General features: G+C 35.6%; 39 protein-coding genes (2 of these 39 running past the window's edge). 15 read left to right on the top strand and 24 right to left on the bottom strand.

What is annotated here, in order from left to right:
• Positions 1 to 220: the 3' end of an IPExxxVDY family protein gene (locus RM51_RS03515; protein ID WP_039365201.1), read on the top strand. 254 nt of this gene lie to the left of the window's left edge; the window shows 220 of its 474 coding nt (coding positions 255-474); its start codon lies off the left edge, out of view; its stop codon occupies positions 218 to 220.
• On the top strand, positions 213 to 1,658 hold the full coding sequence (pyk, locus tag RM51_RS03510; protein ID WP_039365199.1) for a pyruvate kinase: 1,446 nt from the start codon (positions 213 to 215) through the stop codon (positions 1,656 to 1,658). The genes RM51_RS03515 and pyk overlap by 8 nt, the downstream gene beginning before the upstream one ends.
• Positions 1,659 to 1,731: 73 nt before the next feature.
• Here the strand turns inward: pyk and RM51_RS03505 are convergent, their stop codons facing one another.
• The 4 genes from RM51_RS03505 to hutI all read right to left on the bottom strand — a co-directional run bounded on the left by RM51_RS03505 (position 1,732) and on the right by hutI (position 5,726).
• Positions 1,732 to 3,024 carry an aldehyde dehydrogenase family protein gene (locus tag RM51_RS03505; RefSeq protein ID WP_052248380.1) on the bottom strand — a complete coding sequence of 431 codons (1,293 nt, stop codon included), beginning with the start codon at positions 3,022 to 3,024 and terminating at the stop codon, positions 1,732 to 1,734.
• Between the two features lie 140 nt (positions 3,025 to 3,164).
• The gene (hutG, locus tag RM51_RS03500) at positions 3,165 to 4,079 is read right to left on the bottom strand and encodes a formimidoylglutamase (protein ID WP_052248379.1); all 915 of its coding nucleotides are present in this window, start codon (positions 4,077 to 4,079) and stop codon (positions 3,165 to 3,167) included.
• Positions 4,080 to 4,094: 15 nt separating this feature from the next.
• Positions 4,095 to 4,499, bottom strand: coding sequence for a hypothetical protein (locus RM51_RS03495; RefSeq protein ID WP_039365195.1), 405 nt, complete (start codon positions 4,497 to 4,499; stop codon positions 4,095 to 4,097).
• A gap of 3 nt (positions 4,500 to 4,502) precedes the next feature.
• Positions 4,503 to 5,726: an imidazolonepropionase gene (hutI, locus tag RM51_RS03490; RefSeq protein WP_039365193.1), complete on the bottom strand. Its 1,224-nt coding sequence runs from the start codon at positions 5,724 to 5,726 to the stop codon at positions 4,503 to 4,505.
• A gap of 307 nt (positions 5,727 to 6,033) precedes the next feature.
• Here hutI and ruvB point away from each other — a divergent pair, with 307 nt between their 5' ends.
• Genes ruvB through coaE form a run of 4 tightly spaced genes read left to right on the top strand, consistent with a single transcriptional unit; the run spans position 6,034 to position 9,206 of the window.
• Positions 6,034 to 7,056 (top strand): Holliday junction branch migration DNA helicase RuvB, encoded by a 1,023-nt coding sequence (gene ruvB, locus RM51_RS03485; protein ID WP_039365191.1) that lies wholly within the window; start codon positions 6,034 to 6,036, stop codon positions 7,054 to 7,056.
• 3 nt (positions 7,057 to 7,059) lie between these two features.
• Positions 7,060 to 7,671, top strand: a complete 612-nt coding sequence (locus RM51_RS03480; protein WP_039365189.1) for an FMN-binding negative transcriptional regulator — start codon at positions 7,060 to 7,062, stop codon at positions 7,669 to 7,671.
• Positions 7,672 to 7,694: 23 nt separating this feature from the next.
• Positions 7,695 to 8,561, top strand: a complete 867-nt coding sequence (locus RM51_RS03475) for an MBL fold metallo-hydrolase (RefSeq protein ID WP_039365186.1) — start codon at positions 7,695 to 7,697, stop codon at positions 8,559 to 8,561.
• A 9-nt stretch (positions 8,562 to 8,570) separates the two neighbouring features.
• Positions 8,571 to 9,206 carry a dephospho-CoA kinase gene (coaE, locus tag RM51_RS03470; protein WP_052248378.1) on the top strand — a complete coding sequence of 212 codons (636 nt, stop codon included), beginning with the start codon at positions 8,571 to 8,573 and terminating at the stop codon, positions 9,204 to 9,206.
• Between the two features lie 149 nt (positions 9,207 to 9,355).
• Here the strand turns inward: coaE and RM51_RS19025 are convergent, their stop codons facing one another.
• The 6 genes from RM51_RS19025 to RM51_RS03435 form a co-directional block, all read right to left on the bottom strand.
• The gene (locus RM51_RS19025; RefSeq protein ID WP_052248377.1) at positions 9,356 to 13,363 is read right to left on the bottom strand and encodes a fibronectin type III domain-containing protein; all 4,008 of its coding nucleotides are present in this window, start codon (positions 13,361 to 13,363) and stop codon (positions 9,356 to 9,358) included.
• A gap of 507 nt (positions 13,364 to 13,870) precedes the next feature.
• Positions 13,871 to 18,364 carry a GEVED domain-containing protein gene (locus RM51_RS19020; RefSeq protein ID WP_084110919.1) on the bottom strand — a complete coding sequence of 1,498 codons (4,494 nt, stop codon included), beginning with the start codon at positions 18,362 to 18,364 and terminating at the stop codon, positions 13,871 to 13,873.
• A 512-nt stretch (positions 18,365 to 18,876) separates the two neighbouring features.
• The gene (locus tag RM51_RS19015; RefSeq protein ID WP_052248375.1) at positions 18,877 to 23,532 is read right to left on the bottom strand and encodes a fibronectin type III domain-containing protein; all 4,656 of its coding nucleotides are present in this window, start codon (positions 23,530 to 23,532) and stop codon (positions 18,877 to 18,879) included.
• Between the two features lie 212 nt (positions 23,533 to 23,744).
• Complete coding sequence (locus RM51_RS19010) at positions 23,745 to 28,322, bottom strand: fibronectin type III domain-containing protein (protein ID WP_165584980.1); 4,578 nt, start codon at positions 28,320 to 28,322, stop codon at positions 23,745 to 23,747.
• Between the two features lie 440 nt (positions 28,323 to 28,762).
• The gene (locus RM51_RS03440; RefSeq protein WP_039365184.1) at positions 28,763 to 31,738 is read right to left on the bottom strand and encodes a reprolysin-like metallopeptidase; all 2,976 of its coding nucleotides are present in this window, start codon (positions 31,736 to 31,738) and stop codon (positions 28,763 to 28,765) included.
• 238 nt (positions 31,739 to 31,976) lie between these two features.
• A complete protein-coding gene (locus tag RM51_RS03435; protein ID WP_052248373.1) occupies positions 31,977 to 34,004 on the bottom strand; it encodes a M43 family zinc metalloprotease in 2,028 nt (675 codons plus the stop codon).
• 90 nt (positions 34,005 to 34,094) lie between these two features.
• Here RM51_RS03435 and RM51_RS03430 point away from each other — a divergent pair, with 90 nt between their 5' ends.
• A complete protein-coding gene (locus tag RM51_RS03430; RefSeq protein ID WP_039365183.1) occupies positions 34,095 to 34,547 on the top strand; it encodes a hypothetical protein in 453 nt (150 codons plus the stop codon).
• Between the two features lie 37 nt (positions 34,548 to 34,584).
• Here the strand turns inward: RM51_RS03430 and RM51_RS03425 are convergent, their stop codons facing one another.
• From RM51_RS03425 to lpxB, 10 genes are all read right to left on the bottom strand, one after another.
• Positions 34,585 to 35,250: a DUF6048 family protein gene (locus RM51_RS03425; protein WP_039365181.1), complete on the bottom strand. Its 666-nt coding sequence runs from the start codon at positions 35,248 to 35,250 to the stop codon at positions 34,585 to 34,587.
• Positions 35,216 to 35,686: a DUF6452 family protein gene (locus RM51_RS03420; RefSeq protein WP_039365179.1), complete on the bottom strand. Its 471-nt coding sequence runs from the start codon at positions 35,684 to 35,686 to the stop codon at positions 35,216 to 35,218. Before RM51_RS03420 ends, RM51_RS03425 begins: the two co-directional genes overlap by 35 nt.
• Before the next feature lie 4 nt (positions 35,687 to 35,690).
• Positions 35,691 to 38,162 (bottom strand): zinc-dependent metalloprotease, encoded by a 2,472-nt coding sequence (locus RM51_RS03415; RefSeq protein WP_039365177.1) that lies wholly within the window; start codon positions 38,160 to 38,162, stop codon positions 35,691 to 35,693.
• A gap of 120 nt (positions 38,163 to 38,282) precedes the next feature.
• Positions 38,283 to 39,695 (bottom strand): 23S rRNA (uracil(1939)-C(5))-methyltransferase RlmD, encoded by a 1,413-nt coding sequence (rlmD, locus tag RM51_RS03410; RefSeq protein WP_039365175.1) that lies wholly within the window; start codon positions 39,693 to 39,695, stop codon positions 38,283 to 38,285.
• Positions 39,696 to 39,804: 109 nt separating this feature from the next.
• Positions 39,805 to 41,358 carry a TlpA family protein disulfide reductase gene (locus RM51_RS03405; protein WP_039365173.1) on the bottom strand — a complete coding sequence of 518 codons (1,554 nt, stop codon included), beginning with the start codon at positions 41,356 to 41,358 and terminating at the stop codon, positions 39,805 to 39,807.
• 321 nt (positions 41,359 to 41,679) lie between these two features.
• Entirely contained in the window at positions 41,680 to 42,447 is a 768-nt protein-coding gene (locus RM51_RS03400; RefSeq protein WP_039365171.1) for a succinate dehydrogenase/fumarate reductase iron-sulfur subunit, read from the bottom strand.
• 24 nt (positions 42,448 to 42,471) lie between these two features.
• Complete coding sequence (locus RM51_RS03395; RefSeq protein ID WP_039365169.1) at positions 42,472 to 44,484, bottom strand: fumarate reductase/succinate dehydrogenase flavoprotein subunit; 2,013 nt, start codon at positions 44,482 to 44,484, stop codon at positions 42,472 to 42,474.
• A 15-nt stretch (positions 44,485 to 44,499) separates the two neighbouring features.
• Positions 44,500 to 45,165, bottom strand: coding sequence for a succinate dehydrogenase cytochrome b subunit (locus tag RM51_RS03390; RefSeq protein WP_039365167.1), 666 nt, complete (start codon positions 45,163 to 45,165; stop codon positions 44,500 to 44,502).
• Positions 45,166 to 45,309: 144 nt separating this feature from the next.
• Entirely contained in the window at positions 45,310 to 47,079 is a 1,770-nt protein-coding gene (locus RM51_RS03385) for a ComEC/Rec2 family competence protein (RefSeq protein ID WP_039365165.1), read from the bottom strand.
• A 95-nt stretch (positions 47,080 to 47,174) separates the two neighbouring features.
• Positions 47,175 to 48,278, bottom strand: coding sequence for a lipid-A-disaccharide synthase (lpxB, locus tag RM51_RS03380; protein WP_039365163.1), 1,104 nt, complete (start codon positions 48,276 to 48,278; stop codon positions 47,175 to 47,177).
• 166 nt (positions 48,279 to 48,444) lie between these two features.
• On the opposite strand from lpxB, the gene RM51_RS03375 reads away from it, so the two are divergent.
• From RM51_RS03375 to RM51_RS03345, 7 genes are all read left to right on the top strand, one after another.
• Positions 48,445 to 48,954: a DUF2480 family protein gene (locus RM51_RS03375; RefSeq protein WP_039365161.1), complete on the top strand. Its 510-nt coding sequence runs from the start codon at positions 48,445 to 48,447 to the stop codon at positions 48,952 to 48,954.
• A gap of 110 nt (positions 48,955 to 49,064) precedes the next feature.
• Complete coding sequence (locus RM51_RS03370; RefSeq protein ID WP_039365159.1) at positions 49,065 to 49,730, top strand: DUF937 domain-containing protein; 666 nt, start codon at positions 49,065 to 49,067, stop codon at positions 49,728 to 49,730.
• A 548-nt stretch (positions 49,731 to 50,278) separates the two neighbouring features.
• Entirely contained in the window at positions 50,279 to 50,677 is a 399-nt protein-coding gene (locus RM51_RS03365; protein WP_165584979.1) for a DUF2975 domain-containing protein, read from the top strand.
• Between the two features lie 12 nt (positions 50,678 to 50,689).
• A complete protein-coding gene (locus RM51_RS03360) occupies positions 50,690 to 51,286 on the top strand; it encodes a DUF2975 domain-containing protein (RefSeq protein ID WP_039365155.1) in 597 nt (198 codons plus the stop codon).
• A gap of 3 nt (positions 51,287 to 51,289) precedes the next feature.
• Positions 51,290 to 51,496: a helix-turn-helix domain-containing protein gene (locus RM51_RS03355; protein WP_039365153.1), complete on the top strand. Its 207-nt coding sequence runs from the start codon at positions 51,290 to 51,292 to the stop codon at positions 51,494 to 51,496.
• A 216-nt stretch (positions 51,497 to 51,712) separates the two neighbouring features.
• A complete protein-coding gene (gene aspS / locus RM51_RS03350; protein WP_039365151.1) occupies positions 51,713 to 53,467 on the top strand; it encodes an aspartate--tRNA ligase in 1,755 nt (584 codons plus the stop codon).
• A gap of 47 nt (positions 53,468 to 53,514) precedes the next feature.
• Positions 53,515 to 54,060 carry a hypothetical protein gene (locus RM51_RS03345; protein ID WP_039365149.1) on the top strand — a complete coding sequence of 182 codons (546 nt, stop codon included), beginning with the start codon at positions 53,515 to 53,517 and terminating at the stop codon, positions 54,058 to 54,060.
• A gap of 2 nt (positions 54,061 to 54,062) precedes the next feature.
• Here RM51_RS03345 and RM51_RS03340 read toward each other — a convergent pair whose 3' ends face one another.
• The 4 genes from RM51_RS03340 to nusB form a co-directional block, all read right to left on the bottom strand.
• On the bottom strand, positions 54,063 to 54,794 hold the full coding sequence (locus RM51_RS03340) for an SDR family NAD(P)-dependent oxidoreductase (RefSeq protein ID WP_039365147.1): 732 nt from the start codon (positions 54,792 to 54,794) through the stop codon (positions 54,063 to 54,065).
• A gap of 101 nt (positions 54,795 to 54,895) precedes the next feature.
• On the bottom strand, positions 54,896 to 55,261 hold the full coding sequence (gene yajC, locus RM51_RS03335) for a preprotein translocase subunit YajC (RefSeq protein ID WP_039365267.1): 366 nt from the start codon (positions 55,259 to 55,261) through the stop codon (positions 54,896 to 54,898).
• Between the two features lie 4 nt (positions 55,262 to 55,265).
• Positions 55,266 to 55,772, bottom strand: a complete 507-nt coding sequence (locus RM51_RS03330; RefSeq protein WP_039365145.1) for a DUF1573 domain-containing protein — start codon at positions 55,770 to 55,772, stop codon at positions 55,266 to 55,268.
• A 1-nt stretch (position 55,773) separates the two neighbouring features.
• Positions 55,774 to 56,679, bottom strand: coding sequence for a transcription antitermination factor NusB (gene nusB, locus RM51_RS03325; RefSeq protein WP_039365144.1), 906 nt, complete (start codon positions 56,677 to 56,679; stop codon positions 55,774 to 55,776).
• A gap of 90 nt (positions 56,680 to 56,769) precedes the next feature.
• Here nusB and RM51_RS03320 point away from each other — a divergent pair, with 90 nt between their 5' ends.
• Positions 56,770 to 57,671 carry the 5' portion of an ABC transporter ATP-binding protein gene (locus RM51_RS03320; protein ID WP_039365142.1) on the top strand. The gene runs 769 nt beyond the window's last position, so only the first 902 of its 1,671 coding nucleotides appear in the window; the start codon lies at positions 56,770 to 56,772; its stop codon lies beyond the right edge, outside the window.

The following is a 57,671-nucleotide window of genomic DNA, read 5'->3' as shown; positions in this document are numbered from 1 at the left end:
AAGTAAACAAAAAAAATTACAGACAGAACTCTTTTCAGAGGAAGAAAATATTAAGTTTTTATTAAATAATCAGGTAGATGTAGAATATATTCTGCATAGTTCGGAACAGTTTCCTGATTTTTCCGTAATTTTGCTCCCTGAAAATCTTGTGTTTCCAATTCAAGATTATACATTGAGTTCTGAGGAAGAACTATATCAAATTATCCAGTATTATGAATAAGTATTTAAAGAAGACAAAAATTATCGCAACACTTGGACCGGCTTCATCGTCGAAGGAAGTAATGTTAGGATTAATGAAAGCGGGAGTTGATATTTTTAGAATAAATTTTTCGCACGCGGACTACGATCTAGTTAAATCAAATATCCAAATCATCAGAGACCTTAATAAAGAATATGGGTATTCTGTAGGTATTTTGGGAGATTTACAAGGTCCAAAATTGAGAGTCGGTGTCGTAAAAGAAGGTTCTTATCTAAATCCTGGAGACATTCTTACCTTCACTAATGAAAAAATTGAAGGTGATTCTACAAAAGTATACATGACTTACCAACAATTTCCACAAGATGTAAAAGTTGGTGAGAGAATCTTGATCGATGACGGTAAATTGGTTTTAGAAGTAACTGAAACAAACGAAATCGATACTGTAAAAGCAAAAACTATTCAAGGGGGACCTCTTAGTTCAAAGAAAGGAGTGAACCTTCCTAATACAAACGTTTCTCTTCCTGCTTTGACGGAAAAAGATATTCAGGATGCCAACTTCATGCTTGATCAGGAAGTAGACTGGATCGCTCTTTCATTTGTGCGTCATGCTCAGGATATTATTGATCTTAAAGACTTAATCAACAAACACCCTAAAGGTAAATTCAAAACTCCGATTATCGCGAAAATTGAAAAACCTGAAGGAGTTCAGAATATTGATGAGATCCTATTGGAATGTGATGGATTAATGGTTGCTCGTGGAGATTTAGGAGTGGAAGTTCCAATGGAAGAAGTTCCTGCTATCCAAAAAACATTGGTAGAGAAGGCTAGATTCTATTCTAAGCCGGTAATCATTGCGACTCAGATGATGGAAACAATGATCAACAGTTTGACACCAACGAGAGCGGAGGTAAATGACGTTGCTAACTCTGTATTGGACGGAGCTGATGCGGTAATGCTTTCTGGAGAAACTTCTGTAGGTAGATATCCAGTTCAGGTAGTTGAAAATATGGCTAAAATTGTGAAGAACATTGAGACGACACACTTTTACCAACACAAAAATGAACCTATCGAAAAAGACTACAACTGTATCGATGAAAGATTCATTACCAATAGAGTATGTCTTGCAGCGGTAAGAATTGCTAAAACAACTAACGTTTCTGCAATCGTTACTTTGACACATTCAGGATATACAGCTTTCCAACTTGCAGCGCACAGACCCAACTCACATATTATCGTTTATAGCGGAAATAAAAGGGTGATCACTATGTTGAACCTACTTTGGGGAGTTCATGCTTACTATTATGACATGAAGAAACCAACAGATGAAACTATTATCCAAGTGAATATGTTGACACACAACCACGGTTATATTGAAACCGGGGATTTTGTAATCAACATCAACGCTACTCCATCATACGAAGGCGGAAAAACAAATACGTTAAGATTAACAACCGTTTAATCAAAACATTATAAAATAAAAACTCCCAAAATATTTTGGGAGTTTTTTTATGTTTACATCAATTCAAATAAAATTAATTACCAACAATCGTCTTAGCTGTCACAAACTCTTTTAAAGCCAGTAAAGAAAGCTCTGTTCCATAACCGGAAGCCTTTGTTCCGCCAAAAGGAAAACGTGGATCAGAACTTGTCATTCTGTTGATATTTACAGTTCCAGATTCAAGGTTTTCAATAAAGAATAACTGACGATCTTTATCAGCCGTCCAGACAGAATTTGAAAGTCCAAAAGGAATATCATTAGCCATTTGTAAAGCTTCATTATCATTTTTGGCAATCATTACCATTCCAAGAGGACCAAAAAGTTCTTCCTGTAAAATTGGATTACCTTCCTTCACACGAATCAATCCCGGATTGAATTCAATATCTGAAATTCTTTCCAAAGGAATAATAATTTCCGCCCCATTCTCTAAAGCCTTTTGAAACTGCTTTTCCAAATCATCTGCCAAGTCAGGTCTTGCCATTCCGGCAATCTTCGTGTCTTTACTCATAGGATCTGCAGGAACGAATTTTTTATATTCTTCAATGAATTTCGGAAGAAATACATCTTCAATTTTTTCATCAATAATAAATCTTTTCGCTGCCACACAAGTTTGCCCACAGTTTTGAAGTCTCGCCTGAGCTCCTACTTTTGCTGCTTTATCCAAATCAGCATCATCCAAAACAATAAAAGCATCACTTCCTCCCAGCTCAAGTAAAGATTTTTTGATATTTAATCCCGCGATGGAAGCTACTTCTCCACCTGCTCTTCCACTTCCCGTTAAGCTCACTCCTTTTACCGCATCATGCTCAAGAATTTCTTTTACTTCTTTATGGCCTACTTCCAGATTTTGAAAAATTCCTTTGGGAAAACCTACTTCCAAAAATACATCTTCAATAGCATTTCCGCTTCCGAAACAAATAGATGCATGTTTCAGAACAACCGCATTTCCAGCTAAGATGGCAGGAACAGCAAATCTTAACACCTGCCAGAAAGGAAAGTTCCATGGCATTACTCCTAAAATTACACCTTTTGGGACATAATGAATTTCAGAGTACGTATATTCAGAATCTACCTTTTCCGGTTTTAAAATATTTTCAGCATCTGCATAATAATTCATCATCAAAGCACTTTTCTCTACTTCTGCAATTGACTGTGAAATTGGTTTATTCATTTCAGTTGTAATGATTTTACCAAACTTCTCAGAATTGTTCTTTAGGATTTCTGCAGCTTTTGCAATAAGTTTTTGTCTGTCTTCGAATGGTACTTTTTTCCATTCAGAAAATGCCTTATCTGCTGTAATAAGTTTATTTTCAATTAATTGTTCCATACTGTAATCTATGTTTTTAAATTCAACTCAATGAATTTATTTGTGCCGTTTTCAAAAAGCACGATGAAAGCAACAAATTTTGTTCCTTAAGGGTAAATAGAATAGTGATTTTCTCTATCGAAAGAATATGATTTTATCATTTACATCATAAACCATTCATTCATAAGACATGCCGCCAGTCTTGCCGTTCTCTCCTGAATATCAAATAACGGATTAACTTCTGCTACGTCTAAAGCCAAGAGCTTTTCATTTTTTAAAATATGTCGGTAGAAATGCATAAATGTTGTATCTGCAAAGATTCCATTATAAGCGGAAGCGGAAACTCCGGGAGCAATGGAGGCATTAAAGACATCCATACAAATCGTTAGATAAACAAAATCTACACTTTCCATGAGCTCGTCTATTCTCTGATAAATTGATGGCAGATTTTCAAAGAAAAGTTCATCTGCTAAAATGTACTTCATTCCATATTGATGAGCCGTATCAAATAATTTCAATGTATTAGAATTTCTTTGAATTCCAATATGTAAAGAATTGATTTCTCCCTCCTGTGCAATTTGCCAGAATCCGGTTCCGGAACTTGCTCCTACTCCTTTTTCAGGCTGTCTGTTATCAAAATGAGCATCAATATTAATAATTCCTATTTTCTGTTCAGGAAAAGCCGTTTTTACTCCTAAATAATGAGCATAGGTCACTTCATGCCCACCTCCTAAAACGATTGACTTTCCTCCCTTCAACAGAACTTTGGAAACATTTTTAGCAAGATTATTCTGAGTATTTTCCAAATTTCCATCTTCACAAGTAATATTACCAAAATCCAGCAATGAAAAGTCCGGGAGGATCACAGGAAAATTTGACATATTTTTCCTGATAATACATGGAGCATCTTTTGCCCCTTGTCTTCCTTTATTCCTTCGAACGCCTTCATCCACAGCAAATCCGTGTAAAACGAAATCATTCGTTGAAATTGCATCGTAATTGGTTTCTTCTTTCACTCTTTGAAAGAGCCTGTGATAAAGAAGCTCTTCACCATCTAATCTTCCTTGCCAGATCATAATATAAAATATTTATTATTCTCTAAATTTCCCTTTTATTGTTGGAATCAAAGTCTTTATAAATAAAAATAAAAAAAGAATAAAAGCTATTCCAATTTTAAATTTTAAATTTCTTCCATTACTATCATTTACAGTAAAAAAAAGTAACCCTAAAACAACTATTGCAACCAAATAAATTGTAGAGTACAAATAGCCTCCTCTGTTTTCATATTTAAATTCGCCACCATTAATTTTGAACATCTCAATTAACATCTCTTCAGACACTTCAAAATTTTCTTTTCTTACATCAGAAGTAAGATTTTTCAAAATAATTTCTCTTTTTTTTCCTCCTTTTACAGCCTTACATGCGTAAATAAAGTTCTTTTCCTGAACTCCTAATGACAAATATTTTTCTTTAATTGCATCAATTTTTTTACTCATCTTTTATTTAATTTTTCCATCAATATAAATACTCTCCGCCTTCAAACTTCCCTGATTATAAAGAACATTTTGGAAATTATTGGTTTTAAAAGTCACGAAATCTGCCTTTAAATCTTTTGCCAATCTCCCTCTGTCTTCCAAACCAAGTGCAAACGCTGAACGGAATGTCATTCCAGCTAATACTTCTGCAGTCGTCAGTTTTTCAAATGTAGCCAATATGGAAGCCTGCGTAATCAGGTTTCCCATTGGTGCCGAACCCGGGTTCCAATCACTTGCAATTGCTACGATAGCTCCTGCATCCAATAGTTTTCTTGCCGGAGTAAATTTTTCTCCCAACCCTAAACTTGCACCCGGTAAAGCCGTTGCCACAGTTTCTGATTGAGCTAAAAATTCAATATCTTCATCAATCGTCGCTTCCAAATGGTCTGCCGATTTTGCTCCCACTTCCACCGCAATTCTTGAACTTCCAGGGGTAAACTGATCTGCATGAACAGTAATTTCAAAACCTAAGTCTTTCGTTTTAAGCAAGAATTCTTTACTTTCTTCAGGCTGAAATGCAGATTTCTCAATGAAAATATCAACACGTTTTGCCAGATTTTCTTCTTTTACTTTTGGTAAAATTTCGGTTAAAATATAATCTAAGTATTCTTCATTACTTCCTTCAAAATCTCTTGGTTTCAGATGGGCAGGAAGACAGGTCGGAACTAAAGTTGCTTTCGTTTGTTCCTGAGCTTTTTTAATGATTCGAAGCATTTTCAACTCATTTTCTACATCTAATCCGTAGCCACTTTTCACTTCGATTGTTGTGATTCCAAGAGAAATCAGAAAATCAATTCTTTCCAGTAACGTTTTTAATAACTCTTCTTCCGAAGCATTTCTTGTATGTTGAACTGAGCTCCAGATTCCTCCTCCGCTTTCAGCAATTTCAAGATATGTTTTTCCTGCATTACGCATGGCAAAATCATTCGCCCGATTTCCGCCAAAGCAGATATGCGTATGAGAATCTACAAAAGCAGGAAGAACGATTTGTTCTCCTTCAATGCTTTCAATTTCTATATCAAGATGTTCAGATTGTAAAGTTTCAAAATTTCCGACTTGCTGGATTGTATCATTATTAATTAAAATTCCACCATCAATAATAATTTCAAGTTGCTCATCAGAAAGTTTTCCTCTTAGCGGAAGATTGGCAAGTGTCACGACTTGCTTGAAAGGACCTATAAGTTTCATTTATTTAGTTTAAAACAAAGTGCAGATATATAATTCTAAAGCTTACTAATGCTTAGATGCTTTCAGCATGACAAAAGATGCACATACAATTTGTCATTCTGTAGGAATCTCTGCACAGAAATAAGCAGAAGAGTTTTATCTTATTTTCTCTCTCAAAAATACTTAAAATATATCAATCTGGTAAATGATAAACAGTTTGGCTTACAATCTTATCCTAAACCTCAACCTCAGCCTGAAATTAATATCTATTTCAACCTTTACATCTTAACCTAATTTTCCTATCTTTACGGTAAATGAAATTGAATTAATGCCTGATTTTTTACATCCAGACAAAGACAATTACTCCCGCGAAGAGCTAATGCAGGAAGAACAAATTCGTCCTCAGAGTTTTAAAGATTTTGCGGGACAAAGGAAAACTTTGGAAAATCTTGAAGTCTTCGTGACCGCCGCCAAGAAACGTGGTGGTGCGCTTGATCATGTTTTATTACATGGTCCTCCAGGTTTAGGTAAAACAACGTTAGCAAATATTATAGCCAATGAGCTTGGTGTAAATTGTAAAATTACATCGGGTCCTGTTTTGGATAAACCCGGAAGTTTAGCCGGTCTGTTGACTAATCTTGAAGAGAATGACGTCCTTTTCATTGATGAAATTCACCGATTATCTCCTGTCGTGGAAGAATATCTGTATTCTGCAATGGAAGATTATAAAATCGACATCATGCTTGAAACGGGACCGAATGCAAGAAGTGTTCAGATTGGTCTGAATCCTTTTACTTTGGTGGGAGCAACTACCAGAAGTGGGATGCTAACAAAACCTATGTTGGCAAGATTTGGTATTCAAAGCAGACTTGAATATTATACGATTGAATTGCTTTCAATGATTATTATCAGAAGTTCAAGAGTTTTAGGGGTGAAAATTTATGAGGACGCCGCTATTGAAATTGCAAGAAGAAGCCGTGGAACACCGAGAATTGCTAATGCACTGCTAAGAAGAGTCCGTGATTTTGCCGAAATTAAAGGAAACGGTGAAATTGAAATCGAGATTACAAAATATGCTTTAAATTCATTGAATGTAGATGAATTCGGATTGGATGAAATGGATAATAAAATCATGCGTGTGATGATTGAAAATTTCAAAGGCAAGCCTGTAGGAATTTCGGCATTAGCAACATCTATTGCTGAAAATCCTGAAACGCTGGAAGAAGTATATGAACCTTTTTTAATTCAGGAAGGATTCATCATCCGAACTCCAAGAGGAAGAGAAGTAACAGAGAAAGCATATAAGCATTTGAATATTGCAAGACCTAAAAATCCGGGAGAATTATTTTAAATAATGTTTATTCCTAAATTATACAAAAGCGAAGATTACAATCTGATGAAAGAAATCATCAAAGAGAATTCTTTTGCTTTGTTAATTTCTTCCGTAGATAAAATTCGTGCAACCCATTCAATGATGATGCTGAACGAAGATGACACAGAAAATATTTATATTGAAACTCATATTTCGAAAGCAAATCCTCAAGCGAAAACGTTGAAAAACGGGGATGAAGTTCTTTGTGATTTTTTAGGAGCACATACCTATATTTCGAGCAGTTGGTACGATCATGTAAACGTTTCTACTTGGAATTATGAAGCGGTGCAAATCTATGGAAAGGTTGAATTCATGAATTCATACGAATTGTATAGTCACTTAGATAAATTAACTTCCAAATACGAAAATTCTCAACAATGCCCAATGATGGTAAAAGATATGGGACGAGAGTTTGTGGAAAAGGAAATGAAAGGAGCTTTCGGATTAAAAATTAGACCAACTGAGATTTTCATTAAACAAAAGCTTTCTCAAAACAGAAAAGAAAACGATTTTAAAAATATCATTTCAAATCTTGAAAACTGCGATGAAAACGGAAGAAAGATTGCTCAGAAAATGAAACTGTTAAAAAAATAAATACATTATAAACTTAATATTATATGAAACTATATCCAATACAATGTGGAAAATTTAAATTAGATGGTGGTGCCATGTTTGGAGTCGTCCCAAAGAGTTTGTGGGAAAAAACTAATCCTGCAGACGAAAAAAATCTAATTGAACTAGGAACCCGTTCTCTTCTTGTAGAAGATGGAAAAAAATTAATCTTAATTGACTGTGGTCTTGGAAACAAACAGGACGATAAATTCTTTGGACATTATTCGCTTTGGGGAGATGATAATTTAGATAAAAACTTAAAGAAATACGGTTTCGTAAGAGAAGATATCACAGATGTTTTCCTGACTCACCTTCACTTCGACCATTGTGGCGGAGCTATTGAATGGAACGATGACAGAACGGGTTACAGACCTGCCTTTAAAAATGCTCAATTCTGGACCAACGAGAATCACTGGCAATGGGCTACAGAACCTAATGCGAGAGAAAAAGCCAGTTTTTTAAAGGAAAATATTATCCCGATGCAGGAAAGCGGGCAGTTGAATTTTTTACCGCTTCCAACAACCGGAAATTACGGATTTGCTCCGGATTTGAAAATGGATGTCATATTTGTTGATGGTCATACAGAGAAACAAATGCTTCCTGTTATTCAGTATCAGGATAAAACGGTAGTTTTTGCTGCTGATTTAATTCCTACCGCAGGACATATCAATCAGGTATATGTGATGGGATATGATACAAGACCTCTTTTAACCTTAGAAGAAAAAGGAAAATTCCTGAAACAATGTATTGATAATGAATACCTACTATTCTTTGAACATGATGCCCACCATGAACTAGCGAGTCTTAAAATGACCGAAAAAGGGGTAAGATTAGATGAGACTTTTAGTTTTAATGATGTTTTTGGATATTAATTTTTAAGTATGGAAGAATTACAGTCAGAAACTCAGAAAGCAGAACCAGAACCGTTATCGACCCCAAAAATCATTGGTTTAACAGGGGGAATAGGATCCGGAAAAACTACAGTTGCAAAATTTATTGAGGAGTTTGGATTTCCTGTTTATTATTCGGATGACCGAGCAAAGGATATTGTGAATGACAATGATGATTTGAAGGCCAAAATCAAGGAACTTTTAGGAGAAGAAGCCTATGATGAAAATGGACTTTACAATAGAAAATTTGTAGCTGATAAAGTTTTTAATAATAAAGATTTATTACAAAGCTTAAATGAAATCATTCATCCAGCTGTCCGAATTGATTTTGAAGACTGGGTAAAAAAACAGACTAAATATTTAGTATTTAAAGAAACCGCTCTGCTGTTTGAACTAAAATTAAATAGACAATGCTACAAATCTGTTTTAGTAACCGCCGAAGATAATATCCGAGCTAAAAGAGTAATGGATCGAGATGGAAAAACCTATCGTGAAGTAGAAGCCGTTATGGAAAAGCAAATGCCTGAAAAAGATAAGATAAAACTGGCAAGCTGCATTATCTACAACAATACAAATCTAGAAGATCTAAAGGAACAAACTGAAAGAATCATTTTCAGTATTGAATAACATACAGCTCGTTGGGTATTACCTAACGAGTTTTTTGATGCAAAAATCTAATAATTAGAATAAACATTAAATATCATTAACAAAAAATCAGCTCTCAAAAATGAGAGCTGATTCTATTTTAAAGGTAATTAAATCAATTACTGTGATTATTATTCCTTGATGAATTTCTTCTGTACTGAAGTTGAACCATCCTGAATATCGATCATATATACTCCGTTGATTAGCGAATGGACATTAATCTTGTTGTTTAAGATAATTCCACTAGATATTAACTGACCGGCTGCACTATAAATCTTATAATTAGCACGTTTGCTGATATTCTTAACATTTAATACCGTTGTTACCGGATTAGGATAAATCAAAATATCATCCTGATTCAACAGATTTGTAGCTGCTTTCTTGGTAATTCTTACCGTGTAATCTTCTACTTCTCCATTGTCAAAGTTGGTACAATTCACAGGAAGACCTCCTTTCATCAATGCTACTCTCATTACTACATACATATAGTCTGCGTTGCTTACAAAAGCATCAGTAGGAACATTGAATATGGTAGTTGCTGTTGCTGCCGTGTTTGGTCCGGATACTAAGATTCTTTCATTGATATCAAATTCTCCGTTTCTGTTAAAGTCAATCCATGCGACAACTCCCGCATCTCCTGTTGCTACTTTATCAATAGTCAACTGATTATTTGATGATCCTTGAATCAATTCGATCTGAGCTTTGGTAACAGCTGTATAATCAGTATACGTTGAACCTGCCGAAGGGTTTTCCATCTGTGGCTTACCATTAGGAACAACCGTTACTTTAGAGATATAGTCTCCTGCTGAATTCACTGCTGCCTGCTGACAATAGATTACAGTAGGTGTTGTAAAGTAATACGGCAGCGTAAAGTTACCCGGTGTACCAGTACAAACATTCGCTACTTCCATTTCATATTTAGTCAATTCTGCTAAACCGGTAAGCGTATAAATATTGTTAGATACTGAAACATTAGTCCATCCCGGAATTCCTACTTTTCTATATCTCAAGATATACTGACCTGTTGCACCTTGCCCTACATAAGGATCCCATTGAATCTTAGCACTTGTTGGCTTTAATTCTAAAATAGTTAATCCTGGTGGCGGAATCTCGCAAGTTCTCTCTGTAGTAAATCTTGATAAACTTGACCATGGGTTAGGCTCTGTAGAATTTACACAGATATTTCTTACCTGAACTTCATACTGAGTATACGGTGTTAAAGCATTACCCAGAGAAGGAAGAGTATAAGTATTTGATGGTGGATTTGGCAAATCAATTGGCCCAATCCATCCAATATCTCCTACTTTTCTCCATTGTAATTGATACGTTGCACTTACCGCTAATGGTGACCAGTTCACCACTGCTGATGTTGCGGTGATATTAGTAAATGTTACGTTTGGTGGAGTCGGATCACATTTTGTCGTAAATTCATTATGTGAATATCCTCCCACATTTACTGTATTACAAACCGCAGCTACTTCTACTTCATATAATGTAGCCGGAGCCAACGAATACGTCGGTGGATTTAGGGTAAATGTCTGAGTCGTTCCTGTTACTGCAGGAATATCTATTACCCCTGTTGTAGGCAACCATTGTGTTGAACCTACCGGACGGTATCTTAATTTATAAGAAGCCCCACCGATATCTTGAGGCCAAGTAATAGTAGCCGCATTATGAAGAATAGTAGCAGGAGCTACTGTAACCACAGGAGTAACCGTACTACAAACTCTTAAAATGATATTATCTACTGCTGCTGGTGGCTGAGTTCCTGTACTGGCATTATTCACCCATTCAAATACCAAACGCATAATCCCCCCTGCATAATTCGTAAGATTTAAGTTGGTATTGGAGTAAGACTGCCAAGTTCCATTTTGATTGAATTGTCCTACCTGAACTCTTCCCGGTGCTGTCGGTGTTCCGGTTACTGCAGTAATCTGAGTTCCTGCTGTTGGTAAGAAAGTAGCAGGTACCAACCAAACTCTTAAATAATCCACTGTAGTCTGACCTTGTGCTTTCCAATCGAAAGAAAAGCTAGCCAAAGTAGTTCCTGCAGGAATCTCAATATCTCTGTATGCCTGTACTATACTTGTTGATGTAATGGTATAAGCATTTGTAGTTCCATTATCATTAGAAACATAAATAGATTTTCCTGTATTCCCTGTGGCTGAACCATAAGCCCATTTATTGGTTTGTGTTCCGTTTACTAACCCCAAATCATTCGTTGCCTCAAAATTCTGAATATAAGGAAGCGTAGCCGGAATTTGTGTCGTCATAAAGCTTGGTCCAGGAATCCAGATACTACTGTCAGAAGAAGAACAAACTGCTCTTACCCACCAGTAATACGTTGTATTCGGAACCAAAGTTGGAACCAAGTTTACAGTTGTTCCTGCAGCTGGTATTCCAGGAGTACCTGCACTAGGAGGTACATTTGAAGTAGAAATATAATATACATAGCCGTTTGCAGGTGCAGGTGTTGGAGCTGTCCAACTTATTGTTGCTCCATTAGAAACAACTCCTGTTACTGCTAATGCTGTTGGAACTTTACACGTTGGAATCAATAAATTAATATTATCGACTGCTGCCGGCGGTTGGTATTCCACACTCGTATCATTTCTCCATTCAAACACCAAACGCATCGTAGAACCTGCATAAGCAGTTAAATTTACGTTGGTATTAATATAGTTTTGCCAAGTAGACTCTTGATTAAACTGTCCTAGTTGAACTCTATTTGTTCCCGCAGCAATTTGAGTTCCCGCAGTAGGCATAAAAGAAGCAGGTACCAACCAAACTCTCAAGTAGTCAAATGAACTCTCTCCTTCGGCTTTCCAATCAAATGATAAAATAGCTGGTGAAGCTGCTGTAGTTCCTGCAGGGATTGCAAAATCTCTGTATGCCTGTACCACGAAAGGGCCTGATCCATTAGATGAATATGTATTAGTAGCCCCATTATCATTTGATATATAAATAGCATTTGAAGGATTTCCTACTACTGACCCATGATACCATTTATTTTCCTGATCAGCATTAACGAATCCAAAATCATTATTTGTAAAAGGCTGATAATATGGTAACGTTGCCGGAATCTGTGTCGTTGTAAAAGTAGCACCTAATCCCCAAGAGCTGCTATCAGAAGAAGAACAAACCGACTTCACCCACCAATAATACGTTGTATTTGGAGCTAGAGTTGGAGATAAATCTACAGATGTTACCGTTGATGTTCCTGTTGGAGTCGTTCCCGCAGCCGGAGGTGTATTAGTTGTTGTTAAATAATATGCATATCCATTGGCTGGTGCAATTGCCGGAGCCGTCCAGCTTATAGTCGCTCCCGTACTAGTTATCGTCGAAGAAGTTAAACCTGACGGAATAAAACAAGTTGGCGGAGTCCAAGTATAAGTCAACCCATTAGTTGGCATACCTGGAGTAGCCGCAGTGGTACTAAATGCCTGAGTACTACTATTTGCTGTACCTGCTGTAGCATTTGAAAACAGAACTGTGGTCGCATTAGTTCGATTATTAAAATCAGTATTTGACGCTCCTCTCAGACCAATTTGTCTAGTGCCGCTAACCGATGTACTTCCTATAAGGTAAGATCCTCCTTTGTAAACAACGGCAATCGTATTTGTAGTTTCTCTTAATCGTATCTGGAAAGAAAAAGAATAAGCACTTGTAGTAGAAGTCGTATAGGCTGGTCTAAAATCAGTCCATTGAACTACTACTTCTCTGTTCGGAGCTGTTCCAACAACTCCCCAACTGATATTCCCTGTAACACTACCAAGGTTAAATACCGAGTTAAGATCTGCAGCAAATGCAGAAACTGCACCAGAATAAGCCCCTGTACCAGAAATAGGTGAATATTCAGATGCTGATGGAGCTGTTGCTCCAAAAGTCAAGAAACCATTCGTGGAAACATTTAATGCTGAGTAATTAACCCCATTAAATGCAAAATTAAATGGAATGGTTACCGGATAGATAGCATTATCTAATGAACCTGCAATTGTATTTGCAGTTGCTGTCCCCAAAATTGTGGGACTTGTTAAAGCAGTGTAAGCTCCATTAGATTTTACAAAACTGTAAGAACTCACCTGTGCATTCGCTATAAATGCAGTTATAAATGAAAAAAGCAGTAAAATCTTTTTCATATCATTAAAAATATTAAATCCCTTAGGATGTGAAAATTATACATAAAATTAAAAGCTATAGTTATTTAAATATCATAAAACTGTAATTGTAAAAAATTATAAAATGTAAAAAATTTTGTCATAGGCTCCATTATTTTAAATTGGTTGCAAAACTAATACTTTTATCTCACAAATGTCTTACCCATATTTATTTTAGATAAATAACACAAAAACTCATTTTTTATTGGAAATAAACAAAAACAAAAAAAAATATTTAAATCTCAAGAACTATAATATTTAAATAGCAAATACACATCAAACCAAGCATATTGAAATAAAAAAAATAATTTCATAAATAACTCCAATTTTATTACATCAAATTTTAACAATATTGAATTAAAAAATGTCCTTCATTTTCTATTAAGCCAATTACTATAAATCTCAAAACATGTAAAAACATCAAAAAAAAATCAGCCCTCATTTCTGAGAGCTGATTCTATTTTAAAAAGTAATCAATTGTTATTCTTCTTATTCCTTGATGAATTTCTTCTGTGCTGAAGTTGAACCATCCTGAATATCGATCATATATACCCCATTGATTAATGCGTGAACATCTACTTTGTTGTTTAAGATAATTCCACTGGATATCAACTGACCTGCTGAACTATAAATCTTATAGGTTGCACGTTTGCTGATATTCTTAACATTCAATACCGTTGTTACAGGGTTAGGATAAATTAAGACATCGTCCTGATTCAATAGATTTGTAGCAGGTTTCTTAGAGATTCTTATAGAATAATCTTCTACTTCACCGCTATCAAAGTTGGTACAGTTAACAGGAATGCCTCCTTTCATTAATGCCACTCTCATCACGACATACATATAATCTACATTGCTGACAAAAGCATCTGCCGGAACACTGAATGTGGTAGTCGCTGTTGCTGCAGTGTTTGGTCCGGATACTAAGATTCTTTCATTGATATCAAATTCTCCGTTTCTGTTAAAGTCAATCCATGCGACAACTCCTGCGTCTGCTGTTGCTACTTTATCAATAGTCAGCTGATTATTTGATGATCCTTGGATCAATTCAATCTGAGCAAGTGGATCAGCCGTATAATCTGTATATGTTGACCCTGCCGAAGCTTTTATAATCTGTGGTTTTCCATTAGGTGTAACAGTTACTTTAGAGATATAGTCTCCTGCTGAATTCACTGCTGCCTGCTGGCAATAGATTACAGTCGGAGTAGTAAAGTAATACGGCAAAGTAAAGCTACCTGGTGTACCACTACAAACATTCGCTACTTCCATTTCATATTTTGTCAATTCTGCTAAACCTGTAAGAGTATAAATATTAGTTGATACTGAAACATTAGTCCAACCCGGAATTCCTACTTTTCTGTATCTCAAAATATATTGACCTGTTGCGTCAGGTCCTACATAAGGATCCCATTGAATTTTTGCACTTGTTGGCTTCAATTCTAGAATGGTTAATCCTGGTGGAGGAATCGGACAGGTTCTCTCTGTAGTAAATCTTGACAAGCTTGACCATGGGTTAGGCGTTGTAGAATTTACACAGATATTTCTTACCTGAACTTCATACTGAGTATACGGTGTTAAAGTATAGCCAGGAGAAGGTAATGTATACGTATTTGAAGGTGGATTTGGTAAATTAATTGGCCCAATCCATCCTGGATCTCCTACTTTTCTCCATTGCAATTGATACGTTGCACTTGCCGCTAATGGTGACCAATTCACCACTGCTGATGTAGCTGTGATATTAGTAAATGTTACGTTAGGAGGAGTTGGGTCACATTTTGTTGTAAACTCATTATGTGAATACACTCCAACATTCACTGTATTACAAACCGCTGCTACTTCCACTTCATATAACGTAGCCGGAGTCAACGGATACGTTGGTGGATTTAGAGTAAATGTCTGAGTCGTTCCTGTTACTGCAGGAATATCAATTGGACCTGCCGTAGGCAACCACTGTGTTGAACCTACCGGACGGTATCTTAATTTATAAGAAGCACCTCCGATATCTTGAGGCCAAGTAATGGTAGCGGCATTATGAAGGATAGTAGTCGGAGCAACTGTAACTACAGGAGTAGCTGTACTACACACTCTTAAGATGATATTATCTACCGCTGCCGGTGGCTGAGTTCCTGTAGCTGTATTATTTACCCATTCAAATACCAAACGCATTACAGTACCTGCAAAGCTGGTAAGATTTAAGTTAGTATTAGAATAAGAAGTCCAAGTTGTCCCATTCAAATTGTATTGTCCTATCTGAACTCTTCCTGTACCAGCCGCAATTTGAGTTCCAGGAGTAGGCATAAAGTTCGCTGGTACCAACCAAACTCTTAAATAATCTACCGTAGTCTGTCCATCTGCCTTCCAATCAAAAGAGAACGTAGCCAAAGAAGTTCCTGCAGGAATTGCAATATCTCTGTATGCCTGTACTATACTTGCTGATGTAATGGTATAAGCATTGGTAACTCCATTATCATTAGAAATATAAATAGATTTTCCTGTATTTCCGGTTGCTGAGCCATGGAACCATTTATTAGTTTGCGTTCCATTTAGCATTCCTAAATCATTTGTTCCTTCAAAGTTTTGAAGATAAGGAAGTGTAGCCGGAATCTGCGTCGTCATAAAGTTTGGTCCTTGCGCTATATAACTATTATCTGTAGGAGAGCAGATTGCTTTTACCCACCAGTAATATGTTGTATTCGGAAGTAAAGTCGGAGCTAAATTTACAGAAGTAGCTGTCGTAGTTCCTGTTGGTGTTGCTGGTTGCACAGGAGTTGTAGAAACATAATATGCATATCCGTTTGCTGGCGGAGTTGCAGGGGTTGCCCAGCTAATAACAGCTCCATTCCCCGTTAAACCTGTTACTGCAAGACCTGTAGGTGGCAAACATGTTGGTGGTGTAACCACAGCCAATGTAAAATCTACATACGCACCATAAGGAGCTGGTCCACAAGCCGTAATTTGTCCAATATATGAAGACGCACATCTCATTCTATAGTTCCCTAATGCTTGTCCAGCCGGAATATTAATGGTTGCTGTACCTGTAGACGCATAAGAAGTTGTTGCAAGAACAGTTTCTCCCGGGTCATTAAAATCCATATCATTATTCCAGTCAATCCATACATAATAATAGTATGTAGAAGTTCCAGAATTAGCAAGATTTACAACTACACTATTTCCCGGAGAACTTAAAACAGTCATATTTGAATTAACATATGCTGTATAAGATGATGCTGTATAATTTAAGTTTGTCCATCCTCCCGTAGTTGTAACATTGTTCAAATAATAAGTCGTTGAACTAGTACCTCCTGTCGGAGCACAATAATTAGTAAATACAGAAATAGGCCCAGACCAAGGACTTGCATCAGTAGCACTACATCTTGCTCGTACCCATATATAATAAGTAGTATTAATTGCTAAACCTGGAATTGTAGCATTTGTAGCTGTTACCCCTGTAATTTGAGGTGTAGTTCCTGTTCCAGGAGCAATACCTGTTGTATTATAATAAATTTCATAGCTTAAAGGATTCGTTGTAGATGCTGTCCAGCTTATAGACGCAGAAGACGTTGTCGCTGAAGTCAAAGTTAACGCTGCTGGTGGCATACATGTAGGAGGAGCACCAACCGCTATAGTGTAATCAACATAATTACCATATGGAGCAGTTCCACATGAAGTAAGTGCACCACTGTATGACACAGCGAATCTCACTCTATAATTTCCATAAGCCTGTGCTGCCGGAACATTAATCGTTGTAGATCCTGTAGCAGCGTAAGTAGTAGTTGCAAGAACAGTTTCACCCGCATCATTAAAATCCATATCATTATTCCAGTCTACCCATGTATAATAATAATAACTACCAGATCCTGCAGCTCCTAAGCTAGCACTGATAGCACTTCCAGGTGAAGTACTGATTGTGTTTGTTGAATTATTAACATATCCTGTATATGATGATGCCGTATAATTCAAATTAGTCCATCCTCCTGTTGTTAAAATTTTATTCAAATAATAAGATGTTGAACTTGTTCCTCCCGTTGGTACACAATATCCCGTATAAAAAGAAACTGGACCAACCCAAATACTTTGCAATGTAGAGCTACACTTAGCTCTTGCCCATACATAATAAGTCGTATTGGCTGCTAATCCTGATATCGTAGCTGATGTAGTAGTACTTTGTACTGAGTTAGTAGCATCTAGTACTGTAGAAGAAGTTGGGGCAACTCCCGTAGTATTATAATAAACATCATAACCATTTGCTGGTACAGGAGTAGGAGCTGTCCATGTAATCTGCCCACTGTTTGTAGTAACAGTTCCTGTAGCTAATTGATTTGGGAACATACACCCTGATGGTGCCTCACTCACAAGCTGCAATCTAGGAATAGACGCTGTTCTGCTACTTGCTGTAGGTGGCGAAGCTGGATCTGCATTTACAGTATCACTATACTGATAGATCCCCGTATTTGCTCCTGATGTATAAGCTCCCCAAGTACCTGTACAAGAGTACCCAGGAGCGTTCTCATCAACCGCTATTACCAAGTTGCTGGTTCCATCCCATACAAATGGTGTTGTAAGAGAAAGTTCTATCCAACTCCCTGCTGTCATAGTTCCTAGTGTCCCGGAATAAACCTGAGATATCTGTGATATAGGAATCCAATCTGTTGTAGAAGAAAAAGTTGTTTTAGTAGTATTACCCATATAGACCCTCCATTGATTATAGTTGGCCTGGGTTGCTGCTGTTGTCGCTACATAAAATCGAACCTTGGTAATAACCGTATTGGTTGTTCCAATAGCTGCAGTAAGCTCAGCAGCTGTATACAATTGTTGTGAATAATTGTATCCATAACAAGAGTAAACAGGAAGATAAGAAGATGTAGCAGTACCTGTACCAATTGATCCCGTTTGCCCTTTTGCAAACAGCCCAAATAACATACAGAACAATACAACCAATCCCCTCAAAAGTTTTTTGGTTTTAAAATGTAAAAATACGCTCATAGTGTTTAAAGTTTATTGATAATAATTGTCCCAAGACAGTTATAATTTCATTTATATGCTCAAAGGCTTTTTTGAACACATTATTTGTACAGATATACTGTACGAAGTAAAGGTGAAGATCTTCATTTCATAATTATATTATTTTTAACAATTATACAAATCTAATAATATTTTAATTATAAATATTACTAATATTTATTTTATTTCAATCAAATAGCAAAAAATCATTAATTATTATTGTGAATATCTAAAAAAATACACACTTGTGTGAATTTTTAAACACTCCTAACACAAGGAAATAAACATACTTTAAGTAAACATATTGAATTAGAAAAATATCCTATAAATTTCATTGAAACTTTAATTTATTAGCAATACATAAGGGGTTTAAAATATCCATAAGCCTTACTATAGACCTATCATATCATTAGTTATAAAACATCAAAAAAAATCAGCTCCCATTTCTGAGAGCTGATTCTATTTTAAAGGTAATTAAATCAATTACGTGATTATTATTCCTTGATGAACTTCTTCTGTACTGAAGTTGAACCATCCTGAATATCGATCACATATACTCCGTTGATTAACGAATGGACATTAATCTTGTTGTTTAAGATAATTCCATTAGACACTAACTGTCCCGCAGCATTGTAAATCTTGTAATTAGCTCTCTTACCAATATTCTTAACATTCAATACTGTTGTTACCGGGTTAGGGTAAATCAAAATATCATCCTGATTCAAGAGACTTGCAGTCGTTTTCTTGGTAATTCTTACCGTGTAATCTTCTACTTCTCCATCATCAAAGTTAGTACAGTTTACAGGAATACCTCCCTTCATCAATGCTACTCTCATCACTACATACATATAGTCTACATTGCTTACAAAAGCATCTGTCGGCACATTGAATGTAGCTGTTGCTGTTGCCGCACTGTTTGGCCCTGAAACTAAGATTCTTTCAGTGATATCAAATTCTCCGTTTCTGTTAAAGTCAATCCATGCAACTACTCCCGCATCACCTGTTACTACTTTATCAATCGTTAACTGATTATTTCCTGAGCCTTGAATCAATTCGATCTGAGCTTTTAGATCAGCAGTATAATCTGTATATCTTGAGCCAGCTGATTCTTTTATCATCTGAGGTTTTCCGTTAGGTGTAACCGTTACTTTAGAGATATATTCTCCTGATAAATTATTCGCTCCCATCTGACAATAGATCACTGTAGGTGTTGTAAAGTAATACGGTAAAGTAAAGTTACCCGGTGTACCAGTACAAATATTCGCTACTTCCATTTCATATTTTGTCAATTCCGCTAAACCTGTAAGCGTATAAATATTATTTGATACCGTAACATTAGTCCAACCCGGAATTCCTACTTTTCTATATCTTAAAATATACTGACCTGTTGCATCCGGACCATTGTAAGGATCCCATTGAACTTTCGCACTTGTCGGCTTTAATTCTAGAATGGTTAATCCCGGTGGAGGAATCGGACAGGTTCTCTCTGTAGTAAATCTTGACAAACTTGACCATGGGTTAGGCGTTGTAGAATTTACACAGATATTTCTTACCTGAACTTCATACTGAGTATACGGTGTTAAAGTATTACCCGGAGAAGGAAGAGTATAAGTATTTGATGGTGGATTTGGTAAGTTAATTGGGCCAATCCATCCTGGATCTCCTACTTTTCTCCATTGCAGCTGATACGTTGCACTTGCCGCTAATGGTGACCAGTTTACAACTGCCGAAGTAGATGTAATATTTGTAAACGTTACGTTTGGTGGAGTCGGATCACATTTTGTTGTAAACTCATTATGTGAATACACCCCAACATTAACTGTATTACAAACCGCTGCTACTTCCACCTCATATAAAGTAGCCGGTGTTAACGGATACGTTGGTGGATTTAAGGTAAACGTCTGAGTCGTTCCCGTTACTGCAGGGATATCGATTACCCCTGTTGTAGGCAACCACTGTGTTGAGCCTACCGGACGGTATCTTAATTTATAAGATGCGCCTCCAGTATCCTGTGGCCAAGTAATGGTAGCCGCATTATGAGTAATAGAAGTTGGCACTATTGTAACCACAGGAGTGGCCGTACTACAAACTCGTAAATTAATATTATCTACCGCTACCGGTGGCTGAGTTCCACCTGTTGTATCATTTCTCCATTCAAAAACCAAACGCATGGTAGTTCCCGCAAAACTGGTAAGATTCAAACTCGGATTGGAATAAGAAGTCCAAGTACTTCCACTCAAATTGTATTGTCCTAACTGAATTCTTCCTGTACCAGCCGCAATTTGAGTTCCAGGAGTAGGCATAAAGCTCGAAGGCACCAACCATACTCTCAGATAATCCCAATTGCTTTCTCCCTCTGCTTTCCAGTCAAAAGAAAATATAGCCAGAGAAGTTCCTGCAGGAATTGCAATATCTCTATATGCCTGTACTACACTTGCCGATGTAATAGTATAAGCATTGGTAACTCCACTATCATTAGAAACATAAATAGACTTACCTGTATTTCCTGTTGCTGAACCATGGAACCATTTATTAGTTTGCGTTCCATTCAATAATCCCAAATCATTCGTTGCTTCAAAGTTCTGAAGATAAGGAAGCGTAGCCGGAATTTGCGTCGTCATAAAGCTTGGTCCAGGAATCCAGATACTGCTATCGGTAGAAGAACAAACTGCTCTCACCCACCAGTAATATGTTGTATTTGGAACCAAAGTTGGAGCTAAATTTACAGAAGTAGTTGTCGTAGTTCCTGTAGGAGCTCCCGTTGGGGGTACATTTGAAGTAGAAACATAATACGCATATCCATTCGCAGGAGCAGGTGTTGGAGCTGTCCAGCTTATCGTTGCCCCATTAGCAACAACTCCTGTTACAGCCAATGCCGTAGGAACTTTACACGTTGGAATCAATAAGTTAATATTATCAACCGCTGCCGGTGGCTGTGTTCCACCAGTCGTATCACTTCTCCATTCAAACACCAAACGCATCGTAGTCCCAGCATAAGCAGCCAAATTGACATTGGTATTAATATAATTTTGCCATGATGCCTGTTGATTAAATTGTCCTATCTGAACCCTATTTGTTCCCGCTACAGTTTGCGTTCCTGCAACCGGCATATACGATACAGGCACCATCCAAACTCTAAGATAATCCCATGTCGTTCCTTCTCCAAAAGCCCTCCAATCAAAAGTCAGAATAGCAGGGGAAGCCGCAGTTGTTCCTGCAGGAATAGCAAAATCTCTATATGCGTGAGATACCTGAGAAGCAGATGTACTAATAGTATATGCATTAGTAACCCCATTATCATTTGATATATAAATTCCATTCACAGGATTACCCGCCGCAGAACCGTGATACCATTTATTAACTTGAGTTCCATTTATAAACCCAAAATCATTGGTATTAAAATTCTGAGAATATGGAAGAGTAGCCGGTATTTGCGCCGTTGCAAAACTAGGACCAGGAACCCAAATACTACTGTCCGTAGAAGAACAAATAGCTTTTACCCACCAATAATACGTTGTATTTGGAACCAAAGTTGGAGCCAAATTCACAGTTGTTGCCGTTGTAGTTCCTGTAGGAGCTCCTGTAGGAGGTACATTTGTGGTAGAAACATAATATGCATATCCATTGGCTGGTGCCGGTGTCGGAGCTGTCCAATTTATACTAGCTCCATTTGCCACAATCCCTGTTACATTTAAAGCTGTTGGTACTTTACATGTTGGTATTAATAAATTAACATTATCAATTGCTGCAGGAGGCTGATTACCTCCAAAAGTATCATTTCGCCATTCAAATACCAAACGCATTGTAGCTCCTGCATATGCAGAAACATCTAATGTTGGATTTAAATAATTTTGCCAAGTACCTTGCTGGTTGAATTGCCCCAACTGAACTCTGTTTGTCCCAGTAGCAATCAATGTCCCCGCTGTTGGCATAAAAGAAGCAGGCACTATCCACACTCTTAAATAATCAGTAGTCCCTTCTCCCATCGCTCTCCAGTCAAATGACAAAATCGCAGGGGAAGCTGCTGTTGTACCTGCCGGAATAGTAAAATCTCTATATGCATGAGTTACTTGGGTAGTTGTTGGGCTAATGTTATATGTATTTGTAACCCCATTATCATTTGATATATAAATCCCATTAGCAGGGTTACCTGCTGCAGAGCCATAATACCATTTATTTACCTGAGTACCTGTAGTAAATCCAAAATCATTACTTCCCGAAAATGCTTGACTATAAGGTAAACTAGCCGGTATCTGAGTCGTTGTAAAAGTTGGTCCAGGCATCCAAAGACTACTATCCGTAGATGAACAAACAGATTTTACCCACCAATAATATTGTGTATTAGGAGTTAATGTAGGTACCAGATTTACTGATGCTGTAGCCGTAGTTCCTGTCGGTGTTGCCCCGGCAGCAGGAGGTACATTAGTCGTTGTAATATAATACGCAAAGCCATTTGCAGGTGCCGGTGTCGGTGACGTCCAACTCAATGTTGCTCCGTTTGAAACCACATTACTTACAGCCTGTGCTGAAGGTACAACACATGTAGGAATGAAAAAGTTAATATTATCGACTGCCGAAGCTGGGCTCGTTCCAATAATAGTATCATTTCTCCATTCAAAAATCAATTTAACTGTACTTCCAGCAAAACTGGATAAATTCACCAGGGGATTTGTATAATTCTGCCAAGTATTCTGCATTTCGAAATTAGCCCCCAGCTGTATATTTCCACCCGTTGCTGCCATTTGAGTACCTGCTGTTGGGGTAAAAGTAGAAGGAGCTAAATATACCCTCATTCTATCAAATGTAGAATCATCACCAAAAGATCTCCAGTCAAAAACTAATGTTGTCATAGTAGTTCCTGCAGGAACGGTAAATTCTCTGTAAGCATGAACTACGCTACCAACATTATTGGTATAATTATTTGTTACACCATTGTCGTTAGATACATAAATTGCTCCTCCAGGGTTACCGGCTGCAGTCCCATATACCCATTTATTAACCTGCGTTCCGTTAACAAAGGTGAAATCATTCGCAGAAGTAAAATTCTGCGTATACGGAAAAGTTGCAGGTGCCTGTCCTCTTATGTGCTGTAATAAGCCTGTACAGAAAAAACACACAAGAAGTGTTAAAAAAGTAAAGAGTTTCTTCATAAATTGTTTTATTAAAATTAATCTTTACGAATTTAAGCATTTTTTACAATTAATTGAAATTTAGTTGTTTTTTTATAAAAATTCCTACAAAATCTTAACACAAGAGCAACCCTAACACGTCAACCTCTAAAAATTCACAAATGTTAATAAAAAAATCAGCTCCCATTTCTGAGAGCTGATTCTATTTTAAAAGTAATTAATTTTTACTGTCCTTATTCCTTGATGAATTTCTTCTGTACTGAAGTTGAACCATCCTGAATATCGATCACATACATTCCATTGATCAGAGCATGAACATCTACCTTATTGTTTAAGATAATTCCGCTTGAGATCAACTGACCAGCAGCACTATAAATCTTATAATTAGCACGTTTGCTGATATTCTTAACATTTAATACCGTTGTTACCGGATTAGGATAAATCAAAATATCATCCTGATTCAACAGATTTGTAGCTGCTTTCTTGGTAATTCTTACAGTATAATCTTCTACTTCTCCACTGTCAAAGTTGGTACAATTCACAGGAAGCCCTCCTTTCATCAATGCTACTCTCATTACTACATACATATAGTCTGCGTTGCTTACAAAAGCATCTGCCGGAACATTGAATGTGGTAGTTGCTGTTGCTGCCGTGTTTGGTCCGGATACTAAGATTCTTTCATTGATATCAAATTCTCCGTTTCTGTTAAAATCAATCCAAGCGACAACTCCCGCATCTCCTGTTGCTACTTTATCAATCGTCAACTGATTATTTGATGATCCTTGAATCAATTCGATCTGAGCTTTGGTAACGGCTGTATAATCCGTATACGTTGATCCCGCCGAAGGGTTTTCCATCTGTGGTTTTCCGTTAGGAGTAACCGTTACTTTAGAAATGTAATCTCCTACTGAATTCACTGCTGCCTGCTGACAATAGATCACTGTAGGTGTTGTAAAGTAATACGGCAAAGTAAAGTTACCCGGTGTACCACTACAAATATTCGCTACTTCCATTTCATACTTAGTCAATTCCAATAAACCGGTAAGTGTATAAATATTATTTGATACTGTAATATTCGTCCATCCCGGTACTCCTATTTTTCTGTATCTCAAGATATACTGTCCTGTTGCATCAGGGCCGTTATAAGGATCCCATTGAACTTTAGCACTTGTAGGCTTTAGTTCAAGAATTGTTAATCCTGGTGGTGCAATATCACAAGTTCTTTCTGTTGTAAATCTTGACAAGCTTGACCATGGGTTAGGTGTTGTAGAATTTACACACGTACTTCTTATCTGTACCTCATATTGAGTATATGGTGCTAAATTTTGAAGTAAATAAGTACTTGCAGGCGGGTTCGGCAAAGTAACCGTTCCAGCCGGCCATCCATCTCCTACTTTTCTCCATCTCATTTCATACGTTGCACTTGCCACTAACGGAGACCAGTTAACAACCGCCGAAGAAGATGTAATATTGGTAAATGTTACGTTTGGTGGAGTCGGGTCACATTTTGTAGTAAATTCATTATGTGAATACACTCCTATATTTACCGTATTACAAACTGCAGCTACTTCCACTTCATATAATGTAGCCGGAGTTAAAGAATACGTTGGTGGATTCAGAGTAAGTGTCTGCGTTGCACTATTTACAGCTGCTACATCAATCGGACCTCCTGTAGGCAACCAACCTCCTGTAGAACCAACTGGACGGTATTTCACTTTATAAGAAGCTCCACCATCATCTTGTGGCCAAGTAATCGTTACTGAATTATGCGTAATAGAAGCCGGAATAACCGTAACTACTGGTGTAGTTGTACTACAAACTCTCAAGATGATATTATCAACAGCTGCTGGTGGCTGAGTGCCTCCCGAACTATCATTCGTCCATTCGAATACCAAACGCATTATCTCACCAGCATAATTCGTAAGATTTAAGTTTGTGTTAGAATAAGATTGCCAGGTTCCATTTTGATTAAACTGACCTACCTGAATTCTTCCAGGTGCTCCAGGTGTTCCTGTTGTTGCAGTAATCTGAGTTCCAGATGTAGGTAAGAAGTTTGCTGGTACCAGCCAAACCTTTAAATAATCATAATAACTTTCTCCATCTGCTTTCCAGTCAAAAGAGAAGGTAGCCAAACTAGTCCCCGCAGGAATCTGAATATCTCTATAAGCATGTACTATACTTGTAGTATTATCTGTATATGCATTTGTAGTTCCATTATCATTAGAAATATAAATAGATTTACCCGTATTTCCTGTTGCTGAGCCATGGAACCATATATTAGGTTGTCCAGAATTTAATATTCCGAAATCGTTCGCTCCTTCAAAACTTTGAAGATAAGGAAGCGTAGCCGGAATTTGTGTCGTCATAAAGCTTGGACCCGGAATCCAGATACTACTGTCTGCAGAAGAACAAACTGCTCTTACCCACCAGTAATAAGTAGTATTCGGAACCAAAGTAGGAGCTAAATCTACAGAAGTAGCCGTTGTTGCCGTTCCAGGAGTACTTCCACTAGGTGGTACATTTGAAGTAGAAACATAATATACATAACCACCAGCAGGTACAGGTGTTGGAGCCGCCCAGCTTATCGTTGCACCATTAGAAACGATTCCTGCTACCGCTAAAGTTGTTGGCACTTTACATGTTGGAATCAATAAATTAATATTATCTACTGCACCAGCTGGTGAAGTCCCACCAAATGAATCATTTTTCCATTCAAATACCAAACGCATAACACCTCCCGCATAACCTGACAAATCAACATTAGTATTAACAAAACTTTGCCAAGTCCCTTTCTGATTTAATTGACCCAACAACACTCTATTCGCTCCTGCTGTAATTGAATTCCCCGCAGTTGGCATATAGGATGACGGAACCATCCATACACTTATATAGTCATATAAATACGGCGTTGTTCCTTCTCCCATTGATCTCCAATCAAAAGTCAAAATAGCAGGCGAAGCTGAAGTTGTTCCCGATGGAATTGCAAAATCTCTAAATGCGTGCACCACACTTGTAGCATACACATCATAAGCATTTGTTACTCCATTATCATTAGAAACATATATTGAATTAGCAGGATTACCTGCAACTGAACCATAATACCATTTATTTGTCTGAGATCCATTTACAAATCCAAAATCGTTACTTGTAAAAGGCTGAGAATAAGGTAATGGAGCAGGAACCTGTGTCGTTGTAAATGTTGGCCCCTGAATCCAAATACTAGAATTTGTGGTAGAACAAATTGCTCTAACCCACCAATAATAAGTAGTATTTGGAGTTAAATTATTTGGTAAGCCAAAAGAAGTTCCGGATACTGGTCCTGTAGCAACGGTAGGTGGCGTATTCGTTGTAGAAATATAGTATTCATATCCATTTGTAGGAACAGGATTGGGTGCTGTCCAGCCTATAGTAGCTGTATTTGAGACAATTCCGCTCACTGTCATCCCAGTAGGCTCAACACATGTAGGAGTTGGCATTACATTAAAGTCATCAAACCCTAGGTAATAAGGATCCCATGTGGCCGCATAGGCTTTAATTCCAAAATTATACTCACCTGTTACAGTAGGTACAAATGTAACTTTAACTTTCGTATAATTTGTACTATTTGAACCTCCATTGGTTGTTTGTGAAGAAGTCACAAAAGTATTCAAATTGGTAGCACCTGCAGAAGACTGTAAAGTATTCACCAATACATCTCCTTCCCAACCAGAATATCCGTCTCCTACCCAAAAGAAAGAGAAATCATAAGACTGATTTGCTGTTAAATGAAAACTTGGCGTCCATAAGTAAGATGCTGTTGTTGGATAATAAACAGTTACATAATTAGGAGTTGATTTCGGATCATTATACCCTTGAGCAGAAGCATCTTGAGTCGTGAATAAAGGTCCTCCACCATTAGTAGCCCAACAATTTGGCAATACACCCGATCCAATACTTGTCATTGAATCAAAATTTTCCGACCAAGGAAAAGTAGAAATTGAAACACATGGCGTTGTGAAAGACGAGGCCATTGGAATCCAATAACTTTGATCAGTAGCACTACATTTCGCTCTTACCCATACATAATATGTTGTTATTGGTGACAAGCCTGAAATCGTAGTCGATGTAGTAGTACTAGGCACAGAATTGGTTGCATTAAGCACTGTACTTGAAGTCGGAGGTATTCCCGTAGAATTATAGTAAACATCATACCCATTTGCAGGTGCAGGCGTTGGAGCCGTCCAAGACACAGCGGCTGTAGCGGCAGTAACTGTTCCCAACGTTATTGCAGATGGAGCTGCACAAGTTGGTGGCGCCGATTGAGAAATAGATACATTATCGAAATAATAATAAACATCTGAATTAAGATCAGAAGTAACATTAAATCTCACATATAAATTTCCTGCAGAAGGCACAAAAGTAATCGTTTTTGTCGCACAAGTATTCGCAGCTACGTGATTGGAAGAATTAATCGTATAAGCCGTCGTCCACGGTCCAGAAGTACTTGTAGCATATTCTACTTTTATATTTCCAATATTAGCAGAAGGTGTAGCAGTAGTTCCCGCATAATAATCGGTAACTTTATAATCAAAGGACATTGTTATTTGCCCGTTGTTATTTCCAGTAAGATTGGGTGAGGTAAACTGATCTGCAAGCCCATAATAGAGTTCACCTCTAATAGTTCCACCACTGGTTCCGCATATCTGATTTGCAGTCGTATTATTTGAGAAAACCGACCCACTTGTGGTCCAGCTATTAAGTCCCGAAGCCGTCCAGTCCTGAGTATAGGCGACCTGAGCCATTAAAAATGAGCCAAAGAGCAATTGGCACATGAGTAAAAGTTTTTTCATAGTATTGAATATATTGAGTGTTAAAATGTTGCTGAATCAATTTTAGTAAGTTCAATTACAAAGACTTACTATAATCATTTAATAATGATCTCAAAGAAAATACATTCAAGTAAATTTTCTATCGGGAATATCGACAAAAACAGATATTTTTTTCAGTAAAAAGGGAGGAAATAGATATTTTTTCATAATATATCACTTAACATTGTATTATTTGTACAAATCTAATCATTTTTTACAAACATCCTACTTAATCTTCTTTTTTTTAATCAATACCGTTAAAAAAATTAATCATAATTACAAATAACACATGATAATCATAACATCTGTTACCATATTAAATTTATATCTATAACAAGGTTTATCAATAAAAAAAGCCTCATGTTTCCATGAGGCTTTTAAGTATAATTTAAAAGATTATATTATTACTTCTTAATAAACTTAGATTTAAATAAATCGTTTCCTTTATCTTCAATAGCAATTACATAAGCACCTTTTATTAATGCTGAAACATTAATTCTTCCACCATTAATATTCCCATTACTTACTAATTGTCCTGCTGCATTATAAATTTTATACGTTGCTTTGTCAGAAACTTTAGTAACGTTTAAGAAATCAGTTGCAGGATTTGGATAGATTTGGATAGCATTTTTAGGATCATTTACTTCACGTGTCCCTAAAGCTGTTGTTACCATTACGTTATAGTCTTCAGTTTCTCCATAGTAGAAATTAGTACCACAAGCATAAGCAGAAGGGATAGAAACCCCATTATTTCCTGAACCTGCATAAATAAATACAACTCTCATTCTTAATGGTTGATTTTCTATAGCAGTGGAAGGCACTGTAACAGACGATGTATACTGAGTTGGAACAGCAGACGACACCACAGCATTCAATACTTTTTCAGAATCTTCAAATGTTCCGTTTCTATTCCAGTCAATCCATACAGAACCCGCATCATACGCATATCCATTTCCAACATTTACCGTTAATGTATAAGGAGAAGCTCCTTTTACTAAATTAATCTGCAATGCAGAATTTGTAGTATAATTTGTATATATAGAAGCTCCAGAAGGATTATTTACATTCGCCAATGATACATTTGATATATATTCATCCGTAGCATAAACCGTAGAAGAATCACAATAAGTTACAGTAGAAAAAGTAGTTACTGTAAAGTTTACAGAGGTAGAATATGTTCCTGTAGTACCTGAACATACTGCTGCTACCTGCACTTCATACGTTCCTGCCGTCAAACCACTAATATTAATTGCAGATCCTGATGTAGGAACTTCCGTCCAAGTAGTATCCGTAGTTTTTTTATATCGTACAATATACGCAGTGGTAGTTCCTGAATAAGGAGTCCAATAGATTGAAGCTCCTCCAAGTGAGGTAATTACCGTAAGGCCAGAAGGCGCAGCAGTACTACAAGGAGACAATGTAGTAAGTGAAACAGTCCCGATAGTGTAAAATATATTACCAATTGAAGAAACTCTCACTTTAATGGTCGTTCCATTCAATGAAGTTGGTAAAGTAAAACTTTCCGAACCATCATTTGGAGTTGATGCAGAAAGCACCGTCCATGTAGCACCATTATCTGTAGTGTAATCTATTTTTACATTAGTTACATTATAAGGAGCTGCGGTAGTATTGGCAACCGCCCAAGAAATAGGAGTTGGAGATCCATTTGCTTCAGCAACAGTAGTAGTTACTTTAAATGGTCCATTATCTCCAACAATAATAGTTTGCGTTGCATACTGTGATTGTTGCGTTGTAGCATTAGCATTATTATCTCTTACCGTCACAGCATAATTGGTAGTTCTAGGAACCATAGATACAGATTCCCAAGTACTCCCACTATTATCTAATACTCCATTTAACACAGAAGATAATTTAGGGAAATATCTTGTAGGATTTGTAGATGGCACAGCAGAACGAAACGAGGCTCCCGTAGAAGTTGTCCCCAAATTATTTTTATTAATAGTTGTACTTGCGTCATCTATTTCTTCCCACGAATACGTCATTGGATCACCCTGCGCATCGGTGGCAGAAGCTGTCAAAACAAATGCTGTTCCTTTAGGAATATTGTAAGTTGGTAAAGCTGCAATTACTGGCGGGTCATTTGTCACTGAAGTTTCTACATCACAAGTTGTAGTCTGTAAATTGTCTAATACCTGATCTATACTTGCCACATGAAAATAAGCATCCGAATGTGGTTGAACATCTGTATTAGTACCTGTAATCCCAGCATATCCCATAATAGTAGAACCTGAACCAGGTTCCATATTTACCCCAGACCCTTCAAGAGCATGAGAAAATGTATGATTAGCACCTAATTGATGTCCCATTTCGTGAGCGACATAGTCTATATCAAAGTTATCTCCTTGAGAGATCCCATCTGCTGGAGAAGTAAATCCTGACCCTTTTCCTTCTGGTTCCGCAGTTGTTGGATCTGTACATACACAACCGATACATCCTGCATTACCTCCACCCCCTGTTGCACCAAATAAGTGTCCTATATCATAATTAGCATTACCAACATTTGTAGTAAGTGTTTGCTGAAGCTGTAAATTCCAATCTGGACTTCCTCCACTAGAAGCAGGAGAGTAAGGATCTGTTGCTGAATCTAAATAAATAATACCTGGATAATTCTGAACATTTAAGTGCAATGCAAAATCTTTTTCAAATACACCATTAACTCTGGTCATTGTTGCATTGATTGCTGCTAAAGCACCCGCTAACGTTCCTCCATGAAATACAGTATATTCACCTGTAACTGACATTGCCAGTCTCATCGTTCTGTATTTTTTGTCAGAAGATTTGGAGAAATCACTAGGCTGATTGGTAAAAGAACTTCCTTTTTTTAATAATCCGGAAATTTGTTTTTTCTGAGCAGTTGTTTCGTTTGTTCCACACAAGAAAGTACCACTTTGTGTTTTTTTTGTTTTAGGATGTACCTCATAAATTGTTTTATCACCAATTTGAGGTTCAATAAATTCATACCCCCCGTCACCAATAATCATCGCCTGGAAATCATTTGGGGCTAAAGAAAATCTTAAATACTTGTTAGGATCATCTACTCCTACCCCCACATAAGAACCCAGCTGATATTGATCTGCCAGTTCTTTCACTACCACAGGAAAACTGTACACAGAAAATTTTTCTATTTTCCCACTAAGTGTAGGTAAGGAAATAATTATCGGTGTTGCGTTTGCCCCCATCTCCTGTGCATTTTTCAACTGAGACTGAAGCATACCCAAATCCAGTTTATAATAATCTCTCACTCGGGAAGCAGATACTTCCAACGTTCTTGAACTCTTCTTTGGGACAACTGGAGTCCACTGCGCTAAAGCTGACCCACCTATCACACTACAAAATAAGACAGTAAAAAGTTTTTTCATATAAACAATTCTTCTCGTATAAAATTATTTTAATTACCAAAGTTAAAGATTAATTTTTTTTTATTTAATCAATTAACTAAAATTTAGATAATTTAACGTGATTTATCGACAATCTCTATATAGAACACCATAAATAAAACCTCTTTTTAACAAATAACTATTTATAAGAATATATCATAAAAGAGAGTCCTTAAACATCTGTTTAAGGACTCTCTTTTATATTGATTATAATATTATCTTACTTCTTAATAAATTTAATATTTTCAGAAAGATCATTATCTTTAACTGTAATAATGTAAGTTCCTTTAACTAATTCAGCAACTCTCACTTGATTATTTTTAATGTCTCCTGCTTTTACCAACTGTCCTACAGCATTATGAATTTCAAATTTAGCTTTTCCTGACACTTTTGTTATATTTAAAATATCTGTAGCTGGGTTTGGATAAACTGCAAATTTTTGAAGACTTGTATCACTTGTTCCTAACACCGTAAGATTTACTGCTCTTGTTTGAGTAACTCCAAAAGGACTACCCTCAAATACTGTTACCCCTGAAGAATTTTTTAAATTATAATATCCTCCGTAGTTATACATTCCATCACCTTCAGTATCATTAATCGTAAAAGTATAACATCCTGCTGCAGATAAATTGAATGTCTCAACAATCGGAGTTGGCAAAGGTGTAGAAGTAGTAGGATTTAAAACATCTGTATATGGTCCTCCTTGATACAAAATATTTCCTGCACTATTCTTTAAATTCCACGTAACCTCACTTCCCCAATAATCATTTTGTAATGTAAACGTAAATGCGCCATTATTAATTGCTGCAGGACCAGGTGAAACATAAGATGTAGTAAATGAGTTATTAGAAGCTCTTTGATCTGCAACACCATTTGCTGTAGTAATAGATACTGTCATAGAACCAGAAGGCATAGCAGCTGAAATTGGTAAATTTACTATAGCATATTTATTCGATGCTAAATTCCCAGAATAAGTGTACGTCTCTGTACTTGTACCTACAGTAAATGAAATTACAGCAGAAGTAAGATTACTTGTTCCTCTATTATAAAGAGAGATTTTCAATGTTCTTGCACTAGGCGTACAAGTTGAATTATCCGTTGTACAAACGTTTTCTAATTTTATTTCTGCATCGTTTGCAAATAAAGGAATTGCTATATCTTTTGTAGAAGTTTTCAATTCTACTCTTCGAGGAGAGTTATTCATTACAGCAGTAATTCTATCTTTCTGATTCTGTGTGAAAATATTCATACACGCATCAAAAGTATAATCCATATAGTTTTCAAACATCTCATCAGTACTTCCACAGTTATTAGCTTTTGGGTGACTAGGACACCCTCCATTAGAATCTTCATGAACAGGAGTATCAGCACAATAATCCGTACCACAAGTAGTATCTCCCCATATATGTCTAAGTCCTAAAAAATGCCCAACTTCATGAGTCATTGTTCTCCCTTTATCATAGGGAGCATTCATTGGAAATGCTCCAAAATCTGTACTTCCGAAAGTAGTATAGTTTGCAACTACACCATCAGTATTTGCAGCTCCTCCAGCCGGCATAGGTATACCGGAATTCGATGGAAATTGCGCATATCCTAACAATCCAGCATTAGAAAAATTAACGCTCCACATATTCATATATTGTGTTGGATCCCAAATAGTTAACGGTTTAACATAGCCATTAATATTTCCCGTAGACCAATTTGGATAACACAGATTTACTCTATCAATACCATTTGTTGGATTTCCATTAACATCAACCTTTGCTAATGCAAACTGTATCATTATATCTGCTCCTACTGCATTTGTGTTATATCCTGGTGTTCCTACCATTCTACGAAAATCTTGGTTCATTACCGTAATTTGGGATTGAACCTGTTCATCGGTAATATTTGCACCAACTCCATAAGCTTCCCCCGAATGAATAACATGTACTACTACAGGAATAGTAACAATACCTCCACTTGTCGATTTATTTGCTAATCTTTCTTGTCTAGCTTTTTCAACCAACGGAGCAATCCAAGCTTCAAATTGATCTGTTGTCATTCTTTTAGGATCTTTCTTTTGTAGATATTCCTCGTATTCTACAAATGAACAACGGTCAAAGCCATTGCTTTTAGCTAATTCTTGTGATGATTTTTTTGGAAAATCACCGCTTATATTCGTTTTTTCTATTTTTTGAGCATGAGTAGTAATAAGCCCCATTGCAACAAATGAAAACGATAAAACAGATGTAAAAATTCTTCTCATTTTATTATTAATATTCAACAAAGATATTTCTTTTTAAGATAATTCTAAAATTTAGTTATAATTTAATCGAAAAATAATAAATAAAAGCAAATGAAAACTATTATTCTATCATTTCTAATAATTCTATCAAGTTCCTGCTCCGTACATAACAACACGTCTCAACTCAATAATATTAAAAGAAAAAAAATAGACAAAATAGAACTCAAAGAACAAACAAGAGGCACTAACCGAAGTTTTACATTTAACTCTGAGTATTTAATTACTGTTTTAAACGAAAATACGAGCAATTCAAAAGTCTCTTCATCGGATTGGGAGAATATAGAAAAGCAGATCAACTTAATTGAACTCTCTAAAATTTCATCATTTACAGCTCCAACTACTGGACATTATTCAGATCAAGCATTAGCTTCCACTATTATTGTTACTTCAAATGGAAAAACCTATCAATCTGTTAGTTTTGATGCCGGTAACCCACCAAAAGAGCTGGCTCATTTATATAAAATATTGCAACAAACCATTCAAAACAAAAAGACAACCCAATAAGTTGTCTTTTATTATTTTATAATATTATTTTTCTCTACTAAAACTTATATGCAATATTCCAGGCAAATCCCATAGTAAATTTACCTGAGCTTCTGCCAAAACCTGGAACAATCATAGGCTGAATTTCATCCTGTTTTGTAGTATATATTAAATATTTAGGTTGCAGATTTACGTCGATGTAAAAATTAGATTCGAATAGCTGAACTCTTCCTCCTAAAGAAGCTTCAATCCAATAAGAAGACTGGGTAGAGGAAGGAAATGCTACTGAAGCACTGCTTCCACCATATCCACGAACCGGTATGGCCATATATTCCTGCTTGTAAAATGCTCCGGCTAATTTTCCACCTCCGTAAAAACCATTGAATTCATTTTCAGGGTCTCTGGCTAACATATAAAAACCTCCCAATCTAAGAAAAGCCCCATCTACTTTAGCATCATAACCGTTTTTCTGATAAACATTTGATTCAAAACCTGCGTCTATTACACCATGAACTTTATCTTTAATTCTGGAAGATATAAAACCCTGATACAATTTTCTATCCGAAAAAAAAGAAGCACCAGTATTAAGCAGATCAAAACCCACCATAAAATTAGGTTGATAGTGCCATTTCACCTTCTCCTTTTGATCTTCTTTCTTTTCCTGAGCAAAGACCACAAAATATGAAAGACTAAAAATTAAGGTATAAATTAGTTTTCTCTTCATTTTCAATAAAATTTTGCCCCGTTTCTACACTTAAAACAGTAGTTGATAATAATAGTTCTGATTTCAGATTTTCATAGTTTTTCTTCATTCCACAGCCTGGAGAAACATACATTGATTTTGTCGTATAGTTTACTCTAACTTTTGATGAATCTGCAGTAGTGGTAGTTTTAACAAATATATCTGTGTATGGAGAATCGTCTACACGCAGCGGAACAAAAATGGAGTCTACGTCTTCTTGCCAGCCAAAATCCACAACATTAGAGCCATAGTTTACAAACACTTTTATAGAGTCTAAAGTTGTTTGCTTTCCGGCTTTTTTAAACATGACTTTCATTCTCGGTGTACCTTCTCCGCTTTCACAGATATCATCGTCTCCTCCGCAAGAAGTGAGCATTCCGAGACTGCATAATAATATAATGATGGTAATATATTTCATACTTCTATTTTGGGTCTAACGCTTTTTCAATTCTGAAAACAAGGTCTTCATAGTGATATTTATTTACGGTATTAGAATCTGCTCTTCCGGAAAGATCTTTTTTAATCATGACTAAGTTCCCTCTTACAATTGCAGAAACATCAGATCTATCTGAGCTTTTTGAGTCAACAAGCCTAATTAAATTATCAACATAATTTCTCTGAAGGTTTCTTCCGTACACATCCGGATTATCTTTTTTAATAATTGAATTGTTCAGATCTGAAAATAACTCAACCGTTGTATAGGTATTCTGGTCTACCGCTTCCATTTGATACATATTATTCAGTACCATCGGACTTAAAATTCTTGCAAGAACACCATTCTGAATATCTTCAACTGTTTTTACCGGTGTCTTTCCTGTTTTTTCAAAGATTTCTTTTTTCAGCAACCATTGTGGTGTCGTGAAAATATTGTCCTCTAAAAACTTCATCGCCTCTTTCTGATCTTTCTTAGCTACAACTTCATAGACTACTCCTGACTGTTCTGCCGTTTTAGGAGTTTCCATCTGACCTCCGATATATTTTGAAACATGACCTGCATATCTTCTGAACTGTGTCGTTACCTGATCATACATCATTCCAAGATTGTTATAATCTTCATTTGGAGTTTGCGTCCATTTTTCAAGGTTATCGATAATTCTCTTCAGGTTTTTAATCCCATAAGTACTTGCAATCATTGCATTATCTCCCACCTGTTCACTCTGTGATCTCGGATCAAACGGATTAGATTCTGTACCAAACCAAAGTCTTTGGTCTTTCAGATTCTTGATCACCCATTTATTTAAATATTCTTTTTCTAAATCCGGCGTATTATATTGGAAGAATCTTCTGTACCCCCATTCAATAGCCCAATTATCATAATCTCCAATTCTCGGCATAATTCCGGATTCTCCAATATTATCCTCTGGTTGTGCAACATAATTAAATCTTGCATAATCCATAATTGAAGGTGTATGACCATTTTTCTCAAGCCATTTTTTGTCTCTTAATTTTTCAACAGGTACTGTAGAACTTGATCCAAAATTGTGTCTTAATCCTAATGTATGTCCTACTTCATGAGAGGAAACAAAACGGATCAGTTCCCCCATCAATTTATCATCAAATTCAATTTTTCTCGCTCTTTCATCATTTGGCGAAGCCTGCACAAAATACCAGTTTCTCAAAAGCATCATTACGTTATGATACCAGTTGATATGACTTTCCAAAATCTCTCCCGTTCTAGGATCTGAAATTGACGGTCCTGAAGCATTCGGAACATCTGAAGGTTTATACACAATTGCAGAAAATCTTGCATCTTCAAGGCTCCATTCAGGATCAACTTTAGGATCTGGAACTTTAGCATAAATTGCATTTTTGAAACCTGCTTTTTCAAATGCTTTCTGCCAGTCGTTTACTCCCTGAATCAAATAAGGAACCCATTTTTTAGGAGTTGCAGGATCAATATAGAACACGATAGGTTTTGCAGGTTCTACCAACTCTCCTTTTTTATATTTTTCTAAATCCTGAGGTTTAGGTTCCAGTCTCCATCTTTTAACCAAAGAAACTCTTTTTACACCTTGAGGATCAAGATCAAAATCGGTATATCCTACTGCAAAGTACCCTACTCTAGGATCAAAATACCTTGCCTGCATTTTATTCTCCGGTAAAAGAACAAATGAGGAATTGATTTCTACCGTATAATTTCCGCTTACTTTTGGCAGATTTGCCGCCGGAATCCCTTGTATTGGTCTTCCTAGTGTACGAGCAAAAGTCTTAGTGGTATTTATTTCAATATTATTGGGATACGATTTCACAAAATTCACAAAAGACATGTCTTTCTGAAATGCTCCTACTTTAAAGTCTTCTTTGTAATTTGTAGAAAAGGAAACCATTTCATTATCCGAATTCAACAAATCGGTTACTTCAATGACAGAAGTTTTTTTATTATTCCCGTATGTTTTTACATCAAAAGCTTTGATAATCGACTGTACATTATTTCTTGTAACAGAGTTGTACATATCCGATGTAGAATCTTTTGCATAGTCTACGAAAGAAATTGATCGTAAAAGAATTTTGTCTTTTGGTCCCTTTTCAAAAGCTACAACCTGCTGCCCAATCTGATCTCCTGCATATCCTGTACTTCCATAACGCATTCCTGCAGCGGCTTTTGTTAGTCTTGTCACTAATAGAAATTCCTTTTTCAGAATATTATCCGGAATTTCAAAGTAATATTTATCATCAATTTTATGAACCGTGAAAATTCCTTGGTCAGAAACTGCTTTGTCTGTGATGATTTCTTTATAAGACTTCATAGAAGGCTTTTTCTTATCATCCTTTTTTACTTTAGCAGTATCTGTTTTTACTACTGTAGAATCTTTTTCCTGACCTTTTAATTCGTACTGACCTGCCATCAAAGCAAACAGGATGAAAGCAGCACTAAGGTTTTTCACTCTTTTCATTTAAAATTTTCTGATTAATATTTTATGATTTTTCTTCCTTTAATGATACCAAAATCAGTTCCTTTATACTCAAAGAATCTAATTTTGATACCCTTAAAAAAGTCACTCAAATGTAAGTATTTATTTTTTGATTAGTAATGCGATATTTTCTACGTGATGTGTTTGTGGAAACATATCTACCGGCAAAATTTTAATCACATCATAATGGTCTTTCATTAAAGCCAAGTCTCTTGCCTGAGTTGCAGAATTACAACTTACATACACTACTTTTTCAGGAGAAAGTTTTAAAATCTGCTCTACTACTTTTTGGTGCATCCCATCTCTTGGCGGATCGGTGATTAAAACATCTGCTTTTGGATGATTAGCAAGGAATTCATCATTGAAAATATCTTTCATATCTCCACAATAGAATGTCGTATTCGTTAAGCCATTCAATTCTGCGTGTTCAATTGCTGCGTCAATTGCTTCCTGAACAGATTCTATACCAATAACCTGTTTTGCATTTCTTGCAACATATTGTGCAATCGTTCCGGTTCCTGTATATAAATCATAAACCACTTCATCTCCTTTTAAATCGGCAAATTCAAGCGTTTTTCTGTATAACTCAAGGGCTTGCTTATAATTCGTCTGAAAGAATGATTTTGGGCCTATTTTGAACTTCAATCCGTCCATTTCTTCCATCAAATACCCTTCACCGAAATATACATTGATATCTAAGTCATAAATTGAATCATTTGGCTTTGGATTAATCGCATACACCAATGTTTTTATCTGAGGGAATTTCTCCAATAGAAATTCAAAAAGCTTTTCTCTGTTTTCTTTTTCTTCTCTGTACAACTGGAAAAGAACCATCCACTCTCCATGAGAATTCTGTCTCATCATTAAGGTTCTTAAAAATCCTTCATGATTTCTGACATCAAAGAAATCTAATCCGTTATCTACCGCATATTTCTTTACCGCAAGTCTTATTTGATTAGAAGGGTCTTCCTGAAGGAAACATTCTTTAAGATCTAAAATCTTACTCCACATTCCCGGAATATGGAATCCAAGCGCATCTTTACTTCCAAAATTTTCTTCAGAACTGATCTCATATTGGGTAAGCCAACGAGCATTTGAAAAAGAAAATTCCATTTTGTTTCTATAAAAATACTGCTCTTTAGAACCCAGAATAGGGACAGTTTCAAAGTTTTCAATCCCTCCGATTCTTTTAATATTGTTATATACTTCTTCCTGTTTGAAATCTAATTGCTTTTCATAACTCATATTCTGCCATTTGCAACCACCGCAAGTTCCAAAGTGGATACATTTAGCATCAACTCTATACGGTGATTTTTCAAGAACATCTACCGCTTCGCCTTCATAGTATTTTGACTTTGCTTTCTTTACTCGTACATTCACAATATCTCCAGGAATCGCACCTGTTACCATCACAGCTTTTCCTTCTTCTGTTCTCCCGATTGCAACGCCTTTTGCACCTGCAGTCAACAGCTTTATATTTTCAAGAATTAAATTTTTCTTATTCTTTCTGCTCATTCTAAAATTTTCTATTTTCCTAATTGAAACTTTAACGTTCCAGTTTGCAAAAATACAATAAAAAAAACCTTATCCGAAGATAAGGTTTTCATATGTTATTAAATGTTTCTTATTTTGTCTGAGCCGGTTGAGCCTGCTGTTGTGCAGCTGCTTGCTGAGCCGCTACTACTGCAGGATCCATTCCTCCACCTTGCTGTAGCTGAACATTTGGATCTACTTTAGGAGCAGATAAACCTGTTTGCTTATCTAAAATTGTTACCAATTCCTGCTCACCAAGGTTTACAAAAGATCTGCTTGCAATTTTACCATCTTTATCGATGATTACAAAGTTTGGAAGTTTGAAACCGTAAACCCCATATTTTTTTGCAATATCAGAGTTCAATCCTCCTTCAGCATATACATTTGTTCCTGCAATCCCTTTCAACATAGCATTGCTTGTTTTAATGAACTGATCTTTTGTGTCATCTACATTTACAAAAACAAAATTCATTTTTGATTTATAGAAATTAACCACTTCTTTTAGAACAGGCACTGTAGATTCAGCGATGTAAGGATTCCAAGATGCATAAAAGCATAACATATATGGTTTCCCTTTATTTTCTGATAATTTATAAGCTTTACCATCTTGTTTGATAAGTGATGCTTCCGGTGCAACTTCTCCTATTTTTAAACCAATAACTGCTGTTTGAATTTTAGCAAGATCTGCTTTAATAGTAGCATCCTTAATTTCAGTATCGATAATATTTTTAATCTTTTCTGAAGTCTTAGCAGGAGTTCCCGGGTGAATATCAGACTGAGCCATTACAAACGCCAATAAATAATCTTTAGCTGTTTGTGATAAATTTTTATCTGTTTTTAAATACTGAGAGAAAAGTTCAGAAGTTGTCACATCTGTTTTACCTTTACTATTCGCTTCTGCATACTTTTGGAAATCAGGACTCATTTTAGTCAATAAGTACTGTCTGTAAAAAGGATTTTCTTTCACCATTACATCTTTATTCTCCTGAAGTTTGGTTTCATAATCTGTGAAAACTTTTGAAGGCTTGAATGATGGATTTCCAGAAAACTGCTTTTGTCTCATTTCAAACTGCATAAGGATAGAAAGGATGGTTGCAGAAAGATCATTCTTTTTCCAAGTTACAATTTCGCTATCAGGATTGAATTTCTTAACATTCTGATCAATATTATCGCTAATATTTTTTTCAATTTTTTCAACTCCTGCTACAAAAGCTTTATCATCTTTTGTCATCAAATCTGCCATAGTAGCATTTACTTTCTGACCGTATTCTCCAAGATATTTTTGAGTGGCCATAAAGAAATCATTGTTATTCTTAGCATCACCAGTAATTACATATTCTGATGGGAATGTAGCACCATTTCCAGAAATTTCAAGAGTCTGCCCTCCTTTCAGATATACTAAATTTTGTTTACCTGCGTAATTGATCAAATACATTCCATTTTTAGGAGCTTCAAAGCTACCAGAGAATGTTCCGTCATTTTTTACTCCAATATTTGCCAAAGGTAATGTAGCAACCCCTGAAGCTTCAATAAATTCGATTCTTTCTAACGGAGAAGCTCCCGCGATTTTTCCTTTTACTTCAACTTTTTTAGAGCAAGACACCGCAAAAACAGCGATGATAAACAATAAAAGATATTTTTTCATTTTTGATTTTAAATAATGTAGCAAAAATAAGTTTTTCCAATCAACTGAAAACAATTATTTAAGCTATTTTATGAAAGATTTAACTAATATTTCGGTTATTCAAGAAAACAATATGATAAGACTTTCTTTAACTGAAAATTCTGGGCAGAATAAATGACAGAACAAATAAGAAAAATGAATAAAAAAGCTTTCAATGAATTGCTTTATTTATTCCTGAAATACTCATATTCATATCGTAAAGGCGTTTGAAAAAATGATTATATAAAAAAATCGTCATCCGGTAAAGGTGACGATTTTTTCTATTATATATATGATAAATTTTTATCCTCTGTCAGCAAGAGCTGCCATATACTCTCTGTTCATTCTAGCGATGTTTTCAAGAGAAATTCCTTTCGGGCATTCTACTTCACAAGCACCCGTGTTTGAACAGTTTCCGAATCCTTCTTCGTCCATAGCTTTCACCATATTCAGAACTCTTCTCTTCGCTTCTACTCTACCTTGAGGTAAAAGAGCATACTGAGAAACTTTAGCTCCTACGAATAGCATTGCAGAACCATTTTTACAAGTCGCTACACAAGCTCCACATCCGATACAAGCCGCAGCATCCATTGCTTTATCTGCATCTTCTTTAGGAACCGGAATTGCATTAGCATCCAAAGTATTCCCTGAAGTGTTCACCGAAATAAAACCACCTGCAGCCATTACTCTGTCGAATGCGCTTCTGTCTACCATTAAGTCTTTAATCACAGGGAAAGCAGCACTTCTCCAAGGTTCAATAACGATAGTTTCACCGTCTTTGAACATTCTCATGTGAAGCTGGCAAGTCGTGATACCTGTGTCAGGACCGTGAGCTCTACCATTGATGTAAAGAGAACACATACCGCAAATCCCTTCACGACAGTCGTGGTCGAAAGCGATAGGCTCTTTTCCTTCATTAATGATATTTTCATTCAGAATATCCAACATTTCTAAGAAAGAAGAATCTGTAGAAACATCTGATATTTTGTAGGTCTCAAACTGACCTTTAGTTTTGCTATTTTTTTGTCTCCAAATTTTTAGGGTAAGATGAAGGCCTTTTTTTGCACTCATAATTATTTATTTATAGGTTGGAGATTATTTGTAACTTCTTGCTTTAACTTCAATGTTTTCGTAGATCAAGTCTTCTTTGTGCAGAACTTCAGTGGTGATATCATCACTTTGATATTCCCAAGCTCCAACATATTTAAAGTTAACATCATCTCTTTCTGCTTCACCTTCAGGAGTAGCATGATCTTCTCTGAAGTGTCCACCACAAGATTCGTTTCTGTGTAGTGCATCAATTGCCATCAATTGTCCAAGCTCGATAAAGTCTGCAACTCTGAATGCTTTTTCAAGCTCAGTGTTCATTCCATCAACATCACCAGGAACTTTTACATCTGCCCAGAATTCTTTTTTCACCTGAGCAATTTCAGCAATAGCTTCTTTCAACCCTTCAGGAGTTCTTCCCATTCCTACTTTATTCCACATGATGTGTCCTAATTTTTTGTGGAAATGATCTACTGAATGAGTTCCTTTATTATTTAAGAAGAAATTAATTTTATCTTTAATTTCTTTTTCAGCTTTGTCAAAATCTGCAGAATTTGTAGGAATTGTACCTGTTCTGATGTCAGCCGAAAGATAATCTGCAATCGTGTAAGGAAGTACGAAATATCCGTCTGCCAAACCTTGCATCAAAGCAGAAGCTCCCAATCTGTTTGCTCCGTGATCTGAGAAGTTAGCTTCACCAATTACGAAACATCCTGGGATTGTAGATTGTAGGTTGTAATCTACCCAAACACCACCCATTGTGTAGTGAACCGCAGGATAAATCTTCATTGGAGTTTTGTAAGGATCATCCGCAGTAATTTTCTCGTACATTACGAATAAGTTACCGTATTTCTCCTCAACCCAAGCTTTCCCTAAATCATAGATCTGCTGATCTGTAGGATTGTGAATATGTTTTTCGATAGCGGCTTCTTTACCTTTTTTGATGATCTCTGTAGAGAAATCTAAGTAAACACCTTCTTTCGTATCATTATTTTCGATTCCGAAACCAGCATCACATCTTTCTTTACCCGCTCTAGACGCAACGTCTCTAGGCACCAAGTTTCCGAATGCAGGATATCTTCTTTCTAAATAATAATCTCTATCTTCTTCTTTAATATTTTCAGGTCTTAATTTACCTTCTCTAATGGCTACTGAATCTTCAATTTTCTTAGGAACCCAGATTCTTCCTGAGTTTCTTAGTGATTCAGACATCAAAGTCAATTTAGACTGCTGAGTTCCGTGAACCGGAATACAAGTCGGGTGAATCTGTACGTAGCAAGGGTTTGCGAAGTACGCTCCTTTTTTGTGGATTTTCCAAGCCGCAGAAACGTTTGATCCCATTGCGTTGGTAGAAAGGAAATATACGTTTCCGTAACCTCCTGAAGCAATTACAACCGCGTGAGCAGAATGTCTTTCAATCTCACCTGTCACCAAGTTTCTTGCGATGATTCCTCTTGCTTTTCCGTCTACAATTACTAATTCCATCATTTCGTGACGGTTGTACATTTTGATTCTCCCTTTACCGATTTGACGGCTCATTGAAGAATATGCACCTAATAATAACTGTTGACCAGTTTGTCCTTTTGCGTAGAAAGTTCTTTTTACCTGAACCCCACCAAATGAACGGTTATCTAACTGACCGCCGTAATCTCTCCCGAAAGGAACTCCCTGAGAAACACATTGGTCGATAATATTTGCAGAAACTTCAGCTAATCTGTAAACGTTTGCCTCTCTTGCTCTATAGTCACCACCTTTGATGGTATCGTAGAACAATCTGTAAGTAGAGTCACCGTCTCCCTGATAATTTTTAGCTGCGTTGATCCCTCCCTGAGCTGCAATAGAGTGTGCTCTTCTTGGAGAATCCTGATAGCAAAATGCTTTTACGTTATATCCCTGCTCTGCTAAAGTTGCAGCAGCAGAACCACCTGCCAAACCTGTCCCAACAACAATAATATCAATCTTATCTCTGTTGTTTGGTGCAACAAGGTTCATATGGTCTTTATGATTTTTCCACTTATCCTTTAGAGGACCCGCCGGAATTTTTGAATCTAATTTACTCATACTATTATATTGATATTATGATTGAGTTACGAAGTGATAAATTGCGATAAAGATAAAACCTGCAGGAATAATGATAGAATACCATTTTCCGAAGGCTTTGATTACCGGAGTATATTTTGGGTGTCTTGCCCCAATTGACTGGAATGAAGACTGGAAACCATGAGCCAAGTGTAATCCCAACAAAACGAAAGCAATTACATAAATAGCCACTCTCCAAAGGTCTGCAAACTTTTCATGAAGCTCCGGCCAAAAACGTTCTGCATCAGGAGCAATACCTTCAACATACTTGTAGTTGATTTCGTGCAACCAGAAGTCATACAAGTGAAGCGCCAAGAAAGCCAAAACAACTGCTCCAGAAATAATCATATTTCTAGACATCCATGTAGAATTCACAGAAGGGTTGTTTGAAGCGTACTTTACTGGACGCGCCTTGTTATTCTTAATTTCCAATACAAATCCCATAATGAAATGGAAAATAACTGCAAAACCAAGAACAGGCTGCATTAAGAACTGCACAAAAGGATTATAGCCCATAAAGTCTGATGCCGTGTTGAATGCATCACGATTTAGAACTGATAACAAATTGGTCGTCAAATGCAGTATAAGAAAGATCAGCAAAAATAGAGCTGATAATGCCATAGCATATTTTCTACCTATCGTAGAACTCGTTAAACCTGCCATATAAGTTTAAATTTGAATTTCCACAAAATTATGAAATGTTAACAATATCAAAAAGTGAGAAATCTCACAATTTATCAGTTTGTAATGTTTCTAAATAAGAATTTTAAGTATTATTAAATAACGGAAAAATAAAAAAGCCAACAATCATTTCATCGTGTAAACTTTATTTCCATAAACAATCTTCTGAGCTGTATTTGGGAGTGGTTTTATCATAACTGAACGAAGTCTTCTTGAGGAACAATAGGGATTAACGATAAACCGTATAACTTTCTGTTTATCTGTTTTTTCATCAATCCAAAAACACACCTTACTTCCTTTTTTCACAGAAAGTACTTTATGCTTATAAAAATCGTGGATTAATACCTCATCTTTTTTATCCTGATATACGTTAAAACCTGTTCTGATGATGAAAAATACCAACGTACATATTATCAATCTCGCAGAATTTTTAATATTAAATTTCAAAATTAGAAACCTCAGCAAATAAACGCCGATGAACAAACACACTACCTCAATTAAATTCATTGCTATATTTTCTGAAAAAAGGAAGTCTATACCTGCAAACCAATGAATCAATTCAAGTAAAGTCTGAACTACAAAATCATAAATACTGTTAAAAAAAGAAATATCTAAACCAAACGCAAAAAAAGCAGTCATTAAAAAAGAGAATATGATGATTACCTCTGAAAAAGGCACTATAATAAAATTCGCAAGAATGGAAACAAATGAAAACTGGTGAAAATAAAACAACACCAACGGCAATGTAGCCAATTGAGCAGAAATAGAAATCGACATGGTATTAAAAATCAATTTCTTAAAATAGGTATCTGCTTTGGGCAAATAATGCAAAATCGGTTGATTCAACCAAAAGATTCCCAACACGGCAAGAAAGCTCAATTGAAAACCGACGTCAAAAAGTTGCTGGGAATCAAAAATTAAAATTACAAAAGCAGACAAAGCCAAAGAATGTAATAAATCTGGTTTTCGTTGAAGCAAAACATAGATAAAATAAACCGTCAACATGATACATGATCTCACCACTGAATTTCCGAATCCAATAAATACAGCAAACAGCCAAATAAAAATTAAACTGGAAATGATTGCATATTTTCTGTTCCGGAGCGGAAAAATCTTCATTAGCAACATATAGAACAATCCGAAAATCACCACGATATGTGTTCCTGAAATGGCTAAAAAATGCACCAATCCTGATTTATTAAAATCCTGCAAAGTTTCGGAATCAATCTCAGTACGATCAGCCAAAATGATTCCTTTTAAAAACTCCTGAGTTTTGGGAGAAAGATTGGATTGGTTAATCTTTTGTAAAACCTCTACTCTTTTCTGCTGTATTTTTTCGGATAAAGAAAGGTCAGATCTTTGTGTTGATACAATTTCCCCGTTAAGATAAAATTGCGACTGTATCTTTTTTCGATGAAGGTATTTCGCATAATTAAACTGAAAATCATACTGAGGTTCTTTTACATCATACCGAAAAGCTTTTGACTTATAGTAATTCTCAAAATTCAATTCTTTAGATGTTTTAGGCAGATAAATGAGAGCGTTTTTATATTCTTTGCCTTCTTTTACCAACGCTTCATATTTCTTATATTTCTCCGTAGAATTTAGTTTTTTAGAAATTTTAAAAACAACAAAATCTTCTTTTTGGGAAACCTTATTCGTATCATTAAAATTTTGAAAATAGTGGAAACAAATTCCAATTCCGAAAAACGAAACCATCAACAAAAGAGGCTTAGTCTTAGAAATAAAATAAGAATGGTAAAATGTAGTAAGCAAAAAGATAACACTCAGAATGATAGCTCCTACTAAGATCTTTTCAGTCACAGGAAAAGTATCTTGCAGAAATATCCCGAGAATAAAACAAACACAAAGAATTAGTAAAGGTTGTTTATTCAATATCAAGTGATTTGAACAACCAATTTAATAAATTTTCAAATACAAAAAATAGCAAAATATTGATTTTCAAAACTAATCAGTAAACAATAGTAATTTTAGAGCTTCATGATCACGTCTGCAGCATTTTCACTGGCTCCTTTTCCTCCCAACTTCTCTCTCAGTAATTCATAATTTTTAAGAACCTCCGATCTATTCTCCCCTTCCAACATTTTCTTTAATTCTTCAACCAGATTTTTAGTATTTAAATCATTCTGAATTAATTCTTTCACAACCTCCTGATCCATAATTAGATTCACCAAAGAAATATATTTAATATTCTTTACCAATCTTTTCGCAATGGCATAAGAAACTTTACTTCCACGATAGCAAACAACTTCTGGAACATTCAGTAATGCCGTTTCTAAAGTTGCTGTTCCCGAAGTGACCAAAGCGGCTTTTGAACATCTTAATAAATCATACGTTCTGTTGGAAACAAAATGTACGTTTTCATCTACATATTTTTCATAAAACTCTTTCGGGAGACTTGGCGCACCGGCAATGACAAACTGATATTCTTTAAAATACGGTCTTACGGAAAGCATTATTTCAAGCATTTTTTCAACTTCCTGTTTTCTGGAACCTGGCAAAAGGGCTATAATTTCTTTCTCGTTTAATCCGTTTTCTTTTTTAAATTCTTCAATATTAATTTCCTGAAGAGTGGAAATGGCGTCTAACAAAGGATGTCCTACAAAGTGAGAATGAACATTATGCTTTTTATAAAAATCTTCTTCAAAAGGAAGAATCACCATCATTTCATCTACATATTTTTTGATGATCTCTACTCTACCTTCTTTCCACGCCCAAAGTTGAGGAGAAATATAATACACGACTTTTATCCCCAATTCTTTCGCAAACTTTGCAATTCTTAAATTAAATCCCGGATAATCCACTAAAATCAAAACATCGGGTTTATTATTTCTGATGTCCTCTTTGCAGAATTTAATATTATTCAAAATGGTTTTTAAATTCATCGCAACTTCCAAAAAGCCCATGAAAGCCAAATCACGGTAATGTTTCACCAATGTTCCGCCTTGTTTTTCCATAAGATCACCTCCCCAAAATCTAAATTCTGCGTTCGCATCTTTTTGTTTTAAAGCTTTCATTAAATTACTTCCGTGTAGATCTCCGGATGCTTCTCCTGCGATAATATAATATTTCATTTCTTCTGAAATCTTTTATGTTTTTATGACCATCAGCAAACACTCAACTTAATTTTTCTCCTTACCAAAAAATATACGTTATGGGAGGTTTCTATGATCAGAATAGAAAACAAATAAGACATTGTACTATCTTAATTTGTAAATTTGTTCAAAGATAATGATAAAAATGTCAGAAGAATTTGAAATACGAAATAAAGTTGCAGAAAGCGGTTTAATCAATTTTGACCTTACGAGTCTTGTTCCAAAAGGAGTAAGAAAAGGAATTGATTTAAAAGATTTTCTCTACATGGAAATGATTTTAAAAGAAAAAGATTTCCGTGAAAAAGTGGCCGCAATCAATCCTGAAGATTACCAAGACGCTTATGTCTATATATACAACTCTGCAGATGCCATTGTTCCGCTTTGGGCTTATTTTTTAATTACTGCCAAAATCACTGATGTCACTAAGAAAATTGTATTCGGAGACAAAGAAGATTTGGAAGTTATTTTGATGCACAACGCAATTCAAAGCTATGACTTTGATGATATGAGAGGCAAAAGAGTTCTCGTAAAAGGCTGTTCAGACAAAGAGATTCCGGAAAACGCATACATTGAACTTGTTGAGCAATTGCAACCGATTGTAAAGTCTCTTATGTTCGGAGAAGCTTGCTCTAATGTTTCTATTTTAAAGAATTAATTTAACACAAAGTTAATTCTTCATAAAACATTCAACAATTGCAATATAAAAAACTCTTCATTCGGAATTTTTAATAAATTTGATTTCAACAATTAAAAATCACATACGAAATGAGTTTACTAGATCTACTTACCGGAAACACCAGTAACCAGGTTGCTGAAAAGGCCGAAAATAAATTCGGAATCAACAGAAATCAAATCATTGCCTTATTAGCAGTAGCTGCCCCTTTGATTATTTCTTATTTGAGAAACAAATCTCAGGACGCTAAAGAAGCTGAAGCACTAAACAATGCATTAGATAAAGATCATGACGGAAGCATCCTTAATGATTCATCTCAATTAGAAGCCAGAGAATCGGAAGGCGGTTCTATTTTGAGTCATATTTTTGGTGGCGATAAACAGAATGTAGAAAACCAACTTTCCCAAAATACAGGTATTTCTATTGATAAGATCGGTCCTGTTTTAGCAATGTTAGCTCCCGTAATTATGGGATATATCGGAAAAGAAAAACAGCAAAGTAATGTAGGAGCAGGAGGTTTAGGAGATCTTTTAGGAGGAATTCTTGGTAATGCATCCAACCAAGCTCAAGCGCAACAGTCCAGCCCGTTGAATGATATTTTAGGTAGCGTTTTGGGTGGTGGACAATCACAATCTTCCGGAAATCCATTGAACGATATTTTGGGAAGTGTTCTTGGAGGCGGTAATAATAACAATCAACAAAACCAGCAAGGAGGCGGATTAGGAGACATTCTAGGAAGCTTTTTAGGAGGAAAATAAATTTCTTATCCATTAAAATATTTAGATACCGAAGATTGGTCTTCGGTATTTTTTTTGTTTTAAAAATTAAAATTTCAATAATTAATTATCGTAAAACAATAATTAATTATATATTTGCAATAATAAAACATTCAATAAATGAAATTACTCGGACCAAAATCTATTTCTACAGGATTATCTTATTTTTTCTTCCTGCAATTTATTTTCTTGCTTACAAATTCACTCTATCTTTTTAAGCAAGTATCTATGTACAAATTCTTACAACCTATTTTTTCTTTCTGTCTTTAGGAATTATCATGCAATTCATCACAGTATTCTCCAAGAAAGAATACCAATTACAAACCGAAAACGATTTAACAATTTAAGCAATCAGTATAATGAAAATTCTTGACACAAAATCAATAACAAAATATTCAAGTTATTTGATGTTTATCATATTTTTAATCCTAACATTTTTTCTCCTCTACTTTATCATTGGTTACAATATTTGTCACTACAATCAAAAAAGTACTGAACCTATTTTAAGTGAAACCTTTTCAATTGAACAAATGAGTTCGTATCCCGTATACCGCATCAATTATCCATTCACCAACATTAAATTTATATCCGGAATATTGAATAACTCCTTAGATTTCATCATTGGCGTTATCGGATTTGGAGGATTTGCATTTTACTTCTTTTGTCTGTATAAAGTTTTACAATCATTATCATTGCCAAAAATCTTCAACAAAAGCGTGATCAGATGGATACGAATATTTATGGTTTACAACTTTATTTTTGTATTTATTTATATCATCTTCTGGATCTTTATTTCCGGTTCTTTTAATCCTGTACAGCTTATCTTCGGTACTTTCCCTTTTATTCTATTAGGTTTTGTATCTGCTTTTGTGAACTCATTCTTCAAAAGAGGCTTTGAAATGCAAAATGAAAACGATTTAACCATTTAAATAATCAACATTATGAAAATTATCGGTAAAAATTCTTTATCACAATATATCAGTTATTTGCTTTTTGTATTGTTTATCATCATTGCTTTTCACCTAGTATATGAGATTATTGGTCACACAATTTTATTATACAAATACAAAACCGGAAGCACGATATTATCAGATACTTTTGCTTTGGCAAATGATGTAGGATGGAGTAAAAACAAATGGACAATCCCAATGGAAAACCAGTTAAAATTCAGAATAAATTATCCCTTTTCTAACATCCAGATGGTAACGGGAATCTATGGTTCAAGTCAAATCATCCACAACATTATAGGAATGTTTTTCTTGAGTTTCTTTTTCTATTTCTCATATCAATGCTTCAAAGAAATGAGTGTAGATCAAATTTTCAATCAGAACGCAATAAAATGGCTTAAAAGATTTTGTTTTCTAAATCTGACCATCGCTGTAGTAGGTGTTTTCGAATTTTTCTACTTTAAAATGGATTCTGTATACACTCTATTGACATTCTTCTTTTTTGCTTTCTTTGGAATGATTATTCTCTTTGTTGTAGAATTTTTCAAAAAGGGATTAGCTTTGCAAACTGAAAACGACTTAACAATTTAAATTATGCCAATCATCATCAACGTAGACGTAATGCTCGCTAAGCGAAAAATGCAGTCACAGGAATTGGCTGAAAAAATAGGAATCACGCAGGCCAATCTTTCTATTCTGAAAACTGGAAAAGCCAAAGCTGTAAAGCTGTCCACACTGGAAGCCATTTGCAAAGCACTAGATTGCCAACCCGGAGACATTCTTGAATATGTAAAAGACTAAATCTTTTTCAGATTTAAAATATTCTTTTATAAACATTCTGATTATTCAAAGGTCAATCACTACTCGTAAAAAAACACATTTTTATATACAACTTTACTCAAAAACTTCCGAAAGGGAGTTTTTTTGCTTATAAAACTTCTAAAAATCTTATCTTTGCCAACGGAAAATTCAAGGTTCGAATTTGAACCTTAAACATTGAACTTTAAACAAATAATTATGTTTCGATCGCACACAAACGGAGAATTATCTCTGAAAAATCTTAATGAAGAAGTTACACTTTCAGGATGGGTACAGACTATCCGTGATAAAGGATTTATGATTTGGATAGATCTTCGAGATCGTTACGGAATTACTCAGTTGGTTTTCGACCAAGACCGTTCTACAGCAGAATTGATGGAAAATGCAAAAAAACTGGGACGTGAATTCGTAATTCAGGTTACAGGACGCACCATCGAAAGAGTAAGCAAAAACCCCAATATTCCAACTGGAGAAATTGAAATTTTAGTTGAAAAATTAACAGTTCTTAATGAATCTCAGCTTCCGCCTTTCACAATTGAAGATGAAACGGATGGAGGTGAAGAATTGAGAATGAAATACCGCTACCTAGATATCAGAAGAAATCCTGTAAAAGATAAATTGATCTTCCGTCACAAAATGGCGCAGAAAGTAAGAAATTATCTTTCAGAAGAAGGATTTATCGAGGTTGAAACTCCTGTCTTAATTAAATCTACACCGGAAGGAGCAAGAGATTTCGTGGTTCCAAGCAGAATGAATCCGGGACAATTCTATGCGCTTCCACAGTCTCCGCAGACTTTCAAACAATTGTTAATGGTGGGTGGAATGGATAAATATTTCCAGATCGTAAAATGTTTCCGTGACGAAGACTTAAGAGCCGACAGACAGCCGGAATTCACACAAATCGATTGTGAAATGGCTTTCGTAGAACAGGAAGACGTGATGAATGTTTTCGAAGGGATGACTAAAACTTTGATTAAAGATATCACAGGTCAGGAATTCGGAACTTTCCCAAGAATGACGTTTGCAGACGCAATGCAAAAATATGGAAACGACAAACCGGATATCCGTTTCGGAATGGAGTTCGTAGAATTGAACGATTTAGTAAAAGGAAAAGATTTCAAAATATTTGATGAAGCAGAATTGGTTGTAGGGATCAATGTAGAAGGATGTGCAGACTATACAAGAAAACAAATCGATGAGCTTGTTGATTGGGTAAAAAGACCTCAAATCGGAGCATCAGGAATGGTTTGGGCTAAATTCCAAAATGACGGGGTAAAAACTTCTTCTGTAAATAAATTCTACAATGAAGAAGACTTAGCAAAAATCATCGAAAAATTCGGAGCAAAAGAAGGCGATTTAATGTTGATTCTTTCAGGAAACGAGCACAAAGTAAGAACTCAGCTTTCAGCGTTGAGAATGGAGCTAGGAAACCGCTTAGGATTAAGAAAAGGAGATGTATTTGCTCCACTTTGGGTTGTTGACTTCCCATTATTGGAATTCGACGAAGAAAGCGGACGTTACCACGCAATGCACCACCCTTTCACCTCTCCAAAACCTGAAGACATTCATTTATTGGAAACAGATCCTGGGAAAGCAAGAGCAAACGCTTACGACATGGTATTGAACGGAAACGAGATCGGTGGAGGTTCTATCAGAATTTTCGATAAAGACCTTCAGTCTAAAATGTTCGATCTACTAGGTTTTTCAAAAGAAGAAGCAGAAGCTCAGTTTGGATTCCTGATGAACGCCTTCAAATACGGAGCACCACCTCACGGAGGATTAGCTTTCGGATTTGACCGTTTGGTAGCTATTCTTGACGGAAACGAAGTCATCAGAGATTATATTGCTTTCCCTAAAAATAATTCAGGACGTGATGTAATGATCGATGCTCCTTCTTCGATTGCTAATGAGCAGCTTGATGAACTGGAATTAAAATTGAATTTAAAAGCATAAATTTAGAGCGGAGATTTTTTCTCCGCTTTTTTATTTAAACTAAAACCATGAACGAAGAAATTCTTACTTACAACATACCTTATTCAGAAATAATTTTAAGACAAATTAATCAGTATGAGTTTAAAAGACTTTGGGAAAATAATCTTACTAAAAACAACAAAAACCTTTTAGGTGGAATCATCACCTTATTAATTGCAATAATGTTCTTTATTACCAAAGATTACGGGTTTTCAGGATTATTTGCCGGATTTGGAATTGCTACATGTAGCAATTATATCTCATATTATTCATCATACAGAAAAAACAAGAAAAAATTTCATAAACTTATTGATAAAGAAATTTTAAATCTTAAAATAAATTCAACTGATACAATTTGGGAATTTACTCCCACCCATTTTGGTTTCAGAAATTATAAATCTGAATATAAATTTATATGGCAGGAAATTACATACTGTATTTTAGACGACAAATATCTTTACATTACAGCATCTTCATTTCTGAATTTTATTTTAGACAAGGCAAATATTGATGAAGACAACTTTAATAAGACCATTCATTATCTTGAGAACAAATCTCAGTTTAAAGAGATTTAAGCTTAAGGTAATTTAGCCACCAAACTCTCCGGCAACATTTTCAAAATCAGATAAATCAGGTTCCATTTAAAATTCGGAACAATGGTAAAAGAATTTCCGGCATTTACAATGAATTTTGCCACATAATCAGGTTCCATAATTAAAGATTCATTCAATTGTAAACCTTCATTAATTTTTGTACGAATATAACCAATCACCAAAGCATTTACTTTGATATTTCTTGAAGCTAATTCCTGTCTTAAACCAGTCAAATAAGTCGTAAAAGCTGCTTTTGTACTTCCATACACAAAATTACTTTTTCGTCCTCTCACACCCGAAAGCGAAGACAATCCGATGATTCGTTCTAAATTTTTATTGTTTTTATCTGCTGCAATAATATTTAAGATCGAAACAGCTCCCATATAATTCACCATCATCATTTGCCGAGCTCCTTTAAAGTCATTTAAGGCTTTTTCATTATCCACTAAAAATCCTGCCGAATAAACGACAATATGAGGCTTTACTTGAAGTTCATCATAAAACTTTTGATGAGAATCAAAATCTACGGAATCAAAGTACAAAACCGTAACCTTTGCATCAAAACGATTTTCAGTCACAAAATTTCGAAGGGAATCTATATTTCTTGAAGCAGCAATTACTGAAAAACCTTTTTTGATATATTGTTTGATACATTCTTTGGCAACATCTGAATTTGCGCCTAAAATAAGAACCGTTTTGCTTGTGTTTTGATCCATAAAACAAAGATAATTGTATTAATGACAGCTTACTAAAAAATTTTCGGCGGGGTGAGCTTTGCTCACCCCGCCGAAACGAAATATTTTTCAAACAAAGAAAATTAATTTTTCTCTTCGATTTCCTTTTTATCAGATGCTTTGTCGGCAGTCTTCGCTTTATCTCCGAAACGAGCTTCTGTAAACTCTCTAGAGACAGCAGCTTTTTCAAATTTTAGCTTTCCAGATAATGTTTCAATAACAAAACCATCATCCTGAACCTGAGCAATTCTTCCGTGAAGACCCGAAGTAAGCACTACTCTAGTTCCTACTTTCAACGTTTCCTGAAAGTTTTTTTCTTGCTTTTGCTTTCTCATTTGAGGTCTTATCATTAAAAAATAAAACCCTACAAACATTACCCCCATCATGATCAGCATCATGGATGAGTTTCCTCCTTGCGGAGCTTGTAAAAAGATTGATAGTAAACTCATCATATTATGGTTGAATATTCGCAGTGAATGTTAATTTAATTGGAGCTTTTTCTACATTCGCAAAAACATCAGCATATTTATTTACTGCTCCGTCAAAGTTTGTAGAATCAAAGTGCAAAGTAATCTTTCCTTTTTTACCCGGCATGATTGGCTCTTTTGTAAAATCAGGAGCTGTACATCCACAACCTGGCTTTACTTCAGAAATTACCAAAGGATTTGTACCCGTATTTGTTACTTCATATACGTGTTGTACTTTATCACCTTTTTTAATTTGTCCGAAATCAAAATTGCTTTCAGAAAGAGCAATGGTTGTTAGTGGTTGGTTTGAAACCGGAGCAGCAGCTGTTTCAGTTGAAACTGGAGCTACAGTAGAATCAGCAGGAGTTATAGTGGTAGCAGTAGAATCTGTAGCCACAGCATCTGCCGTCTGAGTTTCTTTATTTTCTTTTTTACAAGAAACCAAACCGAAGCCTATAATAGACAAAGCGATAATTGATAACGTCTTTTTCATGTTAAATTCTATTTTGATCTTTACAATATTTATCTAAAATTCCATTAATAAAGATATTGGATCTGTCTGTCGCAAATACTTTTGCAATCTCAATATATTCATTAATAATAACCTTTGAAGGGGTAAAAGGAAAATTATCAAGTTCCGCCAAAGCCGTAGATAAAATCACTCTATCCATCAAAGAAACTCTTTCCAAATCCCAGTTTTCCAGCCTTTCTTCCAGTTTCTTTTCATTGTTTTCCCAGCTATTCAATGTATTTCTCAATAGTTTCATTGCGAAAGTCTGATCTTCTTCATCTTTAATCATTTTGATCAACGTTCTGCTTTCTTCATCTTCTTTCAGGAAACCAATTGTTTTCTGAACCATTGAGTTAGCGATGTGGATATCATCATACCAAGAAAGTTCTTTATCTCCTAGATAATCATGAAAATCATCATTCTCAGCAATATATCTTAGAAATAATTTACCAATGAATTTTTGATCCTCCTCAAAAGAATACCCTTCTTCTTTCATAAAATCCTGATAACGCTTTCCTGCAGTAATTCTTTGGAAAGTTTTCACCAATAAATCATCATGCAAGTCCCACTTCAACTGCTTATGCTGTCCTGTGAAAAATAATCTCTCAGGATTTTCCTCTAACTTAATTAAAACTTGATTGTTGATGAATTTTTGATTAGGATTGATGTCAGACTCAGTTTTAATGTATTTATTCTTACCAATCTCAATTTGATTCTCTGCCAATTCTTTCAGAGAAACTAAAAAATTAAGTTGGTAGATGTATAAATAATAGATTTTCTCTATTCCGGAGAACATGTTTTTCTCTAATACATCAAACTTTACAGGGTTCTGGTAGTATGAATACACAGTCTGTACTACTTTTTCACGGATTTGTCTTCTTCCTAACATTCAAAGAGCTTTTTATGAGCGCAAAGATACAAAATTTAAAATTGATGAAATTCGTAGTCTGATGACATTTTTGTAATTTTGTAAAACTTTATGAAAGCGTTAAAAACCCTAAACCCTTATTTTTGGAAACACAAAATATTATTATTTTGGGGAGTACTATTCATCATCGCCAGTAATTTTTTCAACATATATAAAGTTCAGTTTGTAGGAAAATCAGTAGACGTATTAAAAAATTCTGCAGAAAAAGGAAATCTTGGTTTCAATCAGCAGGTTTTGATATATGTTGCTATTATCGTCGGCTGCTCATTATTAACAGGTTTTTTCACATTCATGATGCGACAAACTATTATTGTTGCTTCCAGAAGAATAGAATACGAGCTTAAAAATAAGATCTACAGACATTATCAAGAATTATCTTTAACAGATTACAAGCAAACAACTATCGGAGATTTAATGAATAGATTAAGCGAAGACGTTGTTGCTGTAAGAATGTATTTAGGTCCCGGTGTAATGTATGTTGCCAATTTGATCGTTTTGGTTATTATCACCGCAATTTACATGGTAAAAACCGATGCATCAATGACCATGTGGACATTGTTACCACTCCCGATTTTATCATATGCTATATATAAGGTAAGCTCAATTATAAATAAGAAGTCGAAAATCATGCAGAAAAGTCAGTCTGCAATTTCAACTTTTGTTCAGGATAGTTTTTCAGGAATTCGTGTGGTAAAGTTTTTCGCCAAAGAAAAATATATTGAAAAAAACTATGGTGTAAAAGTAACAGACTATCAAAACAAAGCTCTTGATTTAGCAAAAACAGAAGCTTATTTCTTCACCATCATATTATTCGTCATTGGACTCCTTAACGTTTCCATCATATTCATTGGAGGACAAAAATATATTGACGGACAACTAAGCATTGGTAAAATTGCAGATTTCTTCATGTATATCAATACACTGATCTTCCCTTTCTCAATGGTAGGTTGGGT

This window comes from Chryseobacterium taiwanense, assembly GCF_000813825.1.
GTDB lineage: Bacteria > Bacteroidota > Bacteroidia > Flavobacteriales > Weeksellaceae > Chryseobacterium > Chryseobacterium taiwanense.
Note: the sequence above shows the minus strand (reverse complement) of the source record. Positions and strands in the feature narration are given on the sequence as shown.

Coding starts and splice junctions, on each gene's coding strand:
- pyk (WP_039365199.1), top strand. CDS start 213: ATGAATAAGTATTTAAAGAAGACAAAAATTATCGCAACACTTGGACCG.
- RM51_RS03505 (WP_052248380.1), bottom strand. CDS start 3,024: ATGGAACAATTAATTGAAAATAAACTTATTACAGCAGATAAGGCATTT.
- hutG (WP_052248379.1), bottom strand. CDS start 4,079: ATGATCTGGCAAGGAAGATTAGATGGTGAAGAGCTTCTTTATCACAGG.
- RM51_RS03495 (WP_039365195.1), bottom strand. CDS start 4,499: ATGAGTAAAAAAATTGATGCAATTAAAGAAAAATATTTGTCATTAGGA.
- hutI (WP_039365193.1), bottom strand. CDS start 5,726: ATGAAACTTATAGGTCCTTTCAAGCAAGTCGTGACACTTGCCAATCTT.
- ruvB (WP_039365191.1), top strand. CDS start 6,034: ATGCCTGATTTTTTACATCCAGACAAAGACAATTACTCCCGCGAAGAG.
- RM51_RS03480 (WP_039365189.1), top strand. CDS start 7,060: ATGTTTATTCCTAAATTATACAAAAGCGAAGATTACAATCTGATGAAA.
- RM51_RS03475 (WP_039365186.1), top strand. CDS start 7,695: ATGAAACTATATCCAATACAATGTGGAAAATTTAAATTAGATGGTGGT.
- coaE (WP_052248378.1), top strand. CDS start 8,571: ATGGAAGAATTACAGTCAGAAACTCAGAAAGCAGAACCAGAACCGTTA.
- RM51_RS19025 (WP_052248377.1), bottom strand. CDS start 13,363: ATGAAAAAGATTTTACTGCTTTTTTCATTTATAACTGCATTTATAGCG.
- RM51_RS19020 (WP_084110919.1), bottom strand. CDS start 18,364: ATGAGCGTATTTTTACATTTTAAAACCAAAAAACTTTTGAGGGGATTG.
- RM51_RS19015 (WP_052248375.1), bottom strand. CDS start 23,532: ATGAAGAAACTCTTTACTTTTTTAACACTTCTTGTGTGTTTTTTCTGT.
- RM51_RS19010 (WP_165584980.1), bottom strand. CDS start 28,322: ATGTGCCAATTGCTCTTTGGCTCATTTTTAATGGCTCAGGTCGCCTAT.
- RM51_RS03440 (WP_039365184.1), bottom strand. CDS start 31,738: ATGAAAAAACTTTTTACTGTCTTATTTTGTAGTGTGATAGGTGGGTCA.
- RM51_RS03435 (WP_052248373.1), bottom strand. CDS start 34,004: ATGAGAAGAATTTTTACATCTGTTTTATCGTTTTCATTTGTTGCAATG.
- RM51_RS03430 (WP_039365183.1), top strand. CDS start 34,095: ATGAAAACTATTATTCTATCATTTCTAATAATTCTATCAAGTTCCTGC.
- RM51_RS03425 (WP_039365181.1), bottom strand. CDS start 35,250: ATGAAGAGAAAACTAATTTATACCTTAATTTTTAGTCTTTCATATTTT.
- RM51_RS03420 (WP_039365179.1), bottom strand. CDS start 35,686: ATGAAATATATTACCATCATTATATTATTATGCAGTCTCGGAATGCTC.
- RM51_RS03415 (WP_039365177.1), bottom strand. CDS start 38,162: ATGAAAAGAGTGAAAAACCTTAGTGCTGCTTTCATCCTGTTTGCTTTG.
- rlmD (WP_039365175.1), bottom strand. CDS start 39,695: ATGAGCAGAAAGAATAAGAAAAATTTAATTCTTGAAAATATAAAGCTG.
- RM51_RS03405 (WP_039365173.1), bottom strand. CDS start 41,358: ATGAAAAAATATCTTTTATTGTTTATCATCGCTGTTTTTGCGGTGTCT.
- RM51_RS03400 (WP_039365171.1), bottom strand. CDS start 42,447: ATGAGTGCAAAAAAAGGCCTTCATCTTACCCTAAAAATTTGGAGACAA.
- RM51_RS03395 (WP_039365169.1), bottom strand. CDS start 44,484: ATGAGTAAATTAGATTCAAAAATTCCGGCGGGTCCTCTAAAGGATAAG.
- RM51_RS03390 (WP_039365167.1), bottom strand. CDS start 45,165: ATGGCAGGTTTAACGAGTTCTACGATAGGTAGAAAATATGCTATGGCA.
- lpxB (WP_039365163.1), bottom strand. CDS start 48,278: ATGAAATATTATATTATCGCAGGAGAAGCATCCGGAGATCTACACGGA.
- RM51_RS03375 (WP_039365161.1), top strand. CDS start 48,445: ATGTCAGAAGAATTTGAAATACGAAATAAAGTTGCAGAAAGCGGTTTA.
- RM51_RS03370 (WP_039365159.1), top strand. CDS start 49,065: ATGAGTTTACTAGATCTACTTACCGGAAACACCAGTAACCAGGTTGCT.
- RM51_RS03365 (WP_165584979.1), top strand. CDS start 50,279: ATGAGTTCGTATCCCGTATACCGCATCAATTATCCATTCACCAACATT.
- RM51_RS03360 (WP_039365155.1), top strand. CDS start 50,690: ATGAAAATTATCGGTAAAAATTCTTTATCACAATATATCAGTTATTTG.
- RM51_RS03355 (WP_039365153.1), top strand. CDS start 51,290: ATGCCAATCATCATCAACGTAGACGTAATGCTCGCTAAGCGAAAAATG.
- aspS (WP_039365151.1), top strand. CDS start 51,713: ATGTTTCGATCGCACACAAACGGAGAATTATCTCTGAAAAATCTTAAT.
- RM51_RS03345 (WP_039365149.1), top strand. CDS start 53,515: ATGAACGAAGAAATTCTTACTTACAACATACCTTATTCAGAAATAATT.
- RM51_RS03340 (WP_039365147.1), bottom strand. CDS start 54,794: ATGGATCAAAACACAAGCAAAACGGTTCTTATTTTAGGCGCAAATTCA.
- yajC (WP_039365267.1), bottom strand. CDS start 55,261: ATGAGTTTACTATCAATCTTTTTACAAGCTCCGCAAGGAGGAAACTCA.
- RM51_RS03330 (WP_039365145.1), bottom strand. CDS start 55,772: ATGAAAAAGACGTTATCAATTATCGCTTTGTCTATTATAGGCTTCGGT.
- nusB (WP_039365144.1), bottom strand. CDS start 56,679: ATGTTAGGAAGAAGACAAATCCGTGAAAAAGTAGTACAGACTGTGTAT.